The 56,182-nt window shown below is 62.7% G+C and carries 55 protein-coding genes and 1 other RNA gene (1 of these 56 running past the window's edge); 31 read left to right on the top strand and 25 right to left on the bottom strand.

Annotated features, from left to right (window positions below; all coding sequences use genetic code 11):
• Positions 1 to 216: 216 nt before the first annotated feature.
• The 3 genes from ESZ00_RS08635 to nadD form a co-directional block, all read right to left on the bottom strand.
• Positions 217 to 1,746, bottom strand: coding sequence for a hybrid sensor histidine kinase/response regulator (locus ESZ00_RS08635; protein ID WP_129207686.1), 1,530 nt, complete (start codon positions 1,744 to 1,746; stop codon positions 217 to 219).
• A gap of 247 nt (positions 1,747 to 1,993) precedes the next feature.
• A complete protein-coding gene (gene rsfS, locus ESZ00_RS08630; protein ID WP_129207685.1) occupies positions 1,994 to 2,620 on the bottom strand; it encodes a ribosome silencing factor in 627 nt (208 codons plus the stop codon).
• Between the two features lie 106 nt (positions 2,621 to 2,726).
• Entirely contained in the window at positions 2,727 to 3,395 is a 669-nt protein-coding gene (gene nadD, locus ESZ00_RS08625) for a nicotinate (nicotinamide) nucleotide adenylyltransferase (RefSeq protein ID WP_164981409.1), read from the bottom strand.
• 59 nt (positions 3,396 to 3,454) lie between these two features.
• On the opposite strand from nadD, the gene folK reads away from it, so the two are divergent.
• Together folK and ESZ00_RS08615 are read left to right on the top strand one after the other, a co-directional pair.
• Positions 3,455 to 3,988 (top strand): 2-amino-4-hydroxy-6-hydroxymethyldihydropteridine diphosphokinase, encoded by a 534-nt coding sequence (gene folK, locus ESZ00_RS08620; protein ID WP_129207683.1) that lies wholly within the window; start codon positions 3,455 to 3,457, stop codon positions 3,986 to 3,988.
• Positions 3,989 to 3,999: 11 nt separating this feature from the next.
• Positions 4,000 to 6,222, top strand: coding sequence for a TonB-dependent receptor (locus ESZ00_RS08615; protein WP_129207682.1), 2,223 nt, complete (start codon positions 4,000 to 4,002; stop codon positions 6,220 to 6,222).
• 295 nt (positions 6,223 to 6,517) lie between these two features.
• Here the strand turns inward: ESZ00_RS08615 and ESZ00_RS08610 are convergent, their stop codons facing one another.
• On the bottom strand, positions 6,518 to 8,596 hold the full coding sequence (locus ESZ00_RS08610) for a site-specific recombinase (RefSeq protein ID WP_164981408.1): 2,079 nt from the start codon (positions 8,594 to 8,596) through the stop codon (positions 6,518 to 6,520).
• Positions 8,597 to 8,869: 273 nt separating this feature from the next.
• Here ESZ00_RS08610 and ESZ00_RS08605 point away from each other — a divergent pair, with 273 nt between their 5' ends.
• On the top strand, positions 8,870 to 9,100 hold the full coding sequence (locus ESZ00_RS08605; protein ID WP_129207680.1) for a hypothetical protein: 231 nt from the start codon (positions 8,870 to 8,872) through the stop codon (positions 9,098 to 9,100).
• Positions 9,101 to 9,130: 30 nt separating this feature from the next.
• Here ESZ00_RS08605 and ESZ00_RS08600 read toward each other — a convergent pair whose 3' ends face one another.
• Together ESZ00_RS08600 and ESZ00_RS08595 are read right to left on the bottom strand one after the other, a co-directional pair.
• Positions 9,131 to 9,991, bottom strand: coding sequence for a CgeB family protein (locus ESZ00_RS08600; RefSeq protein ID WP_129207679.1), 861 nt, complete (start codon positions 9,989 to 9,991; stop codon positions 9,131 to 9,133).
• A gap of 134 nt (positions 9,992 to 10,125) precedes the next feature.
• Positions 10,126 to 10,704: a hypothetical protein gene (locus ESZ00_RS08595; RefSeq protein ID WP_229741052.1), complete on the bottom strand. Its 579-nt coding sequence runs from the start codon at positions 10,702 to 10,704 to the stop codon at positions 10,126 to 10,128.
• Between the two features lie 160 nt (positions 10,705 to 10,864).
• On the opposite strand from ESZ00_RS08595, the gene purM reads away from it, so the two are divergent.
• From purM to purN, 3 genes are all read left to right on the top strand, one after another.
• Positions 10,865 to 11,929: a phosphoribosylformylglycinamidine cyclo-ligase gene (gene purM / locus ESZ00_RS08590; protein ID WP_129207678.1), complete on the top strand. Its 1,065-nt coding sequence runs from the start codon at positions 10,865 to 10,867 to the stop codon at positions 11,927 to 11,929.
• A 243-nt stretch (positions 11,930 to 12,172) separates the two neighbouring features.
• Positions 12,173 to 12,670, top strand: a complete 498-nt coding sequence (locus tag ESZ00_RS08585; RefSeq protein ID WP_129207677.1) for an MgtC/SapB family protein — start codon at positions 12,173 to 12,175, stop codon at positions 12,668 to 12,670.
• A 111-nt stretch (positions 12,671 to 12,781) separates the two neighbouring features.
• A complete protein-coding gene (purN, locus tag ESZ00_RS08580) occupies positions 12,782 to 13,396 on the top strand; it encodes a phosphoribosylglycinamide formyltransferase (RefSeq protein WP_129207676.1) in 615 nt (204 codons plus the stop codon).
• Here the strand turns inward: purN and ESZ00_RS08575 are convergent.
• The 4 genes from ESZ00_RS08575 to ESZ00_RS20060 form a co-directional block, all read right to left on the bottom strand.
• Positions 13,378 to 13,800, bottom strand: coding sequence for a hypothetical protein (locus ESZ00_RS08575; protein ID WP_129207675.1), 423 nt, complete (start codon positions 13,798 to 13,800; stop codon positions 13,378 to 13,380). The two genes, purN and ESZ00_RS08575, sit on opposite strands and share 19 nt — an antisense overlap.
• A complete protein-coding gene (locus ESZ00_RS08570; protein ID WP_129207674.1) occupies positions 13,800 to 14,960 on the bottom strand; it encodes a S1C family serine protease in 1,161 nt (386 codons plus the stop codon). Before ESZ00_RS08570 ends, ESZ00_RS08575 begins: the two co-directional genes overlap by 1 nt.
• 78 nt (positions 14,961 to 15,038) lie before the next feature.
• Entirely contained in the window at positions 15,039 to 15,692 is a 654-nt protein-coding gene (coaE, locus tag ESZ00_RS08565) for a dephospho-CoA kinase (RefSeq protein WP_129207673.1), read from the bottom strand.
• Between the two features lie 145 nt (positions 15,693 to 15,837).
• Entirely contained in the window at positions 15,838 to 16,086 is a 249-nt protein-coding gene (locus ESZ00_RS20060; RefSeq protein WP_164981253.1) for a hypothetical protein, read from the bottom strand.
• Positions 16,087 to 16,332: 246 nt separating this feature from the next.
• Between ESZ00_RS20060 and ESZ00_RS08555 the strand changes: the two genes are divergently transcribed.
• The 3 genes from ESZ00_RS08555 (at position 16,333) to ESZ00_RS08545 (ending at position 18,845) form a co-directional block, all read left to right on the top strand.
• Positions 16,333 to 16,569: a hypothetical protein gene (locus ESZ00_RS08555; RefSeq protein WP_129207671.1), complete on the top strand. Its 237-nt coding sequence runs from the start codon at positions 16,333 to 16,335 to the stop codon at positions 16,567 to 16,569.
• 254 nt (positions 16,570 to 16,823) lie between these two features.
• Positions 16,824 to 17,405: a hypothetical protein gene (locus tag ESZ00_RS08550; protein WP_129207670.1), complete on the top strand. Its 582-nt coding sequence runs from the start codon at positions 16,824 to 16,826 to the stop codon at positions 17,403 to 17,405.
• Positions 17,406 to 17,546: 141 nt separating this feature from the next.
• The gene (locus tag ESZ00_RS08545) at positions 17,547 to 18,845 is read left to right on the top strand and encodes a metal-dependent hydrolase family protein (protein ID WP_129207669.1); all 1,299 of its coding nucleotides are present in this window, start codon (positions 17,547 to 17,549) and stop codon (positions 18,843 to 18,845) included.
• A 15-nt stretch (positions 18,846 to 18,860) separates the two neighbouring features.
• On the opposite strand, the gene ESZ00_RS08540 is transcribed toward ESZ00_RS08545, so the two are convergent.
• The 4 genes from ESZ00_RS08540 to cysD are packed head-to-tail and all read right to left on the bottom strand — an operon-like array spanning position 18,861 to position 22,992.
• Entirely contained in the window at positions 18,861 to 19,700 is an 840-nt protein-coding gene (locus ESZ00_RS08540; protein WP_129207668.1) for a sulfite exporter TauE/SafE family protein, read from the bottom strand.
• Positions 19,701 to 19,703: 3 nt separating this feature from the next.
• Positions 19,704 to 20,438, bottom strand: coding sequence for a phosphoadenylyl-sulfate reductase (locus ESZ00_RS08535; protein ID WP_129207667.1), 735 nt, complete (start codon positions 20,436 to 20,438; stop codon positions 19,704 to 19,706).
• Between the two features lie 2 nt (positions 20,439 to 20,440).
• Positions 20,441 to 22,057, bottom strand: a complete 1,617-nt coding sequence (gene cysN / locus ESZ00_RS08530) for a sulfate adenylyltransferase subunit CysN (protein WP_129207666.1) — start codon at positions 22,055 to 22,057, stop codon at positions 20,441 to 20,443.
• Positions 22,057 to 22,992, bottom strand: coding sequence for a sulfate adenylyltransferase subunit CysD (cysD, locus tag ESZ00_RS08525; protein WP_129207665.1), 936 nt, complete (start codon positions 22,990 to 22,992; stop codon positions 22,057 to 22,059). Before cysD ends, cysN begins: the two co-directional genes overlap by 1 nt.
• A 616-nt stretch (positions 22,993 to 23,608) precedes the next feature.
• Here cysD and ESZ00_RS08520 point away from each other — a divergent pair.
• The gene (locus ESZ00_RS08520; RefSeq protein ID WP_129207664.1) at positions 23,609 to 26,800 is read left to right on the top strand and encodes a TonB-dependent receptor; all 3,192 of its coding nucleotides are present in this window, start codon (positions 23,609 to 23,611) and stop codon (positions 26,798 to 26,800) included.
• A 161-nt stretch (positions 26,801 to 26,961) separates the two neighbouring features.
• Here the strand turns inward: ESZ00_RS08520 and ESZ00_RS08515 are convergent, their stop codons facing one another.
• Both ESZ00_RS08515 and ESZ00_RS08510 read right to left on the bottom strand, forming a co-directional pair.
• The gene (locus ESZ00_RS08515; protein ID WP_129207663.1) at positions 26,962 to 27,585 is read right to left on the bottom strand and encodes a YqaA family protein; all 624 of its coding nucleotides are present in this window, start codon (positions 27,583 to 27,585) and stop codon (positions 26,962 to 26,964) included.
• A 42-nt stretch (positions 27,586 to 27,627) separates the two neighbouring features.
• Positions 27,628 to 28,191 carry a MogA/MoaB family molybdenum cofactor biosynthesis protein gene (locus ESZ00_RS08510; RefSeq protein ID WP_129207662.1) on the bottom strand — a complete coding sequence of 188 codons (564 nt, stop codon included), beginning with the start codon at positions 28,189 to 28,191 and terminating at the stop codon, positions 27,628 to 27,630.
• A 155-nt stretch (positions 28,192 to 28,346) separates the two neighbouring features.
• Between ESZ00_RS08510 and tolA the strand changes: the two genes are divergently transcribed.
• The 3 genes from tolA to ESZ00_RS08495 all read left to right on the top strand — a co-directional run bounded on the left by tolA (position 28,347) and on the right by ESZ00_RS08495 (position 30,495).
• Positions 28,347 to 29,420, top strand: coding sequence for a cell envelope integrity protein TolA (gene tolA, locus ESZ00_RS08505; RefSeq protein ID WP_129207661.1), 1,074 nt, complete (start codon positions 28,347 to 28,349; stop codon positions 29,418 to 29,420).
• Positions 29,421 to 29,501: 81 nt separating this feature from the next.
• Positions 29,502 to 29,690: non-coding RNA, 6S RNA (gene ssrS, locus ESZ00_RS08500), on the top strand.
• A 28-nt stretch (positions 29,691 to 29,718) separates the two neighbouring features.
• Positions 29,719 to 30,495: a prolipoprotein diacylglyceryl transferase gene (locus ESZ00_RS08495; RefSeq protein ID WP_129207660.1), complete on the top strand. Its 777-nt coding sequence runs from the start codon at positions 29,719 to 29,721 to the stop codon at positions 30,493 to 30,495.
• 1 nt (position 30,496) lies between these two features.
• Here ESZ00_RS08495 and ESZ00_RS08490 read toward each other — a convergent pair whose 3' ends face one another.
• Positions 30,497 to 30,910, bottom strand: a complete 414-nt coding sequence (locus ESZ00_RS08490; RefSeq protein ID WP_129207659.1) for a DUF302 domain-containing protein — start codon at positions 30,908 to 30,910, stop codon at positions 30,497 to 30,499.
• A 90-nt stretch (positions 30,911 to 31,000) separates the two neighbouring features.
• Between ESZ00_RS08490 and ESZ00_RS08485 the strand changes: the two genes are divergently transcribed.
• The 4 genes from ESZ00_RS08485 (at position 31,001) to ESZ00_RS08470 (ending at position 37,007) form a co-directional block, all read left to right on the top strand.
• Positions 31,001 to 32,002 (top strand): alpha/beta hydrolase, encoded by a 1,002-nt coding sequence (locus tag ESZ00_RS08485; RefSeq protein ID WP_229741051.1) that lies wholly within the window; start codon positions 31,001 to 31,003, stop codon positions 32,000 to 32,002.
• Between the two features lie 7 nt (positions 32,003 to 32,009).
• Positions 32,010 to 33,044: an RluA family pseudouridine synthase gene (locus tag ESZ00_RS08480; RefSeq protein WP_129207657.1), complete on the top strand. Its 1,035-nt coding sequence runs from the start codon at positions 32,010 to 32,012 to the stop codon at positions 33,042 to 33,044.
• 244 nt (positions 33,045 to 33,288) lie between these two features.
• Positions 33,289 to 35,727 (top strand): ABC transporter permease, encoded by a 2,439-nt coding sequence (locus ESZ00_RS08475; RefSeq protein WP_164981407.1) that lies wholly within the window; start codon positions 33,289 to 33,291, stop codon positions 35,725 to 35,727.
• 104 nt (positions 35,728 to 35,831) lie between these two features.
• A complete protein-coding gene (locus ESZ00_RS08470) occupies positions 35,832 to 37,007 on the top strand; it encodes a VWA domain-containing protein (RefSeq protein ID WP_229741050.1) in 1,176 nt (391 codons plus the stop codon).
• Positions 37,008 to 37,081: 74 nt separating this feature from the next.
• Here the strand turns inward: ESZ00_RS08470 and ligA are convergent, their stop codons facing one another.
• Complete coding sequence (gene ligA, locus ESZ00_RS08465; protein WP_229741093.1) at positions 37,082 to 39,112, bottom strand: NAD-dependent DNA ligase LigA; 2,031 nt, start codon at positions 39,110 to 39,112, stop codon at positions 37,082 to 37,084.
• 117 nt (positions 39,113 to 39,229) lie between these two features.
• On the opposite strand from ligA, the gene ESZ00_RS08460 reads away from it, so the two are divergent.
• The 5 genes from ESZ00_RS08460 (at position 39,230) to miaA (ending at position 42,729) form a co-directional block, all read left to right on the top strand.
• Positions 39,230 to 39,433: a hypothetical protein gene (locus ESZ00_RS08460; protein WP_129207655.1), complete on the top strand. Its 204-nt coding sequence runs from the start codon at positions 39,230 to 39,232 to the stop codon at positions 39,431 to 39,433.
• A gap of 306 nt (positions 39,434 to 39,739) precedes the next feature.
• Entirely contained in the window at positions 39,740 to 40,822 is a 1,083-nt protein-coding gene (locus tag ESZ00_RS08455; RefSeq protein ID WP_129207654.1) for a metal-dependent hydrolase, read from the top strand.
• Between the two features lie 119 nt (positions 40,823 to 40,941).
• Positions 40,942 to 41,475: a DUF6580 family putative transport protein gene (locus ESZ00_RS08450; protein WP_129207653.1), complete on the top strand. Its 534-nt coding sequence runs from the start codon at positions 40,942 to 40,944 to the stop codon at positions 41,473 to 41,475.
• Positions 41,476 to 41,569: 94 nt separating this feature from the next.
• Positions 41,570 to 41,731 (top strand): hypothetical protein, encoded by a 162-nt coding sequence (locus ESZ00_RS20055; protein ID WP_164981406.1) that lies wholly within the window; start codon positions 41,570 to 41,572, stop codon positions 41,729 to 41,731.
• Positions 41,732 to 41,733: 2 nt separating this feature from the next.
• On the top strand, positions 41,734 to 42,729 hold the full coding sequence (gene miaA, locus ESZ00_RS08445; RefSeq protein WP_229741049.1) for a tRNA (adenosine(37)-N6)-dimethylallyltransferase MiaA: 996 nt from the start codon (positions 41,734 to 41,736) through the stop codon (positions 42,727 to 42,729).
• Here miaA and ESZ00_RS08440 read toward each other — a convergent pair.
• Entirely contained in the window at positions 42,726 to 44,354 is a 1,629-nt protein-coding gene (locus tag ESZ00_RS08440) for a hypothetical protein (RefSeq protein ID WP_129207651.1), read from the bottom strand. The two genes, miaA and ESZ00_RS08440, sit on opposite strands and share 4 nt — an antisense overlap.
• Positions 44,355 to 44,452: 98 nt before the next feature.
• Between ESZ00_RS08440 and bcp the strand changes: the two genes are divergently transcribed.
• Both bcp and ESZ00_RS08430 read left to right on the top strand, forming a co-directional pair.
• On the top strand, positions 44,453 to 44,917 hold the full coding sequence (bcp, locus tag ESZ00_RS08435; protein ID WP_129207650.1) for a thioredoxin-dependent thiol peroxidase: 465 nt from the start codon (positions 44,453 to 44,455) through the stop codon (positions 44,915 to 44,917).
• A 199-nt stretch (positions 44,918 to 45,116) separates the two neighbouring features.
• The gene (locus ESZ00_RS08430) at positions 45,117 to 45,725 is read left to right on the top strand and encodes a DNA-3-methyladenine glycosylase (RefSeq protein ID WP_129207649.1); all 609 of its coding nucleotides are present in this window, start codon (positions 45,117 to 45,119) and stop codon (positions 45,723 to 45,725) included.
• 334 nt (positions 45,726 to 46,059) lie between these two features.
• On the opposite strand, the gene ESZ00_RS08425 is transcribed toward ESZ00_RS08430, so the two are convergent.
• Entirely contained in the window at positions 46,060 to 46,404 is a 345-nt protein-coding gene (locus tag ESZ00_RS08425) for an RcnB family protein (RefSeq protein ID WP_129207648.1), read from the bottom strand.
• 170 nt (positions 46,405 to 46,574) lie between these two features.
• On the opposite strand from ESZ00_RS08425, the gene ESZ00_RS08420 reads away from it, so the two are divergent.
• Positions 46,575 to 48,329, top strand: a complete 1,755-nt coding sequence (locus tag ESZ00_RS08420; protein ID WP_229741048.1) for a M28 family peptidase — start codon at positions 46,575 to 46,577, stop codon at positions 48,327 to 48,329.
• 276 nt (positions 48,330 to 48,605) lie between these two features.
• Here the strand turns inward: ESZ00_RS08420 and ESZ00_RS08415 are convergent, their stop codons facing one another.
• The 5 genes from ESZ00_RS08415 to pheS form a co-directional block, all read right to left on the bottom strand.
• On the bottom strand, positions 48,606 to 48,938 hold the full coding sequence (locus ESZ00_RS08415) for a cell division protein ZapA (protein WP_129207647.1): 333 nt from the start codon (positions 48,936 to 48,938) through the stop codon (positions 48,606 to 48,608).
• A gap of 27 nt (positions 48,939 to 48,965) precedes the next feature.
• A complete protein-coding gene (locus tag ESZ00_RS08410) occupies positions 48,966 to 49,331 on the bottom strand; it encodes a hypothetical protein (protein WP_129207646.1) in 366 nt (121 codons plus the stop codon).
• A 136-nt stretch (positions 49,332 to 49,467) separates the two neighbouring features.
• Positions 49,468 to 51,546, bottom strand: a complete 2,079-nt coding sequence (gene pheT, locus ESZ00_RS08405) for a phenylalanine--tRNA ligase subunit beta (RefSeq protein ID WP_129207645.1) — start codon at positions 51,544 to 51,546, stop codon at positions 49,468 to 49,470.
• Between the two features lie 59 nt (positions 51,547 to 51,605).
• Positions 51,606 to 51,983 carry a four helix bundle protein gene (locus tag ESZ00_RS08400; protein WP_129207644.1) on the bottom strand — a complete coding sequence of 126 codons (378 nt, stop codon included), beginning with the start codon at positions 51,981 to 51,983 and terminating at the stop codon, positions 51,606 to 51,608.
• Between the two features lie 77 nt (positions 51,984 to 52,060).
• Positions 52,061 to 53,176, bottom strand: coding sequence for a phenylalanine--tRNA ligase subunit alpha (gene pheS / locus ESZ00_RS08395; RefSeq protein ID WP_129207643.1), 1,116 nt, complete (start codon positions 53,174 to 53,176; stop codon positions 52,061 to 52,063).
• Between the two features lie 32 nt (positions 53,177 to 53,208).
• Between pheS and ESZ00_RS08390 the strand changes: the two genes are divergently transcribed.
• The 6 genes from ESZ00_RS08390 to hemL form a co-directional block, all read left to right on the top strand.
• Entirely contained in the window at positions 53,209 to 53,778 is a 570-nt protein-coding gene (locus ESZ00_RS08390; RefSeq protein ID WP_129207642.1) for a hypothetical protein, read from the top strand.
• A gap of 126 nt (positions 53,779 to 53,904) precedes the next feature.
• Positions 53,905 to 54,306 (top strand): hypothetical protein, encoded by a 402-nt coding sequence (locus ESZ00_RS08385; RefSeq protein ID WP_129207641.1) that lies wholly within the window; start codon positions 53,905 to 53,907, stop codon positions 54,304 to 54,306.
• Positions 54,307 to 54,312: 6 nt separating this feature from the next.
• Positions 54,313 to 54,744, top strand: coding sequence for a hypothetical protein (locus ESZ00_RS08380; RefSeq protein ID WP_129207640.1), 432 nt, complete (start codon positions 54,313 to 54,315; stop codon positions 54,742 to 54,744).
• Between the two features lie 536 nt (positions 54,745 to 55,280).
• On the top strand, positions 55,281 to 55,514 hold the full coding sequence (locus tag ESZ00_RS08375; protein ID WP_129207639.1) for a GIY-YIG nuclease family protein: 234 nt from the start codon (positions 55,281 to 55,283) through the stop codon (positions 55,512 to 55,514).
• 13 nt (positions 55,515 to 55,527) lie between these two features.
• Positions 55,528 to 56,052 (top strand): gamma carbonic anhydrase family protein, encoded by a 525-nt coding sequence (locus tag ESZ00_RS08370; RefSeq protein ID WP_129207638.1) that lies wholly within the window; start codon positions 55,528 to 55,530, stop codon positions 56,050 to 56,052.
• Positions 56,053 to 56,074: 22 nt separating this feature from the next.
• Positions 56,075 to 56,182, top strand: the beginning of a protein-coding gene (hemL, locus tag ESZ00_RS08365; RefSeq protein ID WP_129207637.1) for a glutamate-1-semialdehyde 2,1-aminomutase. 1,209 nt of this gene lie beyond the right edge of the window; only the first 108 of its 1,317 coding nucleotides appear in the window; the start codon lies at positions 56,075 to 56,077; its stop codon lies beyond the right edge, outside the window.

Below are 56,182 nucleotides of genomic sequence, written 5' to 3'. Positions count from 1 at the left end.
TGCTGCTGACGCAAAAAGCCCGCCGGGCTGGTTGCGCCGGCGGGCTTTTCAAGATCCTGTAGTAAGAGGCTTAGTTCCTCAAGCCAGACAGATCCGCCGACACGCTCGTCCCGTGATGATGGTGATGACGATGGTGGAGATGGATCTGCATCTGTTTTGAAGCTACCCGCTCGCCGCTGACGCTGTCAAGCGGAGCACGGAGGCCGATCCCGGCTTTCAGGAGGAGACAGCCAGCAGCTCGGAGACGGTTCGCGCCAACTGGTGCAGGCTGAAAGGCTTCTGCAGGCAGACCGCATACTCGGTCGCCGGGCCGTGGATCAGCGCCCCCTGCTGGCCGGACATGAGGACAACACGCGCCCCCGGATGCCGCAGGCGAATCTGTTCGGCCAGCACCTCACCTGTCACATCGGGCAGCAGCAGATCGGTGATGACGAGATCGAGCGGCCGGGTCACGGTTCGCGCCCATTGCATGGCCGCATCGGCCGTGCCGCAGGCAATCACCTCATAGCCGCGCGCAATCAGAAAGTCCTGGATGAGTTTGCGCAGCTCTTCGGCGTCTTCCACCAGCAGAATGAGCCCGCCGGGGTTATCGATACCCGTATTTTCAGGCGCGGGGATGAAGATATCGAAGCGCGCTCCCTGCCCGGGCGCGCTCACCAAACGGATGCCGCCGCCATTCTGCTGCACCACGCTGTGCACCGAAGCCAGCCCGAGGCCGCTGTTGCGGGTTCGCGATTTGGTTGAAAAATAGGGCTCGAAGGCGTGAGCGCGTGTCTCCTCGGTCATGCCGACACCGGTATCGCGCACCACGATGTGGATATAGCGTCCATGCGGCAGGCCGAGCTCCGCGTCGTCGCCAGCCAGCAGCGCACGGCGCGTCGAGATATAAAAGGTTCCCCCACCCGGCATGGCATCGCGCGCATTCACGGCCAGGTTCAGGATCGTCTCCTGCCACTGCTGCGCATCGGCGAAGATCGGCCAGAGGTTCTCGTCGAGATGCATCTCGAGCGCGACCTCGCGGCCCAGCAGCGCCCGCAATGCACCGCCCTGCTCTTCCAATACGCGATTCAGCTGGATCTGCTCCCGGCGCGCCTGCTGCTGATGGCCCTGCAAGAGCCTCTGCGCGGCCAGATCCTGCGCGTTCCGCACCGTCTTCGAAATCAGCTGCGCCTGCTGCTCGGGATCTCCCTCGCCTTCCTGCATCTGCTCGGCAACCGCCAGAATCACGGTCAGCAGATTATTGAAATCGTGCGCGGCGCTGCCGCTCTGCAACGTGTCCAGGTCGCGGCGGACGATCCTTCCGGAAGAGCGGAGTGGACGCACGCTTTCCGGTTGCAGCGGGTAACGGACAATCGAAAAGCGGGAGACGCGGTCATTCCAGGAGACAGGGAAGGAAAACACTTCAACCGGGATGCGGACTCCGCCCAGCAGATGCTCCGTCAGGAGCTCGCGGCTGGCCCCCTCTATTCCCGCGCCGAGGGTGAGGCGAAGCTCGTCGCGATACTCGGGCGGAATCAGCCGCTCGATGCCTTCTGCGAGGAAGGTCTCCCGGCTCAGGCCATACTTGCGCACCGCAGCCTGGTTGACCTCGACGATGCGGCACTCCTGGCAGTCCATCACGAACATCGGCCAGGGAGAGGCCTGCAGGATGACTCGGCACAACTCGGGAGGCCAGCCTTGCATATCGTCCTCTGTGCCAGCTTCAGGGCCAGCCTTCTCCTGATGTGCCGCTGTTCCGTGATTCAAGGGAATCCGCTCTCCGTTGCTTTACATCCACCAGCCTGCGGGCCTCGCGTCCATGAGGACCGCTCTCTCCAGCAGGCTATCTACAACACGGACAGACGCCAAAACAAAAACTGCGCTCACGCCGCCTGCACCACGCAGAGCACAGAAGCAATCTGCTCTGGCTCCGGTGGAGGGAGATCCTATTCGCAACAGGGAAACATGGACCAAGAACAACAGAGGCTACGGACTGCTCGCCGAAAAACGCGCCTTATTTCGACGAGCCGGCCTTTCGCGCCCGGCTCTTCTCTGCCGGCCGCGCAGCTTTTTTGGCCGCAGTCTTCTTTGCCGTGGCCTTCTTGACAGCCGGCTTCCCGGCGACGGTCTTCTTTACCGCTGCCTTCTTTGCAGGAGCCTTTTTGGCTGCAGCCTTCTTTGCCGGCTTCGCGGCTGCGCCGGCAACTGCCTTTTTCACGACAGCCTTCCTGGCCGCAGTCTTCTTGCGGACAGCAAGCGTCTTCTGCGTGAGCGCCGCACGCAGCTCTTCGAGGTCGACGGAGCGTGCCGATTTTCTCAGCCGCTCAATATCGTAATAAGCGCGGCGCTCTGCCAGAAATACGTGCACGACCAGGTCCACGTAATCCAACAGAATCCACTCGCCTACGCGCCGGCCTTCCACCGAGTTGGGCAGCAGGCCAAATTCCCGCTTCAGCCGCAGCTCCACCTCGTCGGCAATCGCTACCGTCTGTCGCTCGTTGGTGCCGCTGGTAACCAGGAAAAAGTCGGCAAACCCTGAGTCGGCCGAGTCCAGTTCGAGGATCCGTGTATCTTCGGCTTTTTTGTCTTCACACGCGGCTGCTGCCGCCATCACCATGGCACGGACTTCATTTGAAACCATTGTTTGCTGTTTCTCTCCTGAGGACTTTACATGGTACCGTGATCCGCCCCCGCGTGGTCAATGCAAAGCAACGGATAAAAAGAGAATTTGCGGCGGAATCAGACTCCTACACCGCTCCGCCGCCGTATAACTCATGCTCGCGGATATACGCAGTCACAGCGGGATCGACCCGTTCATCGGCCCTGGCCTGGAGCTCGAGGCGGATTTCGGTAGCCGAAACCTCCTCGGCCAGGTCGGGCAGAAAATACAGCATCGCGCTTCCCTGCGGATGCCTGAGCCGGTAGCCGCGGCACTCAGGCCGGTCCTCCACTTTGCTCTCCACGGTGACCCCCGAAGGCAAGGCCCACGCCGCCTCGTCCAGCGCAAAACCGGGCCGCGCCCCTACAACCAGGTCACTCTCGGCAAAAAGTCCAGACGCATCATGCCACTTGTTCAGCGTAAGAAACGAGTCGGCTCCGATGATGCAGTAGAGCCGCGAAGCCGGCGGAAGCTCCAGACGCAAGCGGCGCAGCGTGTCGACGGTGTAATTTGGCTGGCCCTCCGGCATCGGCGCATCCACGAGAGAGACTTCCAGACGCGGATCGGTCTCCACGGCCAGACGCAGCATCGCTACCCGGTCGGCAAAGGGGGCAACATCGCCGTGTTTCAGCGGCTGGCGGCCCACCGGGGCCAGCAGCACCCGCTCGAGACCGAGCCGGTCCGCAGCCAGACGCGCCAGCGCGATATGCCCCAGGTGCGGCGGATCGAAGCTCCCGCCGAAAAAACCAATCCTCATGTCTCGCATTGTAGGCGGCGCACCACCAGGCGAGCGCTCCCGCCGCTATCCTGAAGAGGATGCTCTCCCATGCCTACATCGGCCTCGGCTCAAACCAGTCCTTTGGAGCGCTCGCGCCTGCCCAGATCCTCGAAGCGGCGCTGGCAGCGCTCAATGAGGCTGGCACCGTGCTCACGCGCTCCTCGTTCTATCGCACTGCGCCGGTCGGCTATGAAGAGCAGCCCGAGTTCGTCAACGCCGCGGCGCTGGTAGAAACCACGCTTAGCCCCGAGACTCTTCTCGCAGTGCTGCTGACCCTCGAGCGGCGATTCGGGCGCGATCGAAGCCACGCGATCGCCAAGGGACCGCGGACGCTGGACCTCGACCTCCTCCTGATGACCACGGATGATGGCCAGCCGACGCTGCGGGAGAGCGAGCAACTTACACTGCCCCACCCCGCCATCGCCGAACGGCGATTTGTTCTCGCTCCGCTGGCCGAGATCGCTCCCGGCCTTGAACACCCTATTCATCACAAAACGATTGCCGAGCTGCTCGACGCTCTGGCCGATGAGGGCTCGAATGCCCGCTCGGCGGTGCGCCGGGGCGGGGAGTAAGGAGTCCTCTCATGCGACGGCTGATCCTGCCGCTTGCCCTCTCCCTGGTTGCCTGCGGCACGGCCGAGGCACAGCTTCCGCAGCGCTCCACCCATGGCCGCGTGATCGACAGCCAGGGCCAGCCCATCGCCGGAGCCGAGATTCGCGATGCGGGCCATCACCTGCTCGCGCACTCCGGCAGCGACGGCAGCTTTACCGCGCCTGGCAGCGGCACTCCGCTTACCGTGTCCGAGGCTGGATTTGCCACCGCCACGGTGACGAATACGGATGACGCCGTACTCACCGTCACGCTGCTACGGCTGGAAACCGTCAGCGTGACCGCTTATCGCACACCGTTGCCCTCGCTCGACAGCCCGGCCAGTGTGCGTGTTGTCGACTCCGCGCAGCTTCGCCAATCTGCCGCCCCGCTGCTCGACGGCAAATTGCGGCAGGTTCCGGGCTTCGAACTCTTCCGCCGCTCCAGCTCGCTGGTCGCGAACCCCACGACAGAAGGGGTTTCCCTGCGCGGCCTCGGCTCAACCGCGGCCAGCCGCTCGCTCGTGGTCTTCGACGACGTGCCGCTGAACGATCCCTATGGCGGCTGGATCCACTGGGATGAGCTTCCCGCGCCGGTCATCCGCTCGGTCGAGGTAGTACGCGGCGGGGCGTCCGATCTCTACGGCTCGAGCGCGATCGGTGGCGTGGTCAGCCTGCTGCCTGCGCAGCCGCCGGCAAGCGACGGCGCGAGTTTCGCCCTCGACACCAACTATGGAGCGCTTGAGACCACCGACGACACCATGCTCACCGGCCTCCGGCATGGCCGCTGGTCCGCGCTCGGAGCTGCGGGCCTCGTTGCAACCGACGGCTATACGCTGGTCGCGCCCAATCTGCGCGGACCGGTCGACCAGCCATCGAACGTGCATGCGCAGAACGGCTATCTCGATCTTGACCGGCAACTCGATACCAGCAGCGATCACGTCTTCCTGCGCGGCAATGTGCTGAATGAGGCCCGCCACAATGGCACGCCGCTGACCACCAATGGCAACCGCCTGTGGCGCTATGCGGCAGGCACCGACTGGCACGAGCTCTCGCTGCGGCTCTTCGGCGACAACGAACACTATCGTCAGACATTTTCGAGCATCGCCACCGGGCGCGGCTCGGAGACGCTGACCCGCTACGCCGAAGACCCTGCCACCGAACTCGGAGCTGCACTGCACGCGCGACATGCCTTTACACCGCAACTGCTCGCGATCGCCGGATCTGACACGCACGACGTCCGCGCCTCCGATGACGAAATCCTCTTTACCGGCAGCGGCGGCACACTCACCACCAGCGGGCGACAGCGCCAGACCGGCGTTTACGCCGAGGCATTGGCGACTCCGGGGCCCTGGACGCTCTCCGGCTCGGCACGCGTCGACCATTTCTCCAACTTTGACGCACAGCAATTTGCCAGCGCGAGTGGACATACGCCGCTGCCGGCCTTCAGCGAAACGGTCTTCGATCCGCGTCTTGGACTTTCACGACGCATCGGGCCGCACTTCGCACTCTCCGCATCGGCCTTTCGCGCCTATCGCGCACCGACGCAAAACGAGCTTTACCGCACCGGCCAGGTAGGCCAGCAGCTCACCGAGCCCAATGCCAATTTGCGTTCCGAGCGGGCTACCGGATGGGAGACCGGCGCGCAGGCCGAGCTGCCCCGGTTGCGGTCCACCGCGCGCATCAGCTGGTTCTGGACACAGGTGAATCGGCCGATCACCGCACTTACGCTCTCCACCACCCCGACGCTGACCACGCTGAAGCGCGAGAACCTTGGCCAGATCGAAAGCCGCGGGCTCTCGCTCGACTATTCGCTTGCACCAGCATCATGGATCGCGCTTGAGGGCGGCTATCAATTTGCCATTGCGACGGTTACAAAATATGCGCAGGAGCCGCAGCTGGTTGGCAACTGGATTCCGCAGGTGGCGCGCCAGATGGCCACTGCGCGCCTACGTCTTTCCAGCCAGCGTTTCGGCCTGCTGAGCCTCGAGGAACGCACCTCCGGCAGGCAGTTCGACGATGACGCCAACCAATATCTGCTGCATCCCTACTTCCGTTTCGACGCCTATGCCTCGCGCTCCGTGGGACGGCATCTCGACCTTTCCGCTTCGGGCGAAAACCTCTTCGATCGCTCCATCGAGGTGGGCCGTACGCCTATCCTCACCCTGGGCACGCCGCGCACTGCGAAGATCGGCCTGCGTCTGCACTGGGGCGAGTAACCCAGAGAATACCCACATATAGCTCAAGCAGGGACCTGTCATTTCGACCGGAGCAGGGCCGTTTTCTGGTCCTGCGGAGTGGAGAAACCCGCGGTTCTGCTGCGCGCACGGCGGGACTGCCCGTCCAGGCCCCACGCCTTCGGCCTCCGCTCCCTTTGGTCGCGACCCGGCAGGATGCGTAGAACCAGGCGAACCGCAGGTCCCTCCACTTCGCTCGCCCTTGGCTCGTTTCGGTCGGGATGACAAAGCAGTGGTAAGTTTTTTATTTCCTATGCCTCTCTATGTGGATACTCCTCTAGGACGCACTCTCTTCCTCGGCCGTTTTTGCAGGCGCGATGGTCGTCAGCTCCGGAGCGGCATCGACCGGGTAGAGGAAGCGGAGCGGCGAACGGAAGGCCTGACCCAGCACATAGCGCAGGATGGAGAGCCGCTCTTTCTGCTGCACGTCATAGGCGCGCAGCGCCACGATCGATGCGATGGCGAAGCTGACGCCGAGGTTCAGCACAAAGGTGATGCCGATGCCCGCGACCGCGTAATAAAACCAGTGCGCTCCGAAGGCGCCGGTGCCATATCGAGCCGCGGCCAGAGCCAGCATGCCGGTATTCAGCGTCACGTGGCGCACATCGAGCGGCAGACCGAAGAAATGTGCAATTTCCGGCGTAAAGCCGAGCAGGAAGCCGAGCACGATGCTCGTACTCCAGGGAGCGATGTTGTGCTCGAGCCAGTGCGCCAGCCGCTGCATGCGCCGTGCGCCGATACGCTGCCCGAAGGGATGTGCGGCAATCGCCGCCGGGACGCGGTTGTAGACGGCAAAGTTCTCGCACCAGCCGCCGATAAGCCCCGCCAGCCACAGAATCACGCCGGTTAGCGCCGCATCGATGGCCGTGGCCGAGCTGAAAGGATGGAGCGTCTCATAGACATGCTGCGCGACCGGCGCGGGCAGGTAATGGGAGCGAAAGAAGTGCTGCCACAGCCGCTCGAAGGCGATGGCACCGAAACACACTGCGAAGACATTGCCCAGCGCCGCAGCCAGCTGCGTGCGGCTGATCGAAGCGGCGAAGTCGGCGATCTTGCTGCGGCGAGAAATGCCGCGGTTCTGGCGGATGATGCCGGCAAAGGTCGCCGCCGTCATCGAAGGCTGTTTCGTCGCCAGCGCGAGGCCGAAGATCTGCAGCAGAAGAAAGCTGATCGCATAGTCCGTTCCGATCAGAAAGCCTTCGACGAAGGGCGGGAAGTGGCTTTCCACCACGCGCAGCTTGAGTGCAGCGGTGAAGACGGTCAACAGGCCGCCGCCAATGGCCGCAAGCCACATCTGGCGGTACTCGCGCAGCGTATGTGCGATGTAATGCTCGCCGCCATAACCGGTGCGCTCCACCGTCTTGCGCGCCAGCAGGTTCAGGTTCTGCCGCACCAGCGCGGAGATACGCGTGTCCTCGAGCAGGCCGGAGACCAGCGTATTGAGCAACTGCCGCGCGGCGAAGGACGGCTTCTCGACCGGTACTCGCGCAGGCGCATGGCCGCCTGCGACCGCCATGGCCTGCGCCTCAGGATGGTGCACTACCGGCACAGCGCGCATGGCCGGATCGACCTGGGTCGCAGCCAGCATCTCGAGCCGGTCCAACGCCGCTTCCATGCTGGTGATGTCGAACATCAGCCCGGTGCTCACGCCGGCCTCTTCCATGTGCAGGCGCACCTGGGTCAGCTCTTCGCGGCAGGCGCGCAACGCCGCGCTCCAGCGGTGATAGGCCTCGTGTCCGGTCTCCGACGACTGCACAAAGTCTTCCGTCGCAAAGATCAGCCGGTAGAACGGAGAGTTTTCCGGCGTCAGGGCGCTGCTGCGCTGACGGATCGCAGGAGTCGCTCCACGTCCCGCCACCCTGGCTGCCAGCAGGCGCATCGCCTGGTGCAGATTCTCGCGGACTCCCGGCAGCGCGCGCAGGCCCTCCGCAGGCCATAGCAGGCGGGCCAGCCGGGTAAAGATAAAGCCATCGATCTCCCGAAAGCGGTCGACCGCCTGCTGCGAGGAGAGCACCGCAGTAAACAGCCGGGCCGTGTCGACATGCTCCCGCGCCGAGGGCAGCAGCCTCTGAAAGATGCGGCGCGTCGCCTCATGCCAGAGCGCGTGCTCTACCGGGATGCCCGCGTCGGCGAAGAACGGCACCGAATCGAGGTGCGCCGCCATGCTCTGCCAGCTGGCGCGGAAACGGCTGCGCAGATCGCGGTCCTGCTCCAGCATGCGAATCCAGCGCAGCAGCCCGGCGGTAAAGGCACGCTCGGTGGGAAGCGTCCATAGCGAGGAAAAGAGCGCAATGGCGCGGCGCGTCTGCGCCGGCAGCGTAGCTGCGCCACAGAAGGCCTCGGTGAGCTGACGCAATTCGGACTCTGGCCGCGTAAAGACTGGCTCCTTCCGGCGCCGCCGGAATCTCCGCATTGGATTGGTCATTGCCATATTGGATGCATGCCGCCGATGCCCTATTCTCCGCTACTCCCCTGGAAGTGTTAAGGGGCTCGTCTTCCGGGTCACCCTCCGGTCCCCATCCTGGGATCGGGAAGGCCGCTTCGTGGGATGTTCTCCCGTGCGGAGATGCGGGATGCTGAGGGTGTTGCGAGGCCCCGGGCCCCGTAACCTTCAGGAGATACCGCTGCCATGCTTCAGGCCTTTTTCGCTCTCGCATTCCTTGCCATGATCGCCACCCCCGCTATCCTTGCCGCGACCTCCGGCAGGAAGGAAACCGAAGCCGCGGAGGATGAAGTCGAGATGGAAACACCCGTTCCCGCAGCCCGCGGCCGGCAGATCGGCCATGGACGGGCGGCCACGGTCCAATTCGTCGCCTCCACGCTACCCATGCACGGCACCCTGGGCATGTCCAACCGCTAACGTATTCCTACGGTTCCTACGGCCACTGGCTTATCCGGAAGCAGTCGACTGCGTCGGCCCGATCAACGGGCCGATTGCTTTTTCCAGGAAGCTCTCAACAGGCCTGCGCGTGAAGAACTCGAAGCCTCGCGCCTCCAGTCGCTTACGGCGAGACTCATCGGCAAGAAGTGCAGAGACCGCATCGACCATGCCATCCGGGGAGGCGACCTCGACGGTCTGCGCAAAGTCGCCGATATCCGGCGAAGCCTCGCTGACCACCGCCTTCGCATTTGCCAGCAGGTAAGAGACGCGGACCACCTCGAAGAGCTTGGTCGGATAGCAGTGAAGATTGAGCACGATCTTCGCCCGCGCGATCAGCGCATCCCGCTCCCGGCCATACACCCCAAAAACCGCATGGATTCCGATCCCGGCTTCACGAAGCCGCAGGAAGATGGCCCTCCGGTGCTCATTGATGGAGCCATAGAAGAGGACGTCGATATCCTGAATCGGCGCGACCGGAATGCGCGTCCATTCGGGCACGTAGCCGATCTCGACCAGGGTGGGCGGCTGCGCGCAGCGGCGCTGCATCCAGAGCGCGAGATTCAGCGGACTGTAATCCCAGATCCGGCAGCGGCAGGCCAGACCGTAGAAGTGCTCCTTCAGATAGGGGGCGCCGAGCTGCTCGAGGTTATAAACGATCGTCCCCGGAGGCAGCAGGCCAGCCTCGCGACGATCGAGCAGATGCGCTCCGAGGAGGATGTTGATCGCCTGAGGGGCAATCTTGTTCTCAAAGACAGCCGCCCGATGGCCGAGCCGGCGCAGCCCCAGGCAAAGCGTCTCGGCAACCTCCATGAACGCGTCGCTGTGCCGATAACCGCGCGGACGGATGATGGAAATCAGGAATTGGGACAAGCTGCGCTTCTCCGGCGAATGCGGCGGAGATAACAGCAGGCGAATTGCCAGGCTGAAGGAGGAGACATTGGGAGCTTTTCACCTTCCGGAGCACACCCACCCAAAGCCACTTTCGCGCCTGCGCCGAATCCAGGCTAGGAAACTCCTGCCCCCTTATTCGCCGCATCCTGTCCGGTCAGGTGCTTCAGGTCCGACATCAGCGCATCCATCGCCTCATTGAAGTTACGATCATGGGTCTTCTGCAGGAAGGCGAGGTCCACCTGCCGGGTGATCGCCCACAATGCGTAATGAGTAGGCCGGTCATAGATCACCAGCCGGAGCTCCGGCAGCGGATCCTGCGTTCCGTTAATCTTTTCGGCCTTCAACGGCCCTTTCGGCGCCAGCAGGCGCACATCGAAAACGAGGTCGGCCTCGGCCGGGTTATCTACCAGCTCATACCGTCCCCACTGCTGGAGCGCTGCGTAGAACTGATCGTAAGCTCGCGACTCCGTTCCAGAGAAAGGGTGCGGAAACAGGCCCCCATCCGATCCCTCGTTCGAGACAAACACCTTCTTCGCCCTCCCGATCGCCGCCGGGATGGGTCCGGGCGTTACCGGCGCCGCTGCCGCAGAACCCGGTTTGGCTTCGGACGTGGAACCTGTATTTTCCTGCGCCACCATGGGCAGCGCCGCTGCTGCAAGGCAGAACCACACCATCGCTGCTCGCATGGTCATCGCTCCTTTGCCGGTCCTTACCGATCTCTGCCGGCCTGCCCGCAAAGACGATTGCCCGGCGCCAATGGTTTCGCTTCCCCGCAGGAGGACCGGCTCCGAATGATAAAATTGAGCTTCCGGCCTGTGTTCCAAGCCCATTCCACGCAGTCGAGACGCATCCTTGCCCGAATCCAAGAAAAAGCCTTCCGCCAAGCCCGTCACCTACGCAGCCGCCGGCGTCGATATTGCCAGCGGCGATCGCGCCAAGGAGCGCATCAAGGAGCTGGCCAAGCAGACCTTCAGCCGCAATGTCCTCGGCGGCATCGGCGGCTTCGGCGCGCTGTTCAAGTTCGACAGCAAGAAGTTCAAGGACCCGATCCTGGTCTCGAGCGCGGATGGCGTGGGCACCAAGCTCAAGCTGGCCTTCCAGCTCGGCATTCATGACACGGTGGGCGCGGACCTGGTGAACCACTGCGTCAACGACATTGCCGTGCAGGGCGCAACGCCGCTCTTCTTCCTCGACTACCTGGCCACCGGCCGGCTCGAGAACAAGATCATCGAGAAGGTCGTGACCGGCCTGGCCACCGCGTGCCGCGAGAATGGCTGCGCGCTGATCGGCGGCGAGACGGCGCAGATGCCCGGCTTCTATGCCGACGGCGAATATGACCTCGCAGGCTTCATCGTCGGCGTGGTCGATCGCGACAAGCTGGTAACCGGCGCAGACATCAAGCCGGGCGATCTGGTCCTCGGTCTGCCTTCGACCGGCCTGCACACCAATGGGTATTCTTTGGCCCGCAAGCTCTTCTTCGAGACCGCAGGCTACAAGCCCAACGATCGCGTGAAGGCCATCAAGGACAAGGCCGGTGCGGCGCTGATGAAGACCCATCGCAGCTACCTGCCGATCATCCAGAAGCTTACCGCGGCGAAGCTGGTGGAGGGCATGGCGCACATCACCGGCGGCGGCATTACCGAAAACCTGCCCCGCATCCTGCCCAAGACCGTCTCGGCGGAGATTGCGCTCGGCTCCTGGCCGGTGCTGCCCATCTTCGAGCACCTGCGCGAGCTGGGCTCGGTGGAGCAGGACGAGATGATGCGCACCTTCAACATGGGTGTCGGACTGACCATCGTCGTCCGCCCAGAGAAGTACAAGAAGGTTGCGGCGCTGCTCGAAAAGCTCGGCGAGAAGCACTCCATCATCGGCCGCATCGTGAAGGGCAACCGCAAGGTGGTTTACACGCAGAAGTAGTGGTCAGTGGTAAAGCGGCCAGTGGTAGAACGGCCAGTAGCTAGTCATAAAAACGGCCTGTAGCGATCCTTGTCCCCCACTCAAGCCCAAACCGGGCTTGAATGGGCCACCATGCATCTCTGTTGCTGCTCGCATGACAACGAAGACAGGCGGAAGGCAACGATCTCCGAGCTGGCCGCTTTATCACTGGCCGTCTTTACGACTGGCTGCTGGCCGTATTCCCACTCTTCTACAATGTTCCGCATGCCATTCTTCGAGCCGAACGGGCAGGGCCTGAAACAGATCCTTGAGCTGGGGCTCGCCTTCCTGCTCTCCGCCATGATCGGACTCGAACGGGAGATACGCCGTAAAAGCGCGGGGCTGCGCACCTACACCGTGGTCGGCACCTCTTCGGCGCTCTTTCTTCTCATCTCCAAATTTGGATTCACGGATGTGCTGCACGCCGGCACCATCGTGCTCGATCCTTCGCGCGTGGCCGCGCAGATTGTCACCGGCATCGGCTTTATCGGCGCGGGATTGATCTTCGTCAAGGGCGATCACGTGGCCGGGCTCACAACCGCCGCGACCGTGTGGCTGGTCACCGGCATCGGCATGGCCTGCGGAGCCGGGCTGCCCGTGCTGGCGATCGCCGCTACCGTGGCCTACTTCATTGTGGCCTTTGTGTTCCCGGCGATTCTGCGCATGCTGCCGGGCGATCATCCTCGTCCGACCGAACAAAGCCCTCACACCGAGCACGATTAAGGAGACAGTAGTCAGCAGTCAGTCATAAGAACGGCCAGCGACCCTTCGGGATGCTGGCCGCTTTATCCCTGGCCGCCTTTGCGGCTGCCTGCCGACTGCTAACCTGAATACATGTCTTCTGTAAAACGACTCGGCATCCTGCTCTCCGGACGCGGCTCCAACTTTCTTGCCATTGCGAAAAACATCCGCGAAGGAAAGCTCTCCGGCTGCGAGATCGCCGTCGTTATTTCGAATAAGACCGATGCTCCCGGCCTGGCTTCCGCGCAGGAGCTGGGGCTCAAAGCTGTTGCCGTCGAAGCGAAGGGGCGCAAGCGCGCCGAGCACGACGCCGAAATCGTAGCCACGCTGCGCGAGCACGATATCGACCTGGTGATTCTCGCAGGGTACATGCGGCTGCTCTCGCCGGATTTCGTCCGCGCCTTCCCCAACGCGATCCTGAACATCCATCCCTCGCTGCTGCCGGCTTTTCCCGGCCTCGATGCGCAGACGCAGGCCTTTGATTATGGCGCGAAGGTGGCCGGCTGCACGGTGCACTTTGTCGATGAAGAGCTCGATCACGGGGTGATCATCCTGCAGAAGGTTGTCCCCGTGCTCGATACCGATGACGCCCACGCACTCGCCGAGCGCATCCTCGAGCAGGAGCACATCGCCTACAGCGAAGCGATTGGCCGCGTACTCAGCGGCCGGTATCGGATCGATGGACGGCGTTATTTGTCTGCAGGCTGATCGTCCGCCTTCACCGCAGCCGGAACATACTTCTGCAGCTCCGCGAGGAACGCCTCGGCATCGGCGGGCTGCACGATCATCCGTTCGCCGGCGCGGGTGCGCACTTCGATCCACGCCCCCTTGCCGCGCCTCGGCGTGAGGTGTCCGGGCATCGATCCGGCGTACTCGATCTCGGCCAGGACGAAGCTCCGCTCGCTGAAGTAACGGCGGTTTACCAGACGATCCGGCGTCACATCCCAGCACCAGAAGATGTGCGGTAGCGCATAGAGCAGCAACACCACGACCATGGCGATCACAGCCGCATACGGCGGCCTGCCGGCATGCAGGAAAACAAACCCGACGAAGAGGGCGCTCAGCACCCAGGCGACAACCGTATTCGCGCCGAGCCTGCGGCGAAAGCGCATCAGGCCGCCTGCTCGTGGGCCTCGCCCAGCGTGACCTGCGTGGTCATCTTGCGCCGGCCGCGATAGAAGGTTACCGTCACCGTATCGCCCACCTGATGGCGGTTCATCACGTCGGAGATGTCCTGCGTATTGGTCACGTCCTGCCCGTCGATGTTCACGATCAGGTCGCCGCCGAGATAGATCAGCGTGTTGCCAAGATACGCGGTCTGATTGCCGCCGCGCAGACCCGCGCGGTCTGCCGCGCCGCCCTGCACGGTGCGCTGGATGAGCACGCCATACCCTGCCGCGAGCCCCATCTGCTCGGCAAGATCCGGCCCGATGGGCAGCGAGATGATGCCCATCGACGGCCTGCGCACGCGCCCGTACTTCTGGATGTCGCCGAGCACCGCCTTGGCCGTATCGATGGGAATAGCGAAGCCGATGCCCGCGCTCTGCTCCACGTTCTCATTGGGATTGGTCGCGATCAGCGATGTAATACCGATGACCTCCCCGCGCGAGTTCAGCAGCGGGCCCCCTGAATTGCCGGGATTGATCGCAGCGTCGGTCTGGATGGCATTCTCAATCGGCGCGCCCTGCGGGCTGTGGATGGAACGGATGGCACTGATGATGCCGGTCGTCATCGTTCCGGCCAAACCGAAGGGATTGCCGATGGCGTAGACCTTCTGCCCTACCTCTAAATTGCGCGAGCTGGCGGCCAGCGTCACCGGCGTGAGGTTCTGCGCATGGATCTGCAGCAGCGCGAGATCGTGCACAGGATCTTTTCCAATCGGCGTGGCGCGATAGCGATGCTTGTCCGATGTCGTTACCTCGATCTGCTGCGCATCGCCAATCACGTGGTAATTCGTAAGGATGTGGCCTTCCCTATCGAGGATGAAGCCCGAACCCTGCCCTTGCTGCGGCACCACCTGGAAGAAGAAGTTCAGCGCCTGCGTCTGAGAAGTGATGTTCACTACCGACGGCAGCACATGCTTATAGATCGAGATGTTGTTCACTTCTTCCGCGTCGTACTCCGGCGCTGCGTCGGCTTCGGTCAGCCGCAGCGAGCTGCCGTGCAGCCGGTTCTCGAGAATCTTTGTCCGGATGAGGCTCGTGTCATGGCTGGTGAGATACCAGAAACCGCCCACGATAAGAAGAATGATTACGACTCTGCGAAAGGTCATTGCTTTACCTGTCTCTCACGGGCGCACCCTGCGCCTGCTCGCTGCTTCCATTTTAGGTGTTTCGAGGAAACACTCTCTTCAGACCCGTGCCGCCGCCTTGAGTTCCGCATAGATGTGCTGCGTCTGGCGTCGCGTGCTCTCAAGAGAGCTGTCATTGTGAATCACATAGTCCGCAAGCGGAATCTTTTCGCTGTCCGGCATCTGTGCGGCGATACGTCCGCGCGCGTCCGCCTCCAGCTCCGCAAGACTCAATCTCGTTCCTTGCAGCTGTATCCGCTCCACATATCTCTGTATGCGCAGCGTTTCAGGCGCGGTCACCAGAATCACGCGGTCAAAGCGTTGGCGCCAGCCCGGCACTGTACCCTGCTTCACGGATTCAAAGATCAGCGCCGACTCCACCACCGCCACGGCCGAGGGGTCCTGCTCGGCAACCCGGCGGCACCAGCGCTCTTCGGCGGCAATCACCGGCGGGTGCACGATCTTTGTCAACTCGGCCAGGCGATTGCCCGCAAATGCCAGCTCGGCCAGACGCTTGCGGTCGAGCGTGCCGTCGCCGCGTACCACTTCGGGGCCAAACTGCCGCACCACCGCATCGTAAACTGCGTGGCCGGGCTCCATCATCTGCCGGCCGACCAGATCGGCCTCCAACACCTGTGCTCCCAACTCGCGGAGAATCTGCGACACCGTTGTCTTACCGCTGCCCAGACCTCCTGTGAGCCCTACTCTCAGCAAAGCTTCCTCCCATTTCCCGCTACACTGAACCCATGCAGACCTTCGAAACGCTTCGCGCCGCGCTCCACCAGATCGCCTGTCCGGTCTGCCACGGCGCGCTGACCCTTGAAGCGGCCTCCGTATGCTGCCAGGATTGCCATCGCCACTATCCCCTGGAAGACGGCATCCCCGTGCTGCAGGCCGCGCGTGCCCAGAAGCGCGGCACAGCGACAGAGAGATAAGCCGCAGCCTGTCCCACGACCAAACTATGCGCCGGGCGATGAAAGAACGGATAGATCATCCGATACGCAATCAGTGCGGCCACGATCATCGCGACGGCCAGCAGAGCCAGCATCAAGGCCCAGCCCGGCCCACTTCTCTGCATGGCGGACTTCTCGCTCTCTTGCGGTTCCACTTCAGACCTTCTGCCTGATGGCGGCCGCGTCTCGGATTGCGTCATGCCGTCCAGTCTAAAAAACTTTCCGCTGCGCGTCCTGCATTCCGGAAAGAGTTCGCTCCTTCTAAAAATTCTTCCTTCCACATCAAACTATGTCCGGTTTGCCTGCGTACTGCTACAGGGAAAGCGCTTTTGCCAGCAACCCGAAACAGATAGCGGTGTCTAAACCGGATAGAGCTGCAATCTCGCGAAGGAGTGAAGTCCATGATCAGCAAAGTTGAAAAGTTCGAAAACAGCGATCTGTCCAGCCTCCGCAACGAGCTGTTGAATGCCGGCATCGATTCCTTCCAGGCTGCCCAGATTCTCGCAGCATTCCTCGCCATGCGCGGCTACGGCGTCGGCACCGATCAGGCCCGCGACGCGGTCCTGCGCATCGAAAACAACGGCTGCTCTCTCGACTGCATGCAGAAGGAACTGGAGCGCGTCGCGCTGGTCATGTGACGCGCTCTCTGCGCAGCAAGCGTATTCTCGATCGATTGCAGCATTGCACTCTCTGCGACTTTTCCCTCAAATGCGCGTCTGATTAAGTGAGCAGTAAATTATGCGGACAGGGCCGCGGTGGAGTCGATCATCCCACCCGGCATGGAATCTCAAGCCCTGCTTGTGCCCGCCCGCATCGGCCCCCGCCAGGATCCATCGTGCTCGGAAGAGGGTTCTTCCGCGGGCAATCATTTCATCTGAAAACGGAGACGTTTATGAAAAACGTTGCTGCACGCCCCTTTGCGCTTTTTGCCGCCGCTGCCCTTATCACCGGCGCAGCCCTCGCTCAGAATTCCACCTCCGGCGCCACGCTGATGTCCAGCGATGCCACCCTTATCCATGCGCTGAATACAAAATCTGCCGCACCGGGACAAATTGTAACTGTGCAACTTACAGATAGCATCCGCACCCCCGAAGGCGTGGAGCTGCCGCACGGTACACAGCTGCTGGGCAAGATCGATACCGTGGAAGCAGCAAAAGATCGTGGCCCTGCCAAACTGACTCTGACCTTCTCGCAGGCGCGCCTCAAGGACGGCAAAACCCTGCCCGTCAAGGCCACGCTGGTCAGCTTCTCCTCGGCGAACGATCCGGCGGAGCTTCCGCTTCCGGTCAGCGCCGATGGCGTCTTTGACCAGGTCGCAGGTGCAATCGGAGACACGGCCCTGCACAGCGCCGTCAAGGATGACACGTCGGGAACCCTCACCAGCAAGCGCGGTGATATCAAGCTGCCCGAGGGCACACAGTTCCTCGTCGCCCTCGATCAGGCTCCCAGCCAGACGGTCTCCGGCGCAGAATAACAACACTCTGTTCCCCTGCGGATGCACGCATTTGAGCAGATGAGAGGCCCATCCCTCTCTTCTGCTCTGCGCAAACCGCTCCCGGCGTTTTAAGATCGCAGTCATCCGCTGCCGATCTTTCCGTTTTGCCGAGGAGTTTTCATGCGCCGCAGCTGCACCGCCTTCTTCGTCCTCGCTGTTTCCATCCTCCTTGCCGGTCTGTCCGCGTCCGCACAGCAAGCTGCGCAGACCGCTGGCGCGCCCATCGTGCTCCATGCGGCGCGGCTGCTCGATGTCGCCGCAGGCCGTGTGGTGATGCCCGGCGAGCTTCTTATCGAAGGCGAACACATCACCGCCGCAGGCGCCTCTGTCGCTCATCCAGCCGGAGCCCGCGTGATCGACCTTGGCGACTCAACACTGATGCCGGGACTTATCGACGCGCATGTGCACCTGTTTCTGCATCCAAGCGCAGAAGACCTGCAGACGGTAGAAGAATCTGTGCCACAGCGAACAATCCTCGCGACGCTCGCGGCGAGAGACGATCTGATGGCCGGCTTTACCGCGGAGCGCGACATGGGCACGGAAGGCGCAGGCTCAGCAGATACTGCCGTACGCAATGCCATCAACCAGGGGCTCATTCCCGGCCCGCGTCTGCGCATCAGCGGCAATGCGATCGACATCCTCGGTGGACATGAAGATGCCAATCATTACAACCCTGCTCAACACGTGCTCTCCAACGCCGACCGCGCCAACAACATTGACGAGATCGTTTCTGTTATTCGGGAACAGGTGAAGGACGGTTCGGACTTCGTAAAGATGTACGAGACCGGCCACGATTCGATTACGAACGGCATCTTCTCGACGCCTTACCAATACACAGAAGCAGAGCTAAAGGCCGCGGTCGACGAAGCAGCACGCACCGGCAGAGTGGTTGCCGTCCACGCGACAGGCGAACCAGGCGTACGCTATGCCGCCGAAGCAGGCGTCGCATCGATGGACCACGCTTTCGATCTCAGTCCCGAGACCATGCGCATCATGCGCGAGAAGCACATTCCCGCCGTGCCCACCTTCGCGATCATGGAATACTTTGCCGATCACGCCGCCACCCCTGAAGCGGCGAAGCGCGAACGCGCCATGCTGGACTATCACGCGGAAAGCTTCAAGAAGCAGATGGCCGCCGGCATCTCCTTCGCTGTGGGGTCCGATGTCGGCCCCTTTCCGCATGGCACGCAGGCACGCGAGCTGGTGCTCATGCACCAATACGGCATGAGCACGGCGGATGTGCTCCGCGCGGACCTGATCAACGGCGCGAAGCTGCTCGGCTGGGAAGGAACGATCGGCGAACTGAAGGCGGGCTACTTCGCTGACGTCATCGCCGTACCGGGAAATCCCCTGGACGACATCGGCGTCACGCAGCATGTCACCTTCGTGATGAAAGGCGGCGTGATCTATAAGCGATAACGGAAAGGATCGAAGTTATTGCTGCGGATGCGCCAGCGCCAGCGCATGCGGCTCCGCGCCATGCACCGCAGCCGAGCGGCCATTTGAGCTGTGCGTGCTGAGTTGCTTGGCTACAGCCTGGTAGCAGAACTGCAATCCCAGCGCCAGCAACACCACCGACAGCGCCAGCCGAAGCTGCTTGTTCGGCACACGCGGCGCAACGGCCGACCCCGCCAGCGCGCCCACCAGTCCACCGATCACCAGCTTCACCAGCAGCGCTTTATCAATGCTGCCGTCGGCAAAGTGCAGACCACTGCCCAACAGCGTTACGCAAAAGGCGAAGGCCAGATCGGTGCCAACCACCTGCGCAGCGCTCAATGGCGAAAGGCTCATGAGCGCCAGCGATCCGAGCGCTCCTGCGCCGGAGGACGAGAAGCCGACCTCGGCGGCGATGGGGAACATCAGCGCGCCGATCGTCTTCATCCGTGCAGGACGATGGCCGGAGATGGCATTCGGACGGAAGTGCCGGAAGAGATGCCACGCCGACGAAAAGACGATGACCGTGCCGAGCGCGCCAAAGAAGAAGGCATGCCCCTTGAGTGCGCCGAAGCGCTTGAAGAGCAGCGTGCCCACGATGACGCCGGGGAGTCCTCCTGCCAGCATGACAGCCAGCACCTTCCAGTTGATCTGCTTGCGCATCACCTGCAAGGGCACGACAACAGCTTTCACCGCGGTCGAATACGCCAGCGCCGTGCCCACGCTGACCGCGATCGGCACATGCAGCACCAGGATCAGCAGCGGCGCGGTGATGGTGCCCGCGCCTACGCCGGTAATGGCAATGATGAACGCGATGAGAAAGCCCAGTCCGAATTCCATGTGCTACTTCTCCACGCCCGTACCTGGGCCCGCAACAGGAGCAGCCGGCTGAATATGGATGCCGCACTCGACCTTATGGCCGCCCCAGCGACCCGAGCGCGGATCGTCCGAGCTAAGCGGAAGGCTGGTGCAGGGTTCGCAGCCGATGCTCGAATAGCCGAGATCATAGAGCGGCAGCAAGGGAATCTCACGCTGCTGTGCGTAGTACCAGACCTCGCGCGTCGTCCAGTCCGCCAGCGGGCTCAGCTTGCGTAGCTGCTTGCCGGTAGGCAGCGAGAAAAACTCCGCGACCTGCAGGTTGGCGCGCGTCTTGGCCTGCTCGCGGCGCAGGCCCGTGAACCACAGGCCATAGGGATCGAGCGACTTGAACAACGGCCCCACCTTGCGCAGGCCACAGCACTTGTCGGGCGCGATCTGGTTGAGGATGCCGAACTCGGCCTCCTGCTCGGCGACGGTCTTTTCCGGCAGAACATTCACGAGATTGAGGTTCCACGCCTGCGCCATCTGATCGCGATACTCGTAGGTCGCGCGGAAGTGATAGCCGGTATCGAGGAACAGCACCGGCACATGGGGCAGCACCTGGCGCACGAGATCGACGACGACCATGTCTTCGGCCTGGAAGCTGCTGGTGACCGCTGCTTCGGCCTCGCGGCCTGCGAGCTCCGCGCGCACAAAGCGCTGGGCCTCTGCGATCTTCTCTGCGAGCCCGGGGATGACTACTTCTGCCGTCGTTGTCATGTTTATTCCTCTTTGCTTTCGCCGCTCAACAGGTTCGCGAGCGACTCCGCATCCGTTGCGGTAACATCTTCCGTTGAGCCATCGGCCAGCACGCGTGTCAGCGCGGCTGCATGCGTTTCGACGAGCACCACCACGCCTACATGCTGGAGCGCGCGCCAGATTTCGCGGTCCTCGACCTTGGTGCGCACCACCGCGACTTCACGCTCAAGCAGGAGGCTCTCGATTTCGACGAGCCTCGCCTCGTTGCCGGCAAGAATGCCCGGCAGCGTGGAATTTGTAACTGTCGCAGTGAGAATATGCCGGATCATGCCGGCGCCTACCGTTGCATTGTTCTGCGGATCGACGAGGATGAAGCTGCCGGTGGCGCGATTCGCATGGTAGAGATCGGCGAGGATCGGCCGATCGGTCGTAACTTCAATCAACCCGATCGCGTTCAGATCAAGCTCCGCCGCGGCCTGCGGCTTCAGCGTTTGAATATCGATGCGATGGCGGATAGACCGCACCCGCGCCGGCACCAGGTGGCTAGTGTGCTTGAGCAGATAGCGGTGATTCACCTTGAGGGGCTGCTCGTTGAGCCACACCACCGACGCTTCGAAGTGATTGGCCACTTTCGGCGCGCCATCGACTGCCGCGATCAGATCGCCGCGGCTGATATCGCGCTCGTCTTCGAGCGTGAGCGTGATAGAGAGCGGTGCGCTCGCTTCTTCGAGCTCGCCATCGAAGGTGACGATCTTTTCGACGCGGCTTGTCTGGCCGGAAGGCAGCGAAACAATGCGGTCGCCGCGACGGATGGTGCCTGCGGCGATCTGTCCGGCGAAGCCGCGAAAATCCTGGTTGGGACGAATGACGCGCTGCACCGGCATACGGAACGACAATGCAGAGTTGTTGCGCTCGACCGGCACATGCTCGAGGTAGTCGAGCAGCGTGGGACCGGTGTACCAGGGCGTGTTGTCGCCGTGATGCACCACGTTGTCACCCGCAAGCGCGCTGATCGGAATCGCCTGCACATGGCGCAGGCCGACGCGCGAGGCGAGCTCGGCAAAGTCGCGCGACAACGTCTTGAATACTTCTTCCGAATAGTCGACGAGGTCCATCTTGTTGATGGCCGCGACCACGCGGGGAATGCCCAGCAGCGCCGAGATGTACGCGTGACGGCGCGACTGGTTCAGCAGGCCCTTGCGCGCGTCGATGAGGATGATGGCGAGGTCGGCAGTCGAAGCGCCAGTGGCCATGTTGCGCGTGTACTGCTCGTGGCCCGGCGTATCGGCGATGATGAACTTGCGCCGCTGCGTGGAGAAGTAGCGGTAGGCCACATCGATGGTGATGCCCTGCTCGCGCTCTGCGCGCAGGCCGTCCGTGAGCAGCGCGAAGTCGATGGCCGGGGCGCTCGCGCCCGAGGTCGTGGTCTGCACGCGCGTGACCGAGCGGACGTGATCCTCATAGACGTTCTTCGAGTCGTAGAGCAGGCGGCCGATCAGCGTCGACTTGCCGTCATCCACACTGCCTGCGGTCGTAAAGCGCAGCAGGTCCTTGGCCTGCTCCACCTCGAGGAAGTCTTCGATCGAGAAGGTCTCCAGCTGTTCTTCTCCCTGCACTTCTGTAAGGGGCGTTGCACTCATTAGAAATACCCCTCGCGCTTCTTGATCTCCATCGAGCCTTCCTGGTCGTGATCGATGATGCGGTTGGCGCGCTCGGAGCTGCGGAAGGACACCAGCTCGGCAATGATCTTCGGAATGGTGTCGGCGTCAGAACGGATGGCTCCGGTGCAGGGACTGCAGCCGAGCGAACGCAGGCGGCAGCGCACCAGCTGCTCTTCACCGGGCAGGCCCTGGATAAAGGGCTGCTCGACAGGGATGAGGCTCTCGCCGCGCACCAGCATCCTGCGCTCCTTCGCGAAATAGAGCGGCACGATGGGAATGTTTTCGAGATGGATGTAATGCCAGATGTCGAGCTCAGTCCAGTTGGAGAGTGGGAAGACGCGGATGCTCTCGCCAGGGCCGACGCGCGAGTTGTAGAGGTTCCACAACTCGGGCCGCTGTGCCTTAGGGTCCCACTGGCCGGCCTTGTCGCGGAAGGAGTAGATGCGTTCTTTCGCGCGTGACTTCTCTTCGTCGCGGCGCGCACCGCCGAAGGCCGCGTCGAAGCCGTAGTAGCGCAGACCGTCGAGCAGCGCAGTGGTCTTGAGCAGGCCGCAGCAGCGCTGCGTGCCCAGATCAACCGGATTCGCACCGTTGGCGAGCGCCTCTTCATTGCGCCACACGAGCAGGTCGAGCCCCAGCTCCCGCGTGTAGTTGTCGCGAAACTCGATCATCTCGCGGAATTTGTAGCCCGTGTCCACGTGCAGCAGCGGAAACGGGATCGGCCCCGGATAAAACGCCTTCTGCGCCAGGCGCAGCATCACCGATGAATCCTTGCCGATGGAGTAGAGCATCACCGGCTTCTCGAACTCCGACGCAACCTCGCGGAAGATATGAATGCTCTCGGCCTCGAGCAGCTTGAGATGGCTCAGCCGCGAGGCGGGCGATTCGGCGATGTCGGCAACTGCGGTAGTCATAAGGATACGTCCTGCATTGATCTCTTCTTCACTGACGGCGCGGGCTGCTGCGAGTTGCACCTGGCCCGAAAAAGCAAAAACCCACTCGCCGTAGTAGGAGGCGGTGGGCTCGGAGTACAGATCGAAGTGCGGTCTTACGATGCGATCATGCGTTCACGGAGCACACGGCCGTGCGGGGACAACACGCACAACAACAGGCGTGCATCACAAATACGGTCGCAGCTGGAGCAAAACGCATCTCTTTCAGGGTCGCGCAGTGGGCGGGGATTGTCAATTGCTTCGATCTTGACGCCCCGGTCCGCCCACCTTATAGTCAGCCTATGTTTCGCGCTGCCAGCATGGCTTGTCGACTCTGCTCCTGTCGAGTCCAGCTTCATGCCTCCTCGTGTCCGGCGCACATGCTCTTCTAGCTGATCCGCTCAGCCTCCCTCGACCCCGCCGGTGACGCTCCTGTCCCGGCTTTTTCATTTTCCTGCGAGCTGCTTATGTCTTTCTTCCGTACCTTCTTAACCTGTTGTCGCCGCGGCTGTTGTTGAGGCTCCAGCCTCCGCCTGCGCCTTCCTTCCCTTGCTGCGCCTTTCGCTTCCCCTCTTTCCCTTCGTACCAGGAGCCTATTGTGTCCGCTCGTTTTCGCCTTCTCTTGAGTTCTTCTGTCGCCGCACTCGTTCTTTCCATCGCTGCCGCACCACTCGGCGCGCAGGTGGTCGGCGGCTCCATCACCGGCACCGTGCATGATGCAACCGGTGCGGCTATTCCGGGGGCTCATGTGGAGGTGCGGAATACAGAGACGGGGGTAACGCGCGAAGTCGTCACCGATGCGGCCGGCCGGTATGTCGCGCCGTCAGTGCCCGTCGGCCCCTATGCCATCACCGTTTCACGCGACGGATTCACTACCAGCACACAGAATGGCCTGCGCCTGGTGATCGGCCAGTCGGCCGTTCTCGACTTCGCGCTCTCGGTCGGCCAGGTGCAGCAGCAGGTCACCGTCGCCGCCGCGCCGCAGGCCGTCGAGCTCTCCACGCAGCAGACACGCGGGCTTGTGGACGAGCGCCAGGTGAAGGAGATGCCGCTCAACGGCCGCAGCTATGACGAGCTGATGACGCTGAATCCGGCGATCGTGAATTACTCGAACCAGCGCTCGGGCAGCATCGGCACCTCGAATTCTGCGGTGGGCAACATGTTCGCGGTCAGCGGCCATCGCCCGCAGGACAATATTTTCCTGCTCAACGGCATCGAGTACACGGGAGCGTCGGAGATCAATGTGACGCCCGGCGGCACCAGCGGCCAGCTGCTCGGCGTCGATGCCGTGCGCGAGTTCAACGTGGTCACCGACGATTACGGTGCGGAGTATGGCAAGCGCACCGGCGCGCAGGTGAGTATTGTCACCGCGTCAGGCACAAATAGCCTGCACGGCTCGGTCTTCGAGTTCCTGCGCAACTCGGCGTTCGATGCGCGCAACTACTTCGACCAGACCGATATTCCCGAGTTCCAGCGCAATCAGTTCGGCGGCTCGCTCGGCGGCCCCATCCGGAAAAACAGAGTCTTCCTCTTCGGCAACTACGAGGGCTTCCGGCAGAACCTGCACCTGAGCGACGTGACGCTCGTGCCGGATAACGAGGCTCGCCTGGGATACCTGCCCAATTCGAGCGGGACGGAAACCTATGTCGGCGTCAATGCAGCCACCAAGCCGCTGCTCGCGCTGTGGCCGGTGCAGAACGGACCGGACCTCGGCAGCGGCATCGGCGAGGCGTATAGCAGCCCACTGCAGACCATCCGCGAGGACTTCGGCACCTCCCGCGCGGACTGGAATATCTCCGACAAGGACCTGCTCTTCGGCGTCTACACGGTGGATGACAGCGACGCCAACACGCCGACCGCGAATCCTTACAGCTCGGATGTGGAAGCCCTGCGCGAGCAGGTAGCGAGTGTGCAGGAGCAGCATGTCTTCTCGCCGACACTGCTCAACACCGCACGCTTCGGCTTCTCGCGCGCAGCCTATGCGTTTACCGGGATTACGCCGGTCGATCTTCCCGGCTGGATCACCGGGCGACCGATCGGCGCAATCGTGATCGGCGGCGGCACGGCGCTCAATGGCGCTTCGACGATCACCGGCGCGGGCACCAATGCCGGCAGCAACCTGAGCACGGCGCGCAACCTGTATACCTATGACGACCACGTCTACTGGACACGCGGCCGCCACCAGATCGAGATCGGCGGATGGCTGCAGCAGATCCAGTCGAACGACAACATGGCGCAGGACCAGTACGGGCAGGCTTCGTTCACCACGCTGACGACGTTCCTTGAGGGCACAGTTGCCACCTTCACCTCCGTGCCTTCACCGACCGAGCTGAACTGGCGCTCGCTCGAGGCCGCAGGCTTCGTGCAGGACACGATCAAGCTGCGGCCCAATCTCGAGCTGCGTGCCGGTTTCCGCTTCGAGTCGACGAATGGATGGAATGAGGCGCATGACCGCGCCTCGAATTACGGCTTCACCGACGGCGTGATCAACACCGATCCCACCATCGGCCACTCTGCGCTCTCGAAGAACCGCGCAACGTTCCTGCCTGAGCCGCGCGTGGGCCTGGCCTGGGACCCCTCCGGCCACGGCAATACCATCGTGCATACCGGCTTCGGCATCTATCGCGCGCTGCTCGACAACCTCGACTACCGGCTCGACCAGACTGCGCCCTACAACACCACGAACACGCTCAAGAGCGTCGCTCTGAGCTCGCTCTCGATCACCCCCGGCGACACACCGCCCTCGGGCAGCAAGGTTTCGCCCAGCGGCGTCAATCCCGACGCCTATACGCCGACGGTGCTCTCATGGTCCCTGAGCGTCGAGCAGAAGATTGCGCCGAATACATCGCTGACGCTTGGCTATGTCGGCTCGCACGGCTACCACAACATGCTCTCCGAGGATGTGAACGAGCCGATCCCGACGATCTGCCCGGCGTCGCCGTGCCCCTCGACACTGGCGAACGGCACGGTCTACTACCCCTCGGGCGCAGCCTACGCAAACCCCAAGCTCTCGAATACCACCACCTGGATCTCTGAGGGTGTCGCCGCGTATCACGGTCTCGAGGTCGACGTGAATCACCGCTTCGACCATGGCTTCCAGCTGCGCGGCGTGTATACGTGGTCGAAGAACCTCGACGACGGCACGGCATGGAATACCAGCGTCGGCGCAAATGCCCCGGCCTTCGTCATGTTCCCCAACCGGCCCAAGCTCGACTGGGGACCGGCCTCGACCGACATCCGCAATCTCGCCGTGATCAACGGAACCTGGGACCTGCCTTTTGGTCACGCGGGCGGCAGCGCCTGGCAGCGGAATATTGTTCACGGCTGGAGCCTGAGCGGCATTGCCACACTGCAATCCGGCTTTCCCTTTACTGCGCAGCTCGGCTACAACCCGACGAACAATGGCGACAGCCGCGATCCCATCCGCCCCAACGTGAATCCTGACTTCCACGGCAAAGTGATCCAGGGTGGGCCGACCCAGTACTTCAACCCGGCTGCCTTCTCGAACCCGGTCAGCGGAACATACGGCAATGCGGGGCGTAATTCGCTGGTCGGCCCCGGCTTCGCCAACCTCGATGTCTCGGCACGCAAAGAGACGCAGCTCTTCGAAAATCTCCGCGCGCAGTTTCGCGCCGAGTTTTTCAACGTGCTGAACCACACCAACTTCGGCACACCGAACGAGGTGGTCTACACCGCTGCCGGCGATACGCCTTCCCCGACGGCGGGCGTCATTACAGCCACGGCATCGACCTCACGGCAGATTCAGTTCGGATTGAAGCTGTTGTTTTAAAGGCAGGGTGTAGGGAATAGGGTGTAGCAAAACACCAGGCCCCAAAACCTCGCGAGAAAAGAAGACGGCCAGCAGGACGAGTGTCCCGCTGGCCGTTTTTGCGCCTGACTGCTGGCGGCTATTTGCCGAACACGGACCGCTGACTTGCCGGCTCGCTCGCCCTACGCCGTCGCCTTCTTGCGCAGACTCTTGCGCACCGCTACCAGCGCCAGCAGAGCGAAGATCACCCCGAGTCCGGCCAGCACGGCCACCGCATGCTGCTGCACCAGCGCGCCAACCTCGTGCACCATCTGCGGACCGTAGCGGATGGTGAGGAGGCTGACCGCGGTGAAGCGGAGCATCCTGCCTACAAAAACCGCCAGCATAAAGTTCCACACCTTCATCTCGAAGACGCCGGCAGCGAAGACGAAGAGCTTCCATGGCGTCGGCGGAGGCAGCATGGAGGGAATCAGCAGCGCCAGAAATTCCTGCTTCTCGAAGCGGTCCCGCAGCTGTTCGTACTTGACCCGGTCTACCCGCTTCAGCAGGAAGAGCTCACCGCCGGCGCGACCGATGAAATAGGGCACCAGTCCGCCGATCGCCGAGCCGACAGACGCCGCCAGCACATAGAGCAGGAAGGTATGGCGGTTGTTCCAGGCGTAAAGCGCGATCAGCGGGTCCATGGGGACCGGGATGGAGCTGGAGTCGAGCAGCGCGACCAGGCCCGCTCCCCAGAATCCGAGAGGCTTCAAAAAGGCCAGCAGAAGGCCGCGATATTTATTGGATAGAAAAATCAGTTTCTTCATTCGATTTGGTCAGCAATTTGAACCGGATATGGGACAGGAAGATCAGTTTCTTCCGTGCGCCACTCCGGCGGTCTTGAGATCGGGATGAGGCGCGTCCCCAGCCTGTGTATGTTCCGTCCGGCCCTGAAGCAGGTCCAGCGCGTGCTGGAGCAGGGGCATGACCGCACGGAGGGATGAAACGGCTCCGCGGGGGCTGCCCGGCAGGTTCAGGACAAGTGCTTCGGGCTGGGGCGTATCGGCCTTGTTCGTGCGGATGGTGCCGCAAACAGCCCGGGACAGCGCCGCCAGCGGTGTCTCCCGCCGGCCTTCGGCGCGCATCACCTCGGGAATTCCCTCGAGCAGGCGCGCGCAGACGGCTCGCGTCGCCTCCGGCGTCACATCCCGGAGAGAAATGCCTGTCCCACCGGTGGTCACAACCAGAGAAACTTCGCCGGCTGCCTGCAACAGTGCGTCTTCGATGGCTTTTTTTTCGTCTGGTACGGAAAGACGGAGTTTGACGTCAAACCCATGTATTGCCAGCTCTGCCGCCGCCGCAGGCCCGGAAAGGTCTTCCCGCTGTCCTTGCCAACAGGAATCGCTCACCGTAATCACCGCCGCGCTCTTCATCCCCCTGATTGTACGGGGATAAAACGGCGCTGCGAAAACCCGGTAAAGAGTGAGAGAATAGGATGAGGTCTCAGCGCAAGACATCCTGCGCTCCGGCTGGGCTACGCCATCATCTCTGCGCAAGCCGAAAGGCATAGCAGAGTCTCAGACATAGAATGCCGATCACTGAAGTGCCAAACAGCCCCGCTGGCGCGCCGCCCGAACCGCCTCGCTCCCGCCGTTCCCGCAACTACGAGAACCTCGATACCCATGAGCTCCTTGGCGTCATCGAAGAACTCGAAGGCGACCGGAACTGGGCGGCACTGCGCGAAAAGATCTGGATCGCGCTCATTGTCCACATGGTCATTTTCTGGTTCATGGCCTATGGACCGCGGTATCTCTTCAATGTCCACGTGAAAGACCCCTCGGTGGTGCTGCGCGACCGCGAAAAACAGATGACCTATCTTGAGATGCCGAAGGACCTGCTGAAGCAGCAGAGACCAAAGGACACCAATAAGATCTCGGACAAGGATCACATCCAGCAGTCCCCGCACCCGACGGTCGACAAGAAGCTCCTGCGCGAACTCCAGCAGATGCACAGGGCAGAGCCGCCTGCTCCGCAGCCCGCGCCACAGCCAGCTCCGCAGCAGGCCCAGCCACAGCCGCAGCAGCAGGCGGAAAACCAGCCGAAGCCGCAGCCCACGCTGCCCGCTCAACCGCTGCCCAACCAGCAGGCGAAGAATGAAGCGCCTGCGGCTCCGCAGCCCAAGCCTAATTTCTCAACCAGCCAGGGATCGATCAGCCAGCAGATGCAGGATCTGGCACGCGGCGCCCGTCCGCGCGGCGGAGAATACGGCGGCGGCGCAACCACCAACGCCCCGGATGAGCAGGGCGGGATGCAGGGCGCGGTGAAGATCCTCAGCGACACCATGGGTGTCGACTTCGGGCCCTACATCCAGCGCGTGGTCTATGACACCAAGCGTGCCTGGTATCCGATCATTCCTGAAGTCGCCCAGCCGCCGCTCAACAAGCAGGGCCGCGTGGCGATCCGCTTCAAGATTCTGCCGGATGGATCGGTGAAGGACATGGTGCTCGAGGGGCCGTCCGGCGACGTCTCGCTCGATCGCGCGGCCTGGGGCGGCATCACCGGCGCTTCGCCCTATCCGAATCTGCCCAAGAACTTCAAGGGACCCTACCTCGAGCTGCGCTTCTGGTTCCTCTACAACATCGACCCCAACCAGCAGCAATAAGCAGCTTCTCTTTCGGGCAGCACCCGCCTGCTGCCCGAGACTTGCATTCCCCCCGGGTCGCCGTTAGCATCCATCACAGAGACCGGCCTGCAAAGCAGGTGCGGGGATCAACGCCGGTTGAACCTTTAATCATTGAACAGGGAGCTTGACTCGACATATTGGCTCGGTGTGCAGTGTCCGCCAGTCCGGAATGCCTAAAGAGCCACGGCGAGTTCCCACCGTCTTAGGACGGGTTCACCGGCGCATCACTCACGGCCCAGTGGGTCGGTCTTGTCTCATCTTCTAAGCCCTCGCGCGCGTGTATCCCCGCCTCTTCCAGTTCGGCCAGATCGCCATTCCCACCTACGGTGCGCTGACCGCCCTTGGCCTGGTTGCAGCCCTGGTACTTGCCGTCCGGCTTGCCCGCCGCTTCGCACTCGATCCCGACAGGGTCTGGTCGCTCTGCCTGCTGGGCACGCTGACGACCCTGATCGGCGCGCGGCTGCTCCTTGTTCTTGTCTACTTCCACGCTTTCCGTGAGCATCCGGTCTGGGTACTCGGCCTTACGCAGGTCCACACGCCGTGGATTCTCGCCATGGCCACTGTCGCGGGCATCGCCTCCGCGCTGCTCTACTCCCTTGCCGAAGGCCTGCCGCTGCTCGCCGTGCTCGACACGCTGGCGCCTGCCGCCGCACTGGCCATGATCCTCAACCGCATCGGAGCATTTTTCGCCGGGCTCGACTGGGGTACACCCGCCAACCTTGCGTGGGCCGTAACCTACGATCGGCGGCTCTCTGTTCTCTGGTATGGCACCCCGGCATACCAGAAGCTGCACCCGGTCCAGCTCTACGACGCCGCAGCGGCGCTGATCACGCTTGCGCTGCTGCTCTACTGGCTGCCCAGGCGCACCCAGCCAGGCGAGCTCGCCGGCGCGTGGCTCTTCCTCACCGGCTTCGCTGCCGCAGTCTTCCTGCCCTTCCGGGCCGCGGCCGATCCTGCGCTCAGCCTGCCCATCGCCGCTGCCGCGGTCATCGCCGGCGGCGCTCTATGGCTGCGCCGCCGGCCGACGACGGCATCCCTCCCCACCCCTGTCTGAGCTATTCCGCCGCTGCCTTGGCGATTCCAGCGATCACGGCGATATTTGCCATCAGCTCATTCGGGAAGCCGTGCCTTTGTAGGAGATATTCCGGCGTATTCCAGGTAATCCGCACTACGCCTTGCGCGTCTTCTGCCACCAGCAGCTTCAGCGGCAGGTCGATCGCCGTCGTCGGCGCGGCCAGCATCAAGGGCGTCCCGCCCTTCGGATTGCCGAAGATCACCACCTTTGTCGGCGGCATGCTGAGCCCGGCCGCCGCAGCCTCGCCGCTGTGATCGATCAACGCAAAGAGCTTCACCTGCTTCGCCCGCAAAATCTCCTCGATCCGCGTTACCGTCTCATCCACCGAATGACGGCTTTCGATGCTCGCCAGTCCGCTGCCCCACTCGTTTCCCTGTATGCCCTGCTCCGCCATTTCCGCCTCCCTGTTTTCTAATCGGTATACTTTCACTCGATGAATCCCGGCCGACTTCGCTCCCTTTTTGCTGCCCTGCTCGCAGCCACTGTGCTCGCAGGAACCGCCGTCTCCGCCTTCGCCGCGCAGTCCAATCCGCCGGCTGTTCCGGCCCAGACTGCGCAGTGGACGCCTCCGGCTTCAGCCCCCGGCATGCCCGCGCCTATTTTCCTCTATTCCGGCAGCGCCCCGGGCGCGCTTGGGAACGGCGAGGCGGATCGCCCGCGCATGTATGTTTTTCTACCCAAGAAGCGCTCGACCAGCGCCGCCTTCCTGGTTGTTCCCGGCGGTGGCTACCAGCATGTTGCCATCGGCCATGAGGGTATCCAGATCGCGCTCTGGCTGAATGCGCAGGGTGTCCCGGCCTTTGTGCTCGATTACCGCGTCGGACCCTATCGCTATCCCGTCGAAATCAACGACGGACGGCGCGCCATGCGGCTCATCCGCCAGCACGCTGACGAGTATGGCATCGATCCGAACCGCATCGGCGTATGGGGCTCTTCGGCGGGCGGTCACCTCGCCTCTTCTCTCTCCACGCACTGCGAGCCGACGGATCTGCCCCCGGCTAATGCCGACGCGACCGACCAGGTCTCCTGCAAGCCGGATTTTGCAGTCCTCGAGTACCCGGTCATCAGCATGGACAAGACGAAGAGCCACGCCGGATCGGTGCTGAACCTGCTCGGTCCCGATCCCGATCCGAAGCTGGTCCACGACTACTCGAATGAGAATGCCGTCACCGCGACGACGCCCCCGACCTTCCTCTTCGCAACCACCCGCGATCCCGCCGTGCCGATCGAAAACGCGCTCGACTACTACCGCGCCCTCGAACGCAACCACGTCCCGGCAGAGATCCATATCTACGACTATGCGAACCACGGCTGCGGGCTGTGCGGCACCATCATTCCGCTCTCAACCTGGCCCGCGCTGCTCCGCAACTGGATGATTCAGCACAGCATCATTCCACCCAATGCGCCGCCACTGCCGCTGCCCCAGCCCAATCTTCCCTCGTGGATCCCCGGCCTGCATGGTCCTGGCGAAGTAACGGAGAAGTGAACGAGAAGTGAGCACCGGCAATTACACCGTCCCCGCTGAAGCGGCCGGCCAGCGACTCGATGCCTGGCTGGCCGCATGGCTCGCCGCGCAGTTCGAGGGCGTCAGCCGCGCCCGGGTCCAGCTACTCGTCTCCGAGGGCAAGGTTACGGTCGACGGCACCCTGGCCAAGGCCTCGCTCAAGCTGCGCGGCGGCGAAACCGTTGCCGTCCTCGGGCCGCCCGAGCCGCCACCGCTGCGTGCCACGCCGGAGATGATCCCGCTCGACATCGTCTATGAAGATGACGATCTCTCGGTCATCAACAAACCTGCCGGCATGATGGTCCACGCCGGGGCAGGCGCCACGCATGAAGACCCGGCGCTCGACGAGCGCAATCGCGGCACGCTGGTCAATGCCCTGCTCGGCCACTACAGCCAGCTCTCGACGACCGGCGGCGCGCTGCGCCCGGGCATCGTCCATCGGCTCGACAAGCAGACCAGCGGCCTGATCATCGTCGCCCGCAATGATGCCGCGCATCTGCGGCTGGCAGAGATGTTCTCCTCGCGCGAGGTGCACAAAACCTACCTTGCCCTGGTCCACGGCCATCCAAAGAAGGACACGGGCACCATCAACGCCGCGATCGGCCGCGACCTGATCCGGCGTACCCGCATGACCACCAAACGCTCCGAGGGTGCGCGCGCGGCCATCTCGCATTACACGGTGCTCGAACGGCTGGATACACGATTCGGGAAGTTCGCACTGGTTTCGGTGAAGATCGAAACCGGGCGCACGCACCAGATCCGTGTGCACATGTCGTCCATCGGGCACCCCGTGGTGGGCGATACGCTTTACGGCGCGCCCGCAATCATCCCCGTGGTCGAGGCGGCGAAGGGCAAGCCTGGAACAAAGAAAAAGGCAGCCGTTGCGGCCGAGACCACGCAGCTCGACCGCAATTTTCTCCATGCCGCGCGGCTCGAGTTCGCCCATCCGAGGACGAATAAGATCCTCACGCTCGAAGCGCCGCTGCCGGCGGAGCTGACAGGGTTTCTGGACAGGATTCGCTGAGGGGTTTCCTGGCTGGCTGAGAGCCTCGTCTCCCACCCTCATTTCAGCCCAAACAAGAATAATTATTGTCTGATAGTCTCTATCAAAATTGCCGTTTCCTCTGTCGTCCGCATTTGGACACCGGTTTCTAAAATCGACCAGAAGCGCGAGGGTGGCATTTTTGTTTTCTACGACTTAGCCTGGTTATAGCTGGCCCGTCGCATGCACTTTCTCCTGCACCCAATCCGAGTGCCGGAGCCTGCCCGTGGACATCCTCTTTCGCGATCTTCGCCAGACCCTGCGCAACCTTGCCCGCACGCCGGGGTTTTCGCTCACCGTCGTACTGGTGATGGCTCTCGGCATCGGCGCCACGGCGGCGCTGTTCACGGTGGTGAACTCGGTATTGCTCAAGCCGCTGCCGCTGCCGGATTCCGACCGGCTGGTGCGGGCCTGGGAGGCCAGCCCGGAGCACGGCTACTCGCACACCGCCGCGGCCGGGGGGACCTGGCGCATCTGGCACGACCAGAACCGGAGCTTCGCGCAGCTCGGCGTTGCCGACCCGTGGGAGCTGAATCTGGCCGGCGCCGAGGGCCAGCTGCCCGAGCACCTGGACGCCGAGGCCGCCACCTGGCAGACGCTTGGCCTGCTGGGCGTCAAGCCCGCGCTCGGGCGCTTCTTCACCCAGGCGGACGACACCTGGGGCGCCGACAAAACTGTGGTCCTCAGCTGGAGCCTCTGGCAGCGGCGCTTCGGCGCCGATCCGGGCATAGTAGGCCGCAAGCTGCTGCTCGATACCCAGCCATACACCGTCATCGGCGTGTTGCCGAAGTGGTTCCAGTACCCCGACGCGCACACCCAGCTCTGGATCGCGATCTCGCCGCTCTTCCCGCCACGCGCCTGGGACTCGCATGACTCGCACAACTTCACTGTCATCGGGCGGCTGAAACCCGGTGTCTCGATTGCCACGGCGCAGGAAGACCTCAGCCGCATCTCCCGGTTGCGCGCCGAGCAGCGGCCTCCGAACGATTTCATCGATGACGCCGCACACGTCGTCGGCCTGCTCGACGCCGATACCTATAAGGTCCGCACGCTGCTCAACATCCTCTTTGCCGCGACTGGCTGCCTACTGCTGATCGCCTGCCTGAATGTGGCGAACCTGCTGGTCGCTCGCTCGGCTTCGCGACGTCGGGAGGCAGCCATCCGCTCCGCTCTCGGTGGCTCGCGCGGCCGGCTCCTCCGCGACCGCCTGCTTGAGAGCCTGGTGCTCTGCACGGCAGGAGGCGCCTTCGGCATCCTCATCGCGCAACTCGCGCTCCAGTGGCTGCTCTCCCGGCGTGCCGACCTGCCCCGGGCGGCGAGCGTCCACCTGGACGGGACAGCGATCGGCTTTGCCCTGGGGACGGCACTGGCCTGCGGGCTAATCGCCGGCCTCGCTCCGGCCTTCGCCGACCGCCACGACCAGCTGCTAAATGCGCTCCAGGACCAGTCCCGCGCGGTGAGCGGCAGCCGCCAGAGCCTCCGCTTCCGCCGCGCCCTGCTGGCCGTCGAGGTTGCACTCACCGTGGTACTGCTGGTTGGCGCGGGGCTCTTCCTGCGCAGCTACCAGAACATGCACTCGGCCGAGCTCGGTGTCTCGACCGCCCGGACACTCACCATGGGGATCAACCTACCCTACGCGCCGCAGTACGAGAAAGAAGCCCGAATTACGGGATTTTTTGAGGACCTGCTGACCCGCGTGCAGGCGCTACCCGGCGTGCAGGCCGCCGGCCTCGCCGACCGGCTCCCCGGCCAGGGAGAAGGCACCGATGACGGCGAGACCATTGCCGAGATCCCCATGCCCAAGGGCACGATGCTCGACATACAGGTGCGCTACGTCTCGCCGGACTTCTTCCGCAGCCTCGGCATCCCGCTGCTGCACGGCCGCACCTTCACCGCCGACGACCGGCTCGAGCACGGCCGGCTGGCCATCGTCAATCAGGCCTTCGTACGGCAATACCTCAAGAGCCGCGATCCGATCGGCCTGCATGTGAACGACCTGAACACCGGCCCTGAGGGCACCACCGACCCGAAGAACGAGATCGTCGGCGTGGTAGGCGACGTACGCTCGGCACCGGCCAGCCCCATTGAGCCGATCGTTTACTTCCCACTCTGGACCGGTGTTCGCAGCGGACCGACGCTCTTCCTGCGCACCACCGGCGACCCGCTGGCCATGGCCACAACGGTGCAGAAGGTGGTCGCCGGCATCGACCGCTCGGTCGCGGTCACGGACCTCCTCACCTATGACGACCTGGTTGGCAAAAACACGGCCGAGGCCAGCTTCAACGCCACCCTGCTCTCGGTCTTCGCCGGACTGTCGCTGGTCCTGGCTGCGGTCGGGCTTTTCGGAGTGCTATCGTTCCTGGTTTCCCAACGCACAGCGGAGATCGGGGTGCGGATGGCGCTGGGCGCGCAACGGGAACACGTTCTTCGCCTGCTGCTGGCTGATGGTCTCCGCCCGGCGGTGATCGGACTGGTGCTGGGCATCGCCGCCTCGGCCGGGCTCACGCGGCTGGTTGCGTCCCTGCTCTACGGCACCCAGCCGCTCGATCCGCTGGTCTTCGTTCTGGTTTCCTTTGCGCTCATCGCCGTGGCCGCGCTGGCCTGCCTGCTGCCGGCCTGGCGCGCCTCGCAGCTCGACCCAGTGGCCGCGCTGCGGGCGGAGTAACACGCCACCTCATGCCGCAGAACGAAAACGGGCGACCCACCCAAGCCGGTGCTGCCTGGGTGGGGGACACAGAACGGGCTCGTACCCTCCCGCCCAAGCGCAGCTTGGACGGGGCACCCATTTCCGTCTTTCCTGCAGCGATCCCGGATGGCGATCAACGGGAGCGCCATACGAAGCAACTCGCTCTGCGCGCAACCGGTGAGCCGCTCGATGCGGAGTCGCGCATGTACAATGGCCACAGCAAAATGACCCGCGCCGGTTTTAAGCCTTTCCTCTGTCTCTCTGCCGTCCTGCTCGCCCTCCCGCTCGCGGCTCCGCTCCAGGCACAGACATCCCCTGCCACCACAGCGCCCGCTCAGCCGCAGCAGGCTCAGCCCGCTCAGACTCCTGCCGATGCCACTCCGGCGGCCCAGAATCCGCCCCAGAATCAGGCCCAGGACAACTCGCAGTACACCATCACCCAGCAGGTAAACGAAGTCGACCTGGTCTTTACGGTTACCGACCGGCATGGCCGCTTTATTCGCGACCTGAAACAAAGCGACTTTGCCCTGCTCGATGACCAGAAAGCGCCGGAGCGCGTTTACAGCTTCACCCAGCAGACGAATCTGCCTCTGCGGCTTGGCGTGCTGATCGATACCAGCACCTCGATCCATACCCGCTTCGCCTTCGAGCAGCAGGCGGCCAAGGAGTTCCTGCTCCAGATTCTGAAGCCGGCCTCGGACAAGGCCTTCGTCATGGGCTTCGACGTGACGCCGGACTACAAGACGGCGTGGTCGAACAACCTCGACACCCTCTCGACCGGCATCGATTCGCTGCGCCCCGGTGGCGGCACTGCGTTGTTCGATGCGGTCTACTCGGCCTGCCGCGACCGCCTGCTTGCCTCGCGCGGCCAGGAACCGGTCCGCAAGGCCATGGTGCTCATCTCGGACGGCGACGATAACCAGAGCCACGCCTATCTCGACGACGCTATCAAAGAGTGCCAGCGGGCGGAGACCATCGTCTACGCCATCAGCACCAACGTGAGCCCCAGCCGCGACCGCGGCGACGACGTGCTCCAGAAGATCGCCGAAGAGACCGGCGGCCGGGCATTCTTCCCGAAGAACATCTCGGACATGCCGATCAGCTTCGAAGCCATCCAGGACGAGCTGCGCAGCCAGTATGCGCTGGTCTACAAGCCTGCCGACTTCAAGGCCGATGGCGCTTTCCGCCCCATCTACCTTTTCTGCCTCGACCGCCGTTACTCGGTCCGCGTGCGCAAGGGATACTTCGCGCCGAAATAATCGCAGTGCCACTGCAAACAGCAAGAGCCGGGTATCCCACCCGGCTCTTGCTGTTTGCAGCGATGGCTGGCTCTTCAGCCGCCCAACATCTCCAGCAACGCAGCCTCGTCGATCACCTTCACCCCGAGCTGTTGCGCCTTTTCGAGCTTCGAGCCGGCATCCTCACCCGCGACCACATAGTGCGTCTTCTTACTCACCGATCCTGAGACCTTGCCGCCTGCGGCTTCAATCTTCGTCTTCGCATCTTCACGGCTGAGTGTGGGCAACGTACCTGTGAGCACAAAGGTCAGTCCCTCGAGCTCGGATGTCTTCTTGCGCTTTTCCGCCGTAAAGACAAGCCCTGCCTCGCGCAACCGCTCGACGAGCGCGCGATTCTTTTCCTCGGCGAAGAACTCGAGGATAGCCTGCGAGACACGCGGGCCCACTTCATTCACACGCTCAAGCTCTTCGGAGGAAGCCTCCATCAGCGCATCCATCGAGCCGAACTCTTCGGCCAGCAGCTGCGCCGTGCGCTCGCCTACGAAGCGGATGCCGAGGCCAAAAAGCACGCGGCTCAGCCCGGCCTGCTTCGATTTCGCAATCTCCTCGAGCAACGCATCGGCAGTCTTCTGCCCGATGCGTTCGAGCGAAAGCAGTTGCTCCTCTGTGAGCGAATAAAGGTCGGCGATGCTCTTCACCAGGCCGCGCGCGGTGAGCTGCTCGACCAGCACATCGCCAAGACCCTCGATGTTCATGACCTTGCGCGCCGCGAAGTGCAGCACGCTCTCGACCAGCCGCGCCGGGCAATCGGCGTTCACGCAGCGATAGTCGACCTCGCCTTCGGTCTTCACGATCTCGCTGCCGCAGACCGGGCAGTGCGTGGGGAAGTTGTATTTCTCCGTTCCACGCGGATGCTCCGCATCTTCGACCACTTCGACGATCTTGGGAATCACGTCGCCGCCGCGTTCCACCTTGACGTAGTCCCCGACCAGCAGGCCGAGGCGCTCGATCTCATCGGCATTGTGCAGCGTGGCGCGGCTCACCGTCGTTCCGCCGATCGCGACCGGCGTGAGCCATGCGACGGGCGTGAGCTTGCCGGTGCGGCCCACCTGCACATGGATGGCTTCGACCCTGGTGATCGCGGCGCGTGCCGTGAACTTATACGCCACGGCCCAGCGCGGCGCGCGGCCGGTATAGCCGAGACGGCGCTGGATGCCGGCTGAATCGATCTTGATGACCACGCCGTCAATTTCGTACCCGAGATCGGCACGCGTTTCCTCGGCACGGTTGACGAACTGCATCAATCCTTCGAAGTTCTTCACGGCTTCGCGATGCGGATTTACGCGGAAGCCTGCAGTCGAAAGCGCTTCGAGCGCCTCCGATTGCTCCTCGAAGAGACTTTCTCCTGCTTCCGTCAGCGCGAAGTAGCCGTAAAAATCGAGGCGGCGCTGGGCAACGATGTTCGGTTCAAGGGTGCGGATGGTTCCGGCGGCCGCGTTGCGCGGATTGGCGGCAGGCGTGAGGCCGGCAGCTTCGCGCTCTTCGTTCATGCGCAGAAAAGCTTTGAACGGCATGACGACCTCGCCACGCACTTCAAAGTTGGGCGGCAGACCGGCCTTCTCGCGCTTGGCCTTCGAAATGGACAGCGGCACGGAGCGGATGGTGCGCACGTTGCCGGTTACGTCTTCGCCGATTGTGCCGTCACCGCGCGTCACACCGCGCTCAAGATGCGAGGCGCCATCCGCGCCCTCGCGATAGTGAAGCGCCATGGAGAGCCCGTCGAGCTTGTATTCGCAGACATACTCGATTTTTGCGCCCTCGCCCGCCAGCTCATGGACGCGGCGGTCCCAGTCCGCAAGCTCTTCCTCGCTCACCACATTGTTGAGCGAGAGCATGGGACGTGAGTGCGCCACCTTGGCAAAGCCCTCAGCCGGCTTTCCGCCGACGCGCTGCGTGGGCGAGTCAGCGGTAATCAGCTCGGGGTGCTTCGCCTCGAGCGCCTCCAGCTCACGCATCAGCGCGTCATACTCGGCATCGGAGATCTCCGGCGCATCAAGGCTGTAGTACAGATACTCGTGGTGGCGGATGGTCTCCCGCAGCTTGTCGATTTCTTTCTGAACAGTCACAGCAACGATGGTAGCGGAGGAGCCATCCTGGTGCGCAAGCCGTCCTTCTATCGCGCGGAAGCCATGCGGGATATCCCTGCGATACCATGCGGACAACACGAAAAGGATGACGAACCGATGACCGACGAGGAACGCGATGCACTCCTGATCGATCTTGCCGATGGCCTGCGCATCGTCCTTGCCGACAGGCTCGGCATGACCGGTTCACTCGCGTTACATCCCAGGGCGCGTGTGCTGCACGACAGGCTGGCTGAAACGGTGGAGAAAGAGCGGCTCAGGGGCATTTCCGATCCGCATAACATTCTCAAGTTGCAGAAATAGGCTTGCCGCAATCGCGCCGAGCCCATCAGGGGCTATCGGCATATAGGCCGTAGCCCGCGCCTGGAGAAGAGAGAGATTGTCATCTCGACCGCAGCGAGACGGCTTTGTCTTGCGTAATAGAGGGACCTGCTGTTTTTGCCTCCCGCCCAAGCGGAGCTTGGACGGGGCACCCCTTTTTTTGCCGTTACAGAGAAAGCTGGCCCCGGAGCGCGACCAACGAGAGCGGAGGCCAAAGGCTATTCGCCCTGCGCGAAGCAACCGAAGGCGAAAGGCCTGGACGGCCAGTCCACTTGCTACTCTTCCTCCATGGAGCCTGTCACTCACTTCCTCACCGGAGCCGTCCTCGCCCGCTCCGGCTTCAACCGCAAGGCAGCCTACGCCACGCTGGCCATGACGCTGGCCGCGGAGGCTCCGGACCTCGATATCGTGTGGGGCAGACTCGGCCCGGTCACGGGCTTCGAACACCATCGCGGCATTACCCACACCTTTCTTGCCGCGCCGGTCATCGCGCTGGCCGCTGTGGGACTTGCGTGGCTCGTTCATCGATGGCGCAAGAAGCCCACGGCCGCGCCGATTCGCTGGGGACTGCTCTGGTGCTTCGCGCTCCTTGCCGACCTCAGCCACATCCTGCTCGACTACACCAACAACTACGGCGTGCGCCCGTTGTTTCCCTTCGACGCACACTGGCATGCCTGGAGCATCGTCTTCATCTTCGATCCATGGATCTTTCTCGCCCTGCTGGCCTCGCTCGTCCTTCCATGGCTCTTCGGCCTGGCAGACAGTGAGATCGGCGCACGTCGCACGCCCTTCCGTGGCCGGGGCTGGTCGATTGCGGCTCTCGTCTTCATCGTCCTCTGGTGGTCGCTGCGCAACGCCGAGCAGAGCCATGCCCTCGCACTCGTCCGCAATGCCGGCACGATCGATGCCCCGGTGACCCGCATCGCAGCCGAGCCCTATATGCTCGATCCCTTCGCCTGGCATGTGCTTGCTGAGACGCCCGATTATTACCAGACCGCCGAGGTGCGTACGCTTCACGACCGTATCGAGGCCCGCAGCCTGGATGGCTCCGATATTTTCTATAAACCGCCGGTCACCCCGGCAGTCGCTGCCGCCAAACAGTCGTACCTTGGCCGGGTCTATCTCGACTGGTCGCAGTTTCCGGTGACCACCGATCTCGGCAATGATCCGATTCCGTACGACACCGCACCACAGCCCCAACCCGGATGGCATACGGTGCAGTTTGAGGACCTGCGCTTTGCTTATTCCGGCTTCGGGCTTGCCGGTCTCAGCTCCGACGCGCGCGGCAAGATTCCTCTTACCGCATGGGCATACATCAATCCGGCCAACCAGATCGAGGGCATGTACATGAGCGGCAAGAAGCAAAAATAGCGCCGATCCGTTGCCCCATTCCCCGGGAATACCGCTTTGCCGGTCGACTTTCCCCTTGCGCCTGCTCCTGGCACTTCCGACAATAAGAAGTGCCGACTTTGTTTCCCCTGTGAGGATGTATGTCCGCCTATTTCCTGCTGCTCCTGGCCATCATCAGCCGCGTCGTTCCCCATCCGGACTGGCTGAACTTCACCGCCGTGGGTGGATCGCTGCTCTTTTTCGGCGCGCGCCGTCCGCTGCGCCAGATCTGGCTGCCGGTAGCCGCACTGGCCATCACGGACTACTACCTGACGGCCTTCTTTTATCGCTATCCCTTCCACGTCTCGGACTATCTGCTGACCTGGGCCTGGCATGCAGCCGTCATCGTCTTCGCCCATTTCCTGCTGGCGAAAAAGATCACGGCCGCGCGTGTGGCCGCAGGAGTCGTCATCACCCCCACATCCTTCTTTCTCATCACCAACTTCGCGGCATGGATCGCGAACCCGACGCTTTATCCGCGCAGCCTGGCCGGATTGGGCATGTCCTACGTGGCTGGACTGCCGTTTTATCGCAATGACCTGATCTCGACCGCTGCCGTCGCCGGACTGGCCTTCGGAATCCCGGTGCTGGCCCGTCAACTCTCCACTCCGCACAACCGCATTGCCGGGGCATAGCGCGCAGGTCACCAAAGACATGCGAGGGCGGCCAAACGGCCGCCCGCATCCTTTTCCGGCAAAGACCACCCGGCCTACACTGGAAACAGCCCCTGTGAATCCACGCCTCGCACAACGACGCCAGACTCCGCGCCACCACACCCAGCGCAACCAGATTGGCGGCCTGCTGATCCTTGCTGCCGTCCTGGCCATCTTCACCCTGTTGCGAGCCCAGCCCCACACCGTTTTCCCGGCGGGATGGTGGCGCTTCTGGTAACCGTGTCCGCGCCCAATACCGATCCTCTGCTTGTCGTCCTGCTCGGCCCCACTGCCAGCGGCAAGACGGCGCTCTCGCTCGCGCTCGCCGAACGCTTCGGCGGCGAGATCGTAAGCTGCGACTCGGTGGCCGTCTACCGCGAGATGGAGATCGGCTCAGCCAAGCCGTCGCTCGAGGAACGCAGCCGCGCGCCGCACCACCTGATCGATGTCTTCGCTCCCGACGAACAGTGCACCGCAGGCGACTATGCCCGCCTTGCCCGCGCCGCGATCGCCGACATCACAGCGCGCGGAGGCCTGCCGATCGTCACCGGAGGCACCGGACTCTACCTGCGCGCGCTGGTGGATGGCCTCTTTGCCGGACCGCAGCGATCGCAGGAGCTGCGCATGCACCTCGAGCGCAGCCATCTGCGCTTCGGTTCCGGCTGGCTCAGCCGCATTTTGCAGCGGCTCGATCCGGCTGCAGCGGCCACCATCCACGCCAATGACACCCCCAAGCTCATCCGCGCCATCGAGGTCTGCATCGCCGCCCGCCAGCCCATGACAGAGGCCTGGCTGGAGCAGGGACGCGACCGGCTCACCGGCTATCGCATCCTGCGTATCGGCCTCGATCCGGAGCGCAAGGCACTTTACGAGCGTATCAATCGCCGCGCCGCACAGATGTTTAGCGATGGACTGGTGGAGGAGACCCGCGCTCTGATCGCGAAATACGGTGAGTTTCCCGGAGCTGGCAGCCCGGTTGAGAGTGAAGACCGCGTCTCCCGAGGCCCCATGGATGCCCTCGGTTACCGGCAGGCCCGTGCGCTGCTACGCAGCGAATCGACCGAAGCGGAAGCCATTACCGCCGCCCAGCAGGGCCATCGCAACTACGCCAAGCGCCAACTCACCTGGTTTCGCCGCGAGCCGGAGGTGCGCTGGCTGCCGGGCTTTGGCGACGATCCGGAAATCGAAGCTCAGGCCACTGAACTTGTTAACCGGGAGCTCCGCAGCAAGTTCTAGCTCGCTCCGGCTGTCGAGAACACCTGTTCCACTTCGCCGTTCCCCACGCGGTAGATGGCATACTGCCGGTCGGTCCTTCCGGCGAGCTCGAAGATCAGCTCTGCACGACCGTCGCCATCGGTATCGAGCGCGTCGACGACCAGCATGCGCGGCGTCTGGTCAAGCTGATCGTCGCTCGTCATCTGGTGGAAGAGCACTCGCGCCTGCCCGCTGAAGTCGGGCTGCGCGATCAGTGTCACGTATTTCACCTTGCCGTCGGCCAGTGTGGTCTTCGCCGAAAAGACCAGCGTCGCCCCGCCGCCAAAGGTCAGCGCATAGGCGTGGAACTGCTCATCGGCCAGCACCGGCAGCGAGGACAGCGCCGCCTTGCGATGTGCATTCCGGATTGCGGTCGTGTGCGTACCTGTTACGGCTGAGCTCTTTGCCGCTGCTCCACTCGTCGTGGAAGAGGCCGTCGTACCACTGCCAAATCCGCCTCCGATCGGAGCTACCATCGGCTTGCCGGCAAACAGGTTCTGCGCCATGCCTTCGAGCTGCGTCTGCAATGACTTCGCGTCCGCCGGATCGGCCCAGGAGTAACGCCAGTTTTCCGAGGAATGAGTGGCGACATCGGAGACAGCAACCATCTGCTCCAGGTTCTCCGGATGCCCGCTCAGCTTAGCAATCTCAACATCGGACGGCACATCCAGTTTTTCCTGCTCCTCGGGCCGTCCATGCCTGAGGCGCGGACGGTTCGGATCGATATCGGTCGTCGCTGTGACCGGTGAGCCATCTCCACTCGACGGAGTCCTGCGGTGCATCGTCGGACGATCCGGATCGACCGGCCCGGTGCCACTGCCTGCGGTGGTTCCCGAACCGGAGCTGCCTGTCGAACTGCCTCCGGAGCTGCTGCCCGAGTCCTCTGTCTTCCGGTGCAATGTCGGGCGGTCGGGATCTGACGAAGACCCGCTTCCGGAGCTCGTGCTCCCGGAATTATTCCCGGAGGTGCTGTTCCCTGTACCGCTACTCGAACTGCTTCCCGTCCCGCTGTCCGGCGAAGAACTGCTGCTGTTGTCGCCCGTCCGGCGATTCAGCGTCGGACGATCAGGATCCTTTGCCGGAGCATTCCCGCTGTCCTTGCTGGAGCCGTTACTGCTGTCCGAAGGACGGTGCGCAAAGTGCGGCTGATCGTCGTCATCACCCCAGCCGTCGATCTTCGGAATATGCTTCGAGGCCTTCAGCCTTGCCTGTGCGGGGGAAATCGGCTTCTGATAGCCGCCGATCGCGACCCATGAACCGCCCGGGCCGCCGATATTCGCTGCTGCTTTGACATCGAAAAAGCCCTTGGCCAACCCGCTTTCTTCCAGCTGATACTGCGTGCCGGATTCAACCGCCAGCGGCACCGGCTGCGCCAGATAAAGCCCGGCCGGCTGATAGGTCGTCCCATCCCACACGGCAAGCGGAATCAGGCGGCTGGCAATCGGTTTGGTGTAGTCGCCGGTGTACTCGAGCACAGCGGTCGCCCGCAGCGTCTGCGCCTTTTCGGCCTTGGCCGTATCTACGCGGCCCACGTACTGCGCCTGGGAGACCACGGCGCCGGAGATGAGCATTCCTCCTGCCACCAGCCAGCACGCCCGCGTTTTCATTCCGTCCAGCCCGACTCCTCGCATCGCTCCCACCCGCAACTCTCTATAAGCTATATAAGACGCGAGACCGGTCGCGACTGGCTCGCTCGAGGAGATTCATGGAACTGCATCAGAAAGTCGACTTCTCTGTCCTGAACGAAAACGGTGAAACCGTTCATCTGAGCGATTACAAGGGCCAGCCCATCGTCCTTTTCTTCTACCCCCGTGCCGATACGCCAGGCTGCACCATCGAGGCCTGCGGCTTCCGCGATACCTTCGACAAGCTGCAGAAAGCCGGCGCCGTCGTCCTCGGCATTTCGCGCGACACGCCAAGGGCGCAGAAGAAGTTCAAGGAGAAGTACGACCTCAATTACCCGCTCCTCGCTGATTCAGACGAAAAAATCTGCAATCTGTTTGGCGTACTGAAAGAAAAGAACATGTACGGCAAAAAGGTGAAGGGCATCGAGCGCACCACCTATCTCTTTGGACCGGATCTCACCCTGCTCAAAATCTTCCCCAAGGTGAAGCCCGAAGGCCACGCCGAGGAAGTGCTGGCCGCGATCAAAGAACTCAAGGTCTCCTAAACATTTTTGTCATTTCTCCGCTGCTTCGCGCAGGACGATCCGCCTTCGGCCTCCGCTCCCGCTGGTCGCGAAGTACGTGGTTTGGAGCCCCACCCATGCCAAACCCGGGCGTGGGTGGGGCACTTGGCTCAACAAAACAGCAGGTCCCTCCACTGCGCTCCCTTGCGGTCGCTTCGGTCGGGATGACAGTCTCTCTCTTATGCCGAAGCCGCTGCCTCGTTCCTTTTATCTGCCGCCACCCGACACCGTCGCTCAGGCGCTGCTCGGCAAGCTCATCACCCATCGTGATGAGGGAGAAAAGCTTACCGGCCGCATCGTGGAAGTCGAGGCTTATTTCGGTGCGGACGATCCGGCGGCCCACGCCTTTACCGGAAAGACTGCCCGCAATGCCGTCCTCTTCGGGCCGCCCGGACAGGCCTATGTCTACTTCATTTACGGCATGTACTACTGCCTGAATTTCTCCTGCGAGCCGGCCGGACAGGCGGGATGTATCCTCATCCGCGCACTGGAGCCCGTAAAGGGCATGGAAACCATGGCCCGGCTGCGCGGTCTTACCCCCGGCGTAAAACCGGCGCTCCTCACCTCGGGCCCTGGACGCCTCTGCCAGGCTCTCGGCCTTACCCGCGCCCTACACAACGGGCTCGATGTCACGAACCCGGCATCGTCACTCTTTGTTCACGATGACGGCTACCAGCCCGCTTCTATCCTCGCGACCCCGCGCATCGGCATCCGTAAGGCCGTCGACTGGCCGCACCGCTATTTCATCGCCGGAAACCCCTGCGTCAGCGGGCCTCGCAACTCATTCTGATCGGAAATGACGAACGCCGGGCAAGTGCCCGGCGTTCGCCTCGTGGGATGGGTTGGGGATGTGGTCGAGAGCCTGTTATGAACTTTCGCGCGAGCGGCGTTGCGTGGGAAAATCGGCCGAGACGAGGCGGAGGCCGAAGACATTGGCTATTCCTAGGCGAGGCCGACAACGAAGTATGGGCCGATTTTCCCCGCAACCCGAAGGGCTGGGGCCAATTTTCCCGATCTCTTCGTCGCTCGCCGCTCGGAGATAACCCGATATCCGTCGCAACTCGCTCCTCGACCTCAGAAAAATTGGCTCCCAGCGTCCGCCGCGGGAAAGTTCATAACAGGCTCTAGTGCACGGTGGAAGCTACGATCACCGAGGCGATGAGCCCCGTGGCCACAGCCGCCATCACATAGTTGCCGTCGACTTCGCGCCACTCATAGCCGCGCGGTGGGGGCTTCAGGTGATAGCGCTGGTAATCGACACGCTCACCACGGGCCCAATCGCCCTGGGCCATGCGCCGTCCCTTGCGCCAGTCATTGTGGCGCACATACTGGTGATTGTCGTGCCCACCAGGTCCACCTGGACCAGGACCGCCTGGGCCGCCCGGTCCCGGTTGCTGGGCAAACATCGCACCACCGGCCAACATCGCAGCCAGTGTAGACACAGCTGCCGCTCTGCGAATCAGCTTCATAAGAGTGCTTATCCTCCGGACATTACGATACGGCCGCCCCGTTTTTTGTTGGCTCCCGTTTTCGTTTTTCTGTGTAAATTTTCAGGCGCTTCCCTCAAGTGGCTTTTTTTCTGTGATTTATCTGCATTTCTCGGGATCACTTACCGTACGGCTGGGTTAGGATGTCTCCCATGCCACGTCTCTCTATGCTTGTCCTGGCCTTCGGCAGCGTCGCCGCTCTTTCCGGCACGCTCCTCCTGAGCGCGCAAGCCGGTGCGCCGGCGCCTGTCTCTGCCCGCGAAGCCAAGGGCTTCGCCGCCATTCAGGAGTCCGATCTCCGCCGTGACCTCGCCTACATCGCCAGCGACAAGCTCGAAGGCCGCATGAGCCTCCAGCCCGGCGACGAAGTCGCCGTTCACTGGATCGCCGACCAGTTTGCCAAGGCCGGCCTGGTTCCGGCGGCAAGGGACGCGTCAGGCAAGCCCTCCTACCTGCAGGCTGTCCCGCTGGTGGAGTACCGCGCAGACCGCGCCGCCTCGAGCGTCACCCTGACCCAGGATGGGAAGACGACCGTCTGGCACGCGCCACAGGCCTTCGGCGCTTATCGCAAGGCTGTCGATCTCACTGCGCCCGTGGTCTTCGCCGGCTATGGCATCACCGCACCCGAGCTCGGGTATGACGACTACAAGGGCATCGACGCCAAAGGCAAGATCGTCTTCGTCTTCGACCATGAGCCGCAGGAGGACGATCCGCAGTCGATCTTCAACGGCACGGGCAATACCCGCTACGCCACCACGCGCGTGAAATTATGGAACGCACAGGCCCACGGCGCCGTGGCGCTGGTCGTCGTCGCCGAGCCGAATCGCAAGCACCTGACCAATGCCGAGCGCGCCGCCCGCATCGGCGGCAGTATCACCCGCGCCGTGCCACTGCCGCTCCAGGCCATCGCCGACGATGAACTGCACATTCCCAGCGTGCTGGTGCTCGACGACGTGGCCGATCAGCTCTTTGCAACGCTCGCTGCCACCCAAAACACCTCAGGCAAGGCCGAGGCTTCGGCGCTGCAGGCGGCCATCGACAAGGACCTCTCCAACCAGAGCCGCAACCTGCCAGACACCACGCTGACCCTGCACCTGCGCAACACCTCCGAGAAGGATGGCACAAGCTGGAATGTCGCCGGCCTGCTTCTGGGTTCAGACCCGAAGCTCAAAACAGAGACAGTCATGATCACCGCGCACCATGATCATGACGGCGCCGCGCCCTGCCCGGCGAACGCTGGCGGCGTGGACGAGCATGGACAACCTACTCCCGCCGGACCGGACTGCGTGCAGATCTGGCACGGCGCCGACGACAACGGATCGGGCACGGTCGGCGTGGTCGAGCTGGCGCATGCCTTCGCCGCCAACGGCACGCATCCGAAACGGTCTATCCTCTTTGTTGTCTTCGCCGGCGAGGAGCGCGGCCTGCTTGGCGCCTACTACCTGGCACAGCACCCGCTGCGGCCGCTGGCCACCACCCGCGCGCAGATCAACTTCGATATGATCGGCCGCGACGAGAAGCCCAGCCCGCAGACCGACGGCCTCATCCAGATTCCGGCCGATACCTCGAACCGGCTGAACCTGATCGGCGCGCTCTACTCACCCGGCTATGACGCCGTGGTGAAGGAGGAGAACGGGCATGTCGGCCTCATCCTGGACGACCGCTTCGACCACGAGAGTGCGCTCAACGTCTTCTTCCGCTCCGACCAATTCCCCTTTGTGCTGCACAACATCCCAGCCTTCTGGTGGTTCACCGGCTTCCATCCCGATTACCACCACATCACCGACACGGCAGAGAAGATCGATTATCCGAAGATGACGAAAATCCTCGATCTCGCCTACCTGAGCGCCTGGCGCTTTGCCAGCGACGCGAAGACGCCGGTGTTTGTGGCGAACCCCAAGCCCTGACTGGCCGTCAGGGGCAATCGCCTTCGGCTCGCGCTCCCGCTGGTCGCGAATCTGGCATTGCCGAAATGCTAAAGACCCGGGTGTCCCATCCAAGCTCCGCCTGGGTGGGACGGTACAGACCTTCGTAGCGCGTTCGTTCTGCGAACCCACATCTCGGAAAGAACGAGATGTGGGGCACCCGGAATTCTCGCAAAACAAAAGCGGCCAGCAGGAGCGATGCTCCCACTGGCCGCTTCTCTACTAGCCGTTCTTGTGACTGGCTGCTGGCTGCCGCCTTTACCCGATCTTCCGCTCGCTGCCGAGCACGTCGTCGAGCAGCCCGGCGAGCGAATTCGTCCGCGTGCGCAGCTGCCCGCTGCCGCTCCTGGTCTGTTCCTGCAGTGTGGCCAGCTCGTCGGCGATATTCAGCGCCGCAAGCACCGCGACGCGCAGGGAATCGACGGTCTTGCCCCGCGAAGCGACCGCGCGCATCTTCATGTCGACCATCTCACCCAGCCGCCGCAGGTACTCGGGATCGTGCCCCCGCAAGTGGTAGGTCTGATCGTAGATATCGACGGTGATCGCTTCCATTTGCCCTTCGTCGTGCCGGGGATCCTGAGGGGATGACATCGCCACGCTACTCCTTTGCCGGCGCTCTTAGGCCGGGATCTCTTCGAGCTGCTTGAGCAGGCGCTCGACGCGGCCGCGCACGTGCTCGCGCTCGCCTTCGAGATTGCCGATCTGCTGCGTCTGATGATTCGTCTGCTGATCGAGCTCTTCGATGCGCCGCTGCGAGGCGGTGAGCTGCTCCTGCAGGTTTTCGGCGCGCTGTTCCGCATTCAGCCCGCTCTCTTCGAGGCTCCGCACCGTTGCTTCGAGCGACTGGATCTTTTGCTCGGCCGCGCCACGGGCCTCGCGCTCCTGCCGGAGCAGTTCCACCATGCGCAGCACACGCTGCTCCAGTGCGTTGAAGTCATCGGCGGTCAGCGGAAGCTGGGTTTCTTCAAGAGCGAGCGTGGACATCAGCGAAATACCTCTTCGTTAGGAGAAAATCTTCTCTTCGTATCTTCGCGCAGTATAGCGCCGCGGCCTCGGTGGATGCGGGAAATTCCCCAACCCATCCTCCACCGACGTGCCTCGGGCGATACCCGCACAAATCTTAACCACGCAGCTGGCCGCCGAGCGTCGCCAGCGCAGCAATGACTTTCTGCGAGAATTCCTGCAGCTCCTCGTCGCGCAGCGTGCGCTCATTCGACTGGAAAACCGTGCGCAGCAGCAGCGAATACTGCCCCACCGGGGCGAGTCTGCCCGCCGCGGCCGCAGAATCGGTGCCGCGCAGGATCTCCTTCGCCTCGAAGCTCTTCAGCTCGGGGATGCCGAGGCCGCGCAGTGCCGAATCGATCGCTCCATACAGAACCGCGTCCGGGAAGAGCAGCGAGAAGTCGCGGCGCACCGCCTGGAATCTCGAGAGCTCGCGCATCACCGGTACCCGCAGCGACTGCTTATAGAGGCGGTCGAGATAGATCTCACCCAGGAAACAGATTTGCTTGAGCTTGCGGCGCTCCGCTTCTTCCGGATGCAGCTGGCCGAAGTAGCCGATGGTCATGCCCTCAAGCACCACCCGCGCGCTACGCCCCGGATGGAGCCAGGGCGGCAACAAGAGCGCGTCGTAATAGGCCGAGCGCGCTGCAAACTTGCCCAGCAGCGCCTCGACCGCACCCTTCATGTCGTAGAAGGTCACGGCATCCGCGCCAAAAGCGCGGCCTGAGGCTCCAATCGACAGCGCAGGCCGTTCTTCTACCTTTTCTGTCGATCCGCTGAAGGCCGTACCGATTTCGAAAAGTGCAACATCTTCCACGTCGCGGTTGAGATTGAGCGCCAGCATCGTCGCCATGCCTGGCAGCAGCGACGGGCGCAGCATGCCGGCCTCTTCGCTCAGCGGATTGCCCATAGCGACCGATGAAGCAGGCTGAGGCGCGAAGAGCGTTGCATCGGCCTCCGAGCAGAAGGTCGAGGAGATGGCTTCATTCCAGCCCATGGAAAGAAGCTGGCCACGAACGACGCGCTCTTTTTCAGCCCAGGGCAGCTCGACGACCGAGCCGGCGAAGTTGGGCAGCGTGTTCTTGAACTTGTTGTAGCCGTAGACGCGCGCGATCTCTTCGATCAGGTCGATCTCGCGCTCGAGATCGAGTCGCCAGCTGGGCAGCGCGACAGAGTATTCCCCCTCGCGGTTTGTCTCAAGCTGGCAGCCGAGGCCGGTGAGGATCGTCTCGGCCTGCACCGCACCGATTCCCTCGGGATCTTCGGTCGCACCCAGCAGGCGCGTAATCTCGCTGGCGCTGAAGGCGATGCAGCTGCGCTTGACAGTCTTGGCTTCGACCTCGGGAATCTGGATATCGGCGAAGTCGCCGACAATCTCGCCGCCCGACTCGAGAATGATCTGCGTCAGCAGCGCCGAGGCGACCGGGGCGGCGTTGTAATCCGCGCCGCGCTCGAAGCGATGCGAAGCATCGGTGTGCAGCAGGTGCCGCTTCGACGAGCGGCGGATGGTGGCCTGGTCAAACCACGCCGCCTCGACGAGCACGTTCTTCGTCTCGGGCGTGATGCGCGAATCCCATCCGCCCATCACGCCCGCGAGGCCCAGCGGCTTCTTCTCGTCGGCAACGATGAGGTCTTCAGGGTCGAGCGTGTGCACGAGCTCGTCGAGCAGCTTGATGGTCTCGCCCTTGCGCGCGCGCCTCACAATGACCGTGCCCTCGACCTTGTCGAGGTCGAAGGCGTGCGTGGGCTGGCCCATGGCGAACATGACGTAGTTGCTTGCGTCGACCGCGTTCGAGATGAGCTTCTGCCCGAGCAGTCCGAAGCGCTCGGCGACGATGCCGGTCGAGGACGCAATCGTCACGCCGCGCACCACGCGGGCAGTGAAGCGTCCGCAGAGCTTCGGGTCTTCAATCGCGATCGGATACGCCGCGCCGGGCTTCGCCGCCGGCAGCGAGAGATCGAAGGGCTTCAGCAGAAGGCCATAAATGATCGCCGCCTCGCGCGCGATGCCGTAGTGGTTCATCGCGTCCACGCGGTTGGTGGTGATGTCCATCTCGAAGAGCGAGCCCTTGCCTTCACCGAGATCGAAGACGCCTTCGACAGCGATGCCGCGCAGCGTCAGGTCTTCGGCAAGCTCGCGATCGGTAGCGATGAGGCCGGGAAGATAGTCACGGAGCCAATTGGAGAGAATATTCATAGCTGCACTTTCGAGCAATCAGGCACAAAGACGGCCAGTGATAAAGCGGCCAGTAAAAGTTACCCCTGCTTTCGTGTTTCCTCTTTCATCGAATTCAATAGTCCGTGAAGCATTCGGCCGATCTCTCCGCACAACGACAGCACTTTTTTCTCATCGTCCTTCGACAGGAAGCCCAGGCTTTCCGCAAGCTCCGTCTGTGTTTCCAGCTCAAAAAGCGAGCCCCGTGCATGTCCCAGAAACACTGCGAAAGCTCGATCCGTTGAGCGACCATGCCCTTCCGCGATATTGCTGGGGATTGAGACTGCCGCCCGTTTCATCTGACTGCTCAGCCCGAATACTTCTTCCTTCGGAAAGCTCCGCGTCAGCCGGTAAATTTCCCTGGCAAGCTCCATCCCACGCTGCCAGACGACAAAATCGCGAAATTGCTTTACGCGCATAGGGCACTCCCGCTCGCACTTCGCAACTCAATCCTGGCCGTCTTTGTGCCTAACTGCTAACTGTCTTGTCCTCGCTCCTACCCAAACTGCTCCAAAAACCGCAGATCTCCCGAGTAAAGCAGGCCAATGTCACTGATCCCGTACTTCATCATGGCGATGCGGTCGATGCCCATACCGAAGGCGAAGCCCGAGATCTTCTTCGGGTCATACGCGGGCTGCTTCTGCTGCACGAAGCCAAACACCGCGGGATCGACCATGCCGCAGCCGAGCAGCTCGATCCAGCCCGAGTGCTTGCACTTGCGGCAGCCCTTGCCGCCGCAGAAGGGGCACGAAATCTGCACGTCCGCCGAGGGCTCGGTGAAGGGGAAGAACGAGGGGAAGAAGCGCGTCTTCACGCTCGAGCCGAAGAGCTCCTTCATGGCGTGGTCGAGTGTGCCCTTCAGGTCGGCGAAGGTGATGTTCGTGTCCACGCACAGGCCTTCGAGCTGATGGAAGATGGGTGAATGCGTCGCGTCGGCCGCGTCATTGCGGTGAACCTTGCCCGGGATCACGATGCGCACCGGCGGTGCCTGCGTCTCCATGGTGTGGATCTGTACGGGCGAGGTGTGCGTGCGCATCAGCAGGCGGTCACGCAGCGGCTTGCGGTCCTGATTCGCAACCACCAGCGTGTCTTGGGTGTCACGCGCCGGGTGTCCCGGCGGGAAATTCAGCGACTCGAAGTTGTAGTAATCGGTCTCGACCTCGGGGCCCACGCCGACCGAGTAACCCATGCGCGCGAAGATGGCCAGCAACTCGTTCTGCGTCTTGATGAGCGGATGCTCGGCTCCCACGCGCGGCTGGGTGCCGGGCAGCGTGATGTCGATGCGCTCAGCCTCGAGCGCGTTCGTGTGCGTAGCCTTGCCGGCGCGCTCCAGGCGCTCTTCGATCGCCGACTTGAGCACATTGAAGCGCTGGCCGATCAGCTTCTTGGCCTCGACAGGCGCCGGAGCCAGCCAGGCATCGCTGATGGCCTTGAGGCGGCCCTGCTTGCGGCCGAGCCACTGGAGGCGGAAGGCCTCGACCGCATCGGAGTCGGCCAATGCAGCCGCCGACGTCTCGACCTCGCGCAGAACGCCCGCGAAGGCCTGATCCAGTTCGGCCTCGCTGTAGCCGGATAAGGAGGGGATCTGATCCCCGGTTTCGTGCTGAGACATAGTCTCTTTGAGGATAAATCAGGAGGGGAGAAGTGCTCTGGCTAGCCTGCTATGATCCTGCCAGATCATCTTTCCTCAACCCGATGAAAATAAGCGGAAGCCTGACGCCTGAAGAGTACGCCGAGACTGCGCGACTCCTGCAATCCAAATCCTATTGGCCCAAATTCATCCTTCGCAATTTCTACGGTGCCGGAATTCTAATCGCGCTGACTGCGGGGACAATCTCAGGGCTTCTCCACCACACCATCCCCAATTGGCGAAGCCTAGGCATCATCTGGGTGGCCATCCTCGTTATTTTTGCCTGGTCTATTTGGAGTGTTCGCCGTAATACCCGCAAACAGATCGCTCAGTACAACGCGACAGGCCCGGAGTACTTCGTCATTGAGGCAGACGGACTCCATGCCCAATCAAAAACGGGCGGCAATAGCTTTCAGCCATGGAGCGCCTTTTCCTCGGTTAAGGACGGCAAGAGGGTGCAGCTTCTTATGCTTCCAGGAAATACGGTCCAGATCCTGCCAATCAGCAGCCTGTCGCTTTCTGAGCAGGAATCTCTTAGAGGAAAGCTGCGCTCGCTGTTAGCTTCCGTAGAATCAGGCCGCTGATCAACCGGTTTCCGCTACCCTCTTTATTTGCCTGTTCCGTGCGGATAGCAGCTCCTCCATCCGCCTCCGCACAAGCGCAACCTCAACCGCTCGTCCGAACACCCCGAAGGGCATCGCGAAGGTGAGGTGATCGCGCATCTCCGTGCTTCCGTCTGTGAGCGTCCGAAAGAAGTGCTGGTGCCGGAAAATCCGAAAGACCCCGCGCACCATGCTGTCTTCAAAGAACTCCGGCGCTCGATATTGGCTGATGACGCTCGTATGCCTTACCCAGATGCCGAATTGCCTTGCTCGCCACGTCACCTGCTCATTCGGGCCGATGATGCCCGAGGTCCTGCCGCGAATCGCCCGGAGCTTCTGGGCTCGACCGGCTTCTGTCTCGAGGTCGATGCTGAGCGAGAGCTCGAAACAGCGGGCTATCGGGGCTTGAAGGATGGTTGTGGCTTCAATCACCTGCATACAGAAACGGTCCTCGGAATCAGTATGAATGCAAGCAGTTCAGGGAACAGCCCAACGCTCAATGGCGTCTAAAGGGATATGAAGTTTGTCGCGCCGCGTAGCGCTTTGAGGCTTGCCCTCTTCGTCATCCTGATTGTCGTTTCCTGCATCGCTTTCTTCCGGCACTCCGCGCAGCCTCGCGCCTCTGTGGTGACCTTCGCCCAGCCAGATAAAATGAGCGCGGCTCAACGATGCAACGCCCTTTACCTGACCATGCAGGGAGACGATGCGGTGCAGATCGACGCCTCGACCTACACGCGCAAAGATGCGCTCGCGGCGATCAAGCAGCGGATGGCCCAGCGCACGGAGCACACCGTTTACATCCGCGCCGGACGCGATGTTTCCATGCAGACGGTCTCGGCTTTTTCGGCCGATGTCCGCGCCACGGCCGACGGTGTTACCACGCCATGGATCACCGACCGTGCCTGGCAACAGGCCCAGAGCGGATGCGGCGCTGACATCCTCAAATAAAGAGACCTGTTCCGATGCCTTGCAAAGAAATAGTCTCTGATGTTAGATCAACGACCTCCTGTACAGATAAAGGCTGCTACACTGCGATGCCTGGAGCAGGAGTTGAGATGAATTTGGAACGCTTATCACCCAAAACTTCAATCAGAGGGCTCGTGAAGACAGCCGACAAGATTAGGGCGTTAGCGCAAGCAGGGTATTCGCGAACCGAAATTAGGGATTTGCTCTCAATCCGATATCAGCATGTTCGCAATGTTTTAGTTCGCTCTGGGATTGGAAATATATCTGCATCCCGCAGCATGCCACAGCAAGCAGACGTTTCTCAATCGCATATTTCGACCGCAACTTTGCATTTGCCAACTGGCCAACCCGCGATGTTGATTCGCTCAGGATTCAGACACATTGGGAGGTGGGTTCTTATATCTCCCGATGCGTTTATCTTTGAGGGTTCGTGCCCAGTTGAGCCCGGGGTCTATGCTTTTGTCCTCAAAGACACGGTTGTATATGTAGGCTTATCTCTGCGGGGACTGAGAGGTCGTATGGACCAGTACCGTCGCGGTCATGAGCGCCAGAGAACAAGTGCTCGAGTTCATAAGCAAATTAAGGCTGCAATTGCAGAAGGTTTTGAGGTGGAGGTCTTGGCTGCAACTCCTGAGTCAACTGTATGGAATGGACTCCCGGTAAACACTGCGGCAGGCTTAGAGATTGCCTTGATTCAAACCATGAAGCCCACATGGAATATCCGGATGGGATATTCCATCTCGCAAGCTTAATATCAGATTCATCATGATCCGTACCTACCAGGGCCACACGCCCGTCATTCCCGATAGCTGCTATGTCGACGCCTCTGCGCAGATTCTCGGCGACGTGGTGCTTGGCGAGCACGCAAGCGTCTGGATGAACGCCGTCCTCCGCGGCGACGTGCACTCCATCCGCCTGGGCGCGCACTCGAACGTGCAGGACTGCGCCGTGCTGCACGGCATGCGGCACCTGTACCCGGTCATCGTCGGCGAATACGTCACCATCGGCCACAACGCCACGGTGCACGGCTGCGTCATCGAGGATGCCTGCCTCATCGGCATGGGGGCGACCATCATGAACAACGCCCACATCGGCGAGGGCTCGATCGTCGCCGCCGGCGCGCTCATTCCCGAAAACATGAAGGTGCCGCCGCGAGCGCTGGTGGCCGGCGTGCCCGGCAAGGTGCGCCGCGAGCTCACCTCCGACGACCGCGAGATGATCCTCAAGTACGCGCGCAATTACCTCGACTACACAAAGATCTACCTGGAAGAACAAAAGAACTGGCGGTAGCAGCGCTTCTATACTGGAAGGCATGAACCACGCCCGTTCCGCCGCCCTCCAGCAGCGCGCCGAGAGCCTTTTGCCCGGCGGCGTTGACTCGCCTGTCCGCGCCTTCCGCGCCGTCGGCGGCCATCCGCCT

It is taken from the genome of Silvibacterium dinghuense (assembly GCF_004123295.1).
Classification (GTDB): domain Bacteria; phylum Acidobacteriota; class Terriglobia; order Terriglobales; family Acidobacteriaceae; genus Silvibacterium; species Silvibacterium dinghuense.
The sequence above is the reverse complement of the archived record's forward strand: the minus strand, read 5'-3'. Positions and strand labels throughout refer to the sequence as shown.

Excerpts from the sequence above, each read along its gene's own strand:
- ESZ00_RS08400 (WP_129207644.1), bottom strand. The coding sequence starts at position 51,983 with ATGCGCGTAAAGCAATTTCGCGATTTTGTCGTCTGGCAGCGTGGGATG.
- ESZ00_RS08540 (WP_129207668.1), bottom strand. The coding sequence starts at position 19,700 with ATGGAATTCGGACTGGGCTTTCTCATCGCGTTCATCATTGCCATTACC.
- ESZ00_RS08375 (WP_129207639.1), top strand. The coding sequence starts at position 55,281 with ATGGACCAGTACCGTCGCGGTCATGAGCGCCAGAGAACAAGTGCTCGA.
- ESZ00_RS08510 (WP_129207662.1), bottom strand. The coding sequence starts at position 28,191 with ATGAAGAGCGCGGCGGTGATTACGGTGAGCGATTCCTGTTGGCAAGGA.
- cysD (WP_129207665.1), bottom strand. The coding sequence starts at position 22,992 with ATGACTACCGCAGTTGCCGACATCGCCGAATCGCCCGCCTCGCGGCTG.
- ESZ00_RS08595 (WP_229741052.1), bottom strand. The coding sequence starts at position 10,704 with ATGACCATGCGAGCAGCGATGGTGTGGTTCTGCCTTGCAGCAGCGGCG.
- ESZ00_RS08430 (WP_129207649.1), top strand. The coding sequence starts at position 45,117 with ATGCCGAAGCCGCTGCCTCGTTCCTTTTATCTGCCGCCACCCGACACC.
- pheS (WP_129207643.1), bottom strand. The coding sequence starts at position 53,176 with ATGTCTCAGCACGAAACCGGGGATCAGATCCCCTCCTTATCCGGCTAC.
- purN (WP_129207676.1), top strand. The coding sequence starts at position 12,782 with ATGTCTTCTGTAAAACGACTCGGCATCCTGCTCTCCGGACGCGGCTCC.
- ESZ00_RS08450 (WP_129207653.1), top strand. The coding sequence starts at position 40,942 with ATGTCCGCCTATTTCCTGCTGCTCCTGGCCATCATCAGCCGCGTCGTT.
- ESZ00_RS08615 (WP_129207682.1), top strand. The coding sequence starts at position 4,000 with ATGCGACGGCTGATCCTGCCGCTTGCCCTCTCCCTGGTTGCCTGCGGC.
- ESZ00_RS08575 (WP_129207675.1), bottom strand. The coding sequence starts at position 13,800 with ATGCGCTTTCGCCGCAGGCTCGGCGCGAATACGGTTGTCGCCTGGGTG.
- ESZ00_RS08570 (WP_129207674.1), bottom strand. The coding sequence starts at position 14,960 with ATGACCTTTCGCAGAGTCGTAATCATTCTTCTTATCGTGGGCGGTTTC.
- pheT (WP_129207645.1), bottom strand. The coding sequence starts at position 51,546 with ATGAATATTCTCTCCAATTGGCTCCGTGACTATCTTCCCGGCCTCATC.
- ESZ00_RS08440 (WP_129207651.1), bottom strand. The coding sequence starts at position 44,354 with ATGAAAACGCGGGCGTGCTGGCTGGTGGCAGGAGGAATGCTCATCTCC.
- ESZ00_RS08555 (WP_129207671.1), top strand. The coding sequence starts at position 16,333 with ATGATCAGCAAAGTTGAAAAGTTCGAAAACAGCGATCTGTCCAGCCTC.
- ESZ00_RS08380 (WP_129207640.1), top strand. The coding sequence starts at position 54,313 with ATGAAGTTTGTCGCGCCGCGTAGCGCTTTGAGGCTTGCCCTCTTCGTC.
- ESZ00_RS08605 (WP_129207680.1), top strand. The coding sequence starts at position 8,870 with ATGCTTCAGGCCTTTTTCGCTCTCGCATTCCTTGCCATGATCGCCACC.
- nadD (WP_164981409.1), bottom strand. The coding sequence starts at position 3,395 with ATGAGGATTGGTTTTTTCGGCGGGAGCTTCGATCCGCCGCACCTGGGG.
- ESZ00_RS08535 (WP_129207667.1), bottom strand. The coding sequence starts at position 20,438 with ATGACAACGACGGCAGAAGTAGTCATCCCCGGGCTCGCAGAGAAGATC.
- ESZ00_RS08425 (WP_129207648.1), bottom strand. The coding sequence starts at position 46,404 with ATGAAGCTGATTCGCAGAGCGGCAGCTGTGTCTACACTGGCTGCGATG.
- bcp (WP_129207650.1), top strand. The coding sequence starts at position 44,453 with ATGGAACTGCATCAGAAAGTCGACTTCTCTGTCCTGAACGAAAACGGT.
- ESZ00_RS08410 (WP_129207646.1), bottom strand. The coding sequence starts at position 49,331 with ATGTCCACGCTCGCTCTTGAAGAAACCCAGCTTCCGCTGACCGCCGAT.
- ESZ00_RS08550 (WP_129207670.1), top strand. The coding sequence starts at position 16,824 with ATGAAAAACGTTGCTGCACGCCCCTTTGCGCTTTTTGCCGCCGCTGCC.
- cysN (WP_129207666.1), bottom strand. The coding sequence starts at position 22,057 with ATGAGTGCAACGCCCCTTACAGAAGTGCAGGGAGAAGAACAGCTGGAG.
- tolA (WP_129207661.1), top strand. The coding sequence starts at position 28,347 with ATGCCGATCACTGAAGTGCCAAACAGCCCCGCTGGCGCGCCGCCCGAA.
- ESZ00_RS08370 (WP_129207638.1), top strand. The coding sequence starts at position 55,528 with ATGATCCGTACCTACCAGGGCCACACGCCCGTCATTCCCGATAGCTGC.
- ESZ00_RS08585 (WP_129207677.1), top strand. The coding sequence starts at position 12,173 with ATGCCATTCTTCGAGCCGAACGGGCAGGGCCTGAAACAGATCCTTGAG.
- ESZ00_RS08415 (WP_129207647.1), bottom strand. The coding sequence starts at position 48,938 with ATGTCATCCCCTCAGGATCCCCGGCACGACGAAGGGCAAATGGAAGCG.
- ESZ00_RS08490 (WP_129207659.1), bottom strand. The coding sequence starts at position 30,910 with ATGGCGGAGCAGGGCATACAGGGAAACGAGTGGGGCAGCGGACTGGCG.
- rsfS (WP_129207685.1), bottom strand. The coding sequence starts at position 2,620 with ATGGTTTCAAATGAAGTCCGTGCCATGGTGATGGCGGCAGCAGCCGCG.
- ESZ00_RS08515 (WP_129207663.1), bottom strand. The coding sequence starts at position 27,585 with ATGAAGAAACTGATTTTTCTATCCAATAAATATCGCGGCCTTCTGCTG.
- folK (WP_129207683.1), top strand. The coding sequence starts at position 3,455 with ATGCTCTCCCATGCCTACATCGGCCTCGGCTCAAACCAGTCCTTTGGA.
- ESZ00_RS08460 (WP_129207655.1), top strand. The coding sequence starts at position 39,230 with ATGACCGACGAGGAACGCGATGCACTCCTGATCGATCTTGCCGATGGC.
- ESZ00_RS08455 (WP_129207654.1), top strand. The coding sequence starts at position 39,740 with ATGGAGCCTGTCACTCACTTCCTCACCGGAGCCGTCCTCGCCCGCTCC.
- ESZ00_RS08420 (WP_229741048.1), top strand. The coding sequence starts at position 46,575 with ATGCCACGTCTCTCTATGCTTGTCCTGGCCTTCGGCAGCGTCGCCGCT.
- ESZ00_RS08545 (WP_129207669.1), top strand. The coding sequence starts at position 17,547 with ATGCGCCGCAGCTGCACCGCCTTCTTCGTCCTCGCTGTTTCCATCCTC.